The organism is Mycobacterium sp. NGS41 (assembly GCF_059812725.1).
The window spans coordinates 1-57,671 of record NZ_JCALDF010000008.1; the positions used below are offsets into that span (position 1 = coordinate 1).

Below are 57,671 nucleotides of genomic sequence, written 5' to 3' on the forward strand. Positions count from 1 at the left end.
GAGTTCGAGCCCCAACCCGGCCACCACTGCACCTGGCAGCGCCGGCATCAGTTCCGCCCCAAGCCCGCCGCCTGCGCCCACCGTTTCCCCCACCACGCAAACGGCGGCCGTGCTGTTGTGCCGCGATGCCTGGGGAGCCCGTCCCGCCCGCCCCGGCGGCAGGGCTCACACGCTCACCCGGATGACCATCCACCACTCGGGCGTAGTCCTGGGTGACAACCGCAAGGCCCCGGCGCGCTTGCGCCAGCACCAGCGCTACCACCAAGACCAGCTCGGGTGGATTGACATCGCCTATCACGTCAGCGTCGACCGCAATGGCGACATCTACGAGTTGCGCACGCCCACGTTGGCGGGCGACACCGCAACGGACTACGACACGACCGGCCACTTCCTCGTGCTCTGCGAAGGCGACTTCGACGTGGAGGATGTGACTGAAGCCCAACTCAACGGAGCCGCTCTGGCGTTTGCCTGGGCCGCACAAACTTTCGGGTTGGCCAGCGACACCCTGGCGGGCCATCGCGACGTCGCGCCGGGCACCTCTTGCCCGGGGGCGAACCTCTATTCCCATCTCACGTCGGGAAACCTCAAACGCCGCATCGACGGTCTACTGGCTGCCGGCGGTGTGAATCTGCAAAAACTTTGTGGTCCCGACGCGGCTGCCGTCGTCGCTGATATCGAAGCAGGACGCTGACGGAATCCAGCTACCCTGATCCGGTGAGCCAACGAATCCCCGGTGGGGTCGTGCACAAGCTACCTGCCGACCTGCGCGAGACCCTGATCGCCAACACCACGGCGCTTGCCGCCTGGAAGGACATCACGCCGTTGGCGCGCAACGAGTTCATCTGCTGGGTCGAGGATGCCAAGCAAGAGGTCACCAGAAAGCGCCGCATTCGCCGGACCAAGGAGGAGCTGGAGGAAGGCCAGCGCCGGCCCTGCTGTTGGCCGGGCTGCAAGCACCGCGAGCGCACCGGCCGCTGAGCACCGCGCAGATGTTTTAGATGTTTTGGACACCAAGAGATAACAAACATTGCCCCACGCGCCCCACACGACACTAAAGTGCTGTTCGTGAGCAGAGACCTATTAGCCAATGGCCGGGGCCGTTGGCTGGCGATCGCGGCCTCGCTCGTCGTCTCTGCCGGCATGATCTACGCCCAGAGCACCAAGCCGGCCTGCTGCGCTCAGGCCCCGGCGGCAACACCGACCAGCCAGGCGAGCCCGGCAGCCGCGCCGTCCGCGGCGCCGCACACCGCCAGTCCCGAAGAGGTGCAAGCGTTGGCGGCATTGGCGGCAACCGCGCCGACCAGTGCCCAGGATTTCCAGTTCGCGTTATCTCCCGGCGTCGCACCGGAAGGTGGTTTGCAGATCCACACCATCTGGGCGGCCCGCGTCATCAGCGTGCTGTTTCCGCAGATCTCCACGATCGGCGGGTTCCGGCAGGATCCCTTGCCGTGGCATCCCAACGGGTTGGCGATCGACGTGATGATCCCCGACCATGGCAGCCCTCAGGGCATCGAGCTCGGTAACCAGATTGCCGGGTATGCCCTGGCCAACGCGAAGCGCTGGGGAGTGAACCACGTGATCTGGCGGCAGAAGATCTACCCGGGCGTCGGCGCCGGCAGCTGGACGGCGGACTACGGCAACGAAACCGCCAACCACTACGACCACGTTCATATCGCCACCGACGGCGGCGGATACCCAACCGGGCACGAGGTCTACTACATCAACTCCATGCGCTTAGCCGCGCCGCATTGACCTCCCACTGGCTTTTCGACGCTGGTCGACCCGGTATCGCAGGCCTATAGTCTGGTGCTTTGGACGCCTGTGCTTCCTGGGGAGGTAACGACATGCCTGCACCGTCCGCCGAGGTCTTCGACCGCTTACGTCAATTGGCCGCAATCAAAGACATCGCCGCACGCCCGACCAAGACGATCGAGGAGGTCTTCACCGGCAAGCCGCTGACCACGATCCCGATCGGCACCGCCGAGGACGTCGAGGCCGCATTCGCCGAAGCTCGTGCGGCACAGGTCGATTGGGCCAGACGTCCGGTCGGCGAGCGGATCGAGGTCGTCCGCCGCTATCGCGACCTGGTCATCGAGAACCGCGGGTTCCTGATGGACCTCCTGCAGGCCGAGGCCGGCAAGGCCCGGTGGGCGGCGCAGGAGGAAATCGTCGACCTGATGGCCAACGCGAACTACTACGTGCGGGTGGCCGCGGGCCTGCTGAAGCCGCGTAAGGTGCAGGCGCTGCTGCCGGCAATCGGCAAGACCACGGTCGGCTATCAGCCCAAGGGTGTGGTCGGGGTGATCTCGCCATGGAACTACCCGATGACGCTCACGGCGTCGGACTCGGTGCCCGCACTGCTCGCGGGCAACGCGGTGGTGCTCAAGCCCGACAGCCAGACGCCGTATTGCGCGCTCGCGTGTGCCGAGCTGTTGTACCAGGCCGGCCTGCCGCGGGCGCTGTATGCGATCGTGCCCGGCCCAGGCTCCGTCGTCGGCACGGCAATCACCGAGAACTGCGACTACCTGATGTTCACCGGCTCGTCCGCGACGGGCAGCCGACTCGCGGAACATTGTGGCCGGCGGCTGATTGGCTTCTCGGCCGAACTAGGCGGCAAGAACGCGATGATTGTGACGCGGGGCGCCAACCTCGACAAGGTCGCGAAGGCGGCCACTCGCGCGTGCTTTTCGAACGCGGGCCAGCTGTGTATCTCCATTGAGCGGATCTACGTCGAAAAGGACATCGCCGACGACTTCACCCGCAAGTTCGGTGATGCCGTCCGGAACATGAAGCTCGGCACCGCCTACGACTTCTCTGTCGACATGGGTAGTTTGATTTCCGCCGATCAGCTGGAGACGGTGTCACAACATGTCGACGACGCGACGGCCAAGGGCGCCAAGGTGATTGCGGGCGCCAAAGCCCGACCCGAGATCGGACCGCTGTTCTACGAGCCGACGGTGCTGACCGACGTCACGCCGGAGATGGAGTGCGCGGCCAACGAGACGTTCGGGCCGCTCGTCTCGATCTACCCGGTCGCTGACGTGGACGAAGCCGTCGAGAAGACCAACGACACCGCGTACGGGCTCAACGCCAGCGTATGGGCACGCTCTACCGCAGAGGGTCAGGCGATCGCAGGCCGGTTGCGGTCCGGGACGGTCAACGTCAATGAGGGCTACGCGTTCGCGTGGGGCAGCCTCAGCGCCCCGATGGGCGGGATGGGAATCTCGGGTGTCGGCCGCAGGCACGGCCCCGAGGGACTGTTGAAATACACCGAATCGCAAACAATCGCGGCCGCGCGGGTATTCAATCTCGATGCGCCCTTTGGCATTCCGCCGACTCTTTGGCAGAAGTCGCTGTTGCCGATCGTGCGCACGGTAATGAAGCTTCCCGGCCGGACGTGAGTCGGACGTGATTTAGCCCTACGACTTCGGCACCAGTCGGGCCGATTTGGTTTGGCCGGCCAACTTCCTATCGAAGGTCCACAATGGCTGTGAGTTCGACAACTCTGCGTACGTCGCCATACAGCAGTCTTCGAACGACAGTTTCGGGTGTTCGGTGAAGAGCGGCAGGGCGCGCTTGAACATGACACGATTGCAGTCGATTTGGGTCAATGACATAAGGCCCTCGATCGCCTCGGCTGCGGCTGCGAGGCTGAATTCGTAGTGGCGGCACAGAGCGAAGACGACCTCGATGACCGCGATGTCCGACACGACGAATCGCGCATCAGAACTTTCAATCAGCGCAACTGCCGCCGCATGCTGGTCCCGAACATCGTTGAGCAGCAGCCGTAGTACGACATTGGCGTCCAGCGAACCGCCAAACGTAGGGATCACCCCCGCGGCTCATGCCGGGACTGGTAGAAGTCATCGACATCCAGCAACGGCCGGGTGCCCGGCTTGATATGTCGACTGACGCGTTCGCTCAACTCGTTGACACTCGGCGGTTCGGTGATGATGAGTTCACCTCTGTCCTCGTCCAGATGCGCGCGCAACACCCCACCCGAGTCGGCCAGACCAAGCCGACGACGAACGGCGACCGGGAGCGTCGTCTGCCCCTTCCTGGTCACGGTAATGGTGAAATCCATCTTCATTACCTTACCCGTTCTTCATTACCTACGCCTCAATGTAATCGGAATCCCGGCCTGATCGTCGGGCTCAAGGAACGCCGTTAGCAGGATTTCGCTGCGGCGCAGGTTGGATGCTGACGAGTTCGGTTAGCCCGCTGATCCGGAGCGTCGGCATCAGCAGCGGGTGAGCGATGAGGTGGATGCGGTCGGCGCGGCTGAACAAGGCGTTGATGGCGGCACTGTCCAGGTACTCCACCGCGCTGAGATCGACGGTAAGCCTTCCACCGCTGCCGGCCGCCTCGGCGGTGGCGGCCGTGAGGGCTTGGGTGAATGCGTCGATGTTGCTCAAGTCGATTTCCCCGGCTGCGATCAGCACGAGTTCCCGGTCGCTGCAGTGCGCGGTTTCGAGGGTGAGCGACGTCGGCATCAGGTGATCCTCGCCAATAGGTGGACTGTGGTTCCGGTGCGGTCGGGGTGGATGGTCACCTCGTGCATCAGCCCTCGCATGAGGGCAATACCCCGGCCGCGATCGAGGTCGGTACCCGGTTGCGGAGGCTTCCACGAGCCGGTGTCAGTGATAGTCACTTGCACACGGTCGACCAGTACGGTCGAGCACAGGCTGATCGCGCCCTCGGGATTGTGGCGGTGACCGTGCTCAATCGCGTTGGCGACGGCTTCTCCGGCGGCGACGAGCACGTTCGTCGTCTGGTCGGGATCCATCCCGGCTCGCGTCAACCAGTTGCGCAAAGCCGTACGGGCAGGTGCAAGCTGGCTGACGTCGGCGGCGAAACTCAGCTCCAGCGGGGCGGGATGGCGGTAAAGCAGAAGGACAACGTCGTCCTGATAACCGCCGCGTGGGGCGAGCCGGGACATAATCTGGTCCGCCAAAATGTCGAGTGTGGTGGCCCGGCCGTCGCGAACGAGAGCGGAGACACGGGAGATGCCGTGCTCCAATGCACTGCGGCGACGTTCGACCAGACCGTCGGTGTACAGCAGCAAGGTTGCGCATGCGGGCATGGTCACGTGGGCTTCGGGGCGGGTCCACTCAGGTCGTATTCCCAACGCAATGGTGTGGCCATCGTCGAGCATCTGGATGGTGCCGTCCGCGTGGACCAGGATGGGCGGCGGGTGCCCCGCGCTGGAGTACACCAGTTCGCCGGTGGCGGGGTTGAGCACCGCGCAGACGGCGGTGGTGCCCGGGGCGCCCGGCAGGCGCGCGGCGAAGCGGTCCATCCCGCTGAGAGCCGCACCAGGGCTTGGGTTTTCGAACAGCAGGGCGCGGCAGGCGCTGCGCACCTGGCCCATCACGGTGGCGGCGGAGAGGCCATGGCCGACACAGTCCCCGACAACAAGGGCGATGCGCCCGTCCTCCAGGTCGACGACGTCGTACCAGTCACCGCCGACCTGTAGCGGCCGGGTGGCGGCCTGATAACGCACCTCGAACCCGCGCGGTAGCTGGGCCGGGCCCAGGATGGCGTGTTGCAGCGCCAGGGCGGTTTCGCGCTGCTGGTCAACCTGATGCACCCGCTGCAGCCCCTGGCCCAGGCGGCCCGCCAGCACGGTCAGCAAGGTCTGGTCCTCGAGAGTGAATGCCCGTTGCTCGGCCAGATCGAGCCAGACGACGAGCACGCCCTCGGGGTGTTGCAGCGCGATGCCTGCCGTCCCCGGCTGTGTTGTGTTCGGAGTGAGCAGGTCGCCATCGCGCAATGAGCCGAGCATCTGCCGCGTATCGGATGGCAGGTCGGCCCACTGCGCGGGCTCCCCGACCGACACCACCTGCGGTGCGCGAGAAGCGGTTTCCACGGACGAACGCTGGGTCGGGAAGGTGACGGCGAGAACTCGACGGGCCCGCCATAGTCGGCGCAGTTCCTCGGCTGCCGCGTTCACTGCGTCATCGACGGTATCGGCTTGGGCGAGTTCCTGGTTGAGTGCATGTTCGCGACCTGCCGCCAGCGCCAACGCAATTGCGGCGTGTCCGGCGAAGTCACTGACGAGGTCGAGGTAGTCGTTGCCGAATGGCGGCTGATGCGGGTGGCGTGCGACAGCAATGACACCAAGCACCCTCTCGTCGGCGACCAGCGGCATGACGATCGCCGAGCGTTCACCGACATCGGTGAACCCTTCGATCGGGTATTGGAAGGAATCGGTAATGAGCGGGAGACCGCGACGGGCGACGCCTCCGGTGGTGGAGCCGTCCATCGGAACCTGCCGACCAATCACCTCCGAGGCGTAGCGACCCGCCGTAGCGGCCACGACAAGGGCGTCGACTTCATCGGCGGGCAGATCTGGCTCTCGCGGAACCAGCAGGATCGCCTGCTCAGCACCCGCCAACTCCAGCGCCCGGTTCACAATCAGCTGCAACGGCCCCGTCTGCGGGTCGCCGGATAGCAGCGCGGTCGTTATCTCACGACTGGCCTTCGTCCATTTCGCCGATTCGCGTTCTCGCTCGAAGAGCCGCGCGTTGTCGATTGCAGCCGCCGCCGCTGTGGCCAAAGCCCGAACCGCGCCCTCGTGAAAGTCGGAAAAAGCTTTGTCGGGCCGGTCGTCGGCGAGGTAGAGGCTCCCGAAGTCAGCGACCCGCACGATGATCGGTATTCCCAGCAGTGCTCGCATCGGCGGGTCGTGTGCCTGCAGCGCGGTGGCCGATGGATGACCATCCAGATCATTGACGCGCAGTCCATCACCTACCGGCAGATCGCCGAGTCGCCGCGTTGTGTCTTCGTCGATTCCCGAGCGGACGAAGGAAGCCAGGGCGCCGTCGGAGGCGCGGATACCCAACGCTCCGTACCGGGCATCGGTAAGCTCCATCGCCGCACTGACGATTCGATGCAACGTCACGTCTAGGTCCAGATCCGAACCGATCTCGACGATCACTCGTACCAGTTGTTCCATCTGGTCGCGAGCTGCTGCCAGCTCGTCGAGCTGTTCATGCACTTGGCTCACCAGCTCGCGCCGGTCCAGCCGTATAAACGCTTCCCGCCGCCGTCAGCCATGGCGACAAACCTAATCGGTGAGGTGTGCTGTCGATACGGTATTTGTTCACGCTGGCGGGGCCGAGGAGTCGTTCGTGAGCGACGGAGTTACCGGGCTGCTCTGGGGAATCAACCGCTAAGACCGGATTAATCCGACGACTTGTCGGAGTCCTTGGAGTCGTCAGATTCCTCGGAGTCTTTTGGCTCGTCGGAATCGTCCGACTCGTCGGACTCGTCGGAATCCTTGGACTCGTCGGACTTGTCCGACTTGTCGGACTTGTCGGAGTCCTTGGACTCGTCGGACTTGTCGGACTTGTCGGAGTCCTTGGACTTGTCGGAGTCTTCGGATTTGTCGGAGTCCTTGGACTCGTCGAGTTTGTCTGCGTACTTCGTCAAAAGCCCGGCGAGTTCACGGGCCTCCTCAGGTGTCAACAAATCGTCGAGTAATTGCTCGTCGCTCTCAGAGATGCGCTCGAGGTAAACCGCGTTTTCCTTGGAACCGACGTCCCACCGGCCCCCCTCCTGACGAACCATCCGATGCCGCCTTCCGACTAGTGAGCTGATTGCCAACCTGACGCGCTACTGCGTTGTTTACCCATTTCTGCTGTCACGCAACGGGCATGATTTTGTCGGCCGCGAACGCGCTGCATAACCGGCCCCAGTAACCACCATGACGGAGCTGAAAAGGATCGTGGCAGTCGGCGCTAAAGCCGGCCCGGCCCGGTCTCGGCTAAGGGCGCGGGTTCCCCAGCCATCATGGCCGCGGCGAAGCCGCCGCGAACGGACAGAGTCCTAGCTTCCATAGACGCGGTTGGCCGGGCAAAGAAGGTCGCGTAGAAGGCCGTGATGAAAACCATCGTCGCCCCGACGATGAGCGGTCCGAAAAGCAGCGGATGGCGTGCCATGGCCTCCGCGAGATAACGGCAGCACAGCAACAGGACTGTCAGGAACGCCGCCCCAGAGGCCACCAGCCCCATCGACGACCAGATCCGGCCACGCAAGGGTTCGCGCAACACCGCTTCCACCGTCAGGCACAACACCGCGCCCGCCACGAGGTCGACGCCGTAGTGGTAACCGAAGCCAAGGGTCGCTGCGATGGTGCACACCAGCCAGAACGTGCCGCCCGCGCGTAACCAACGTGGTCCGCCACGGGAATGGATGAAGACCGCCAGTGCCCAGGCCGTGTGCATCGACGGCATGCAATTACGCGGAGTCAGGTCGTCGAAAGCAACGGCTCTCGGCGAGACATTGATCGGCGGCAACGCGTGTGGCCAGTAGTCGCCGACTTGGAAGCCTCGGCCCGCGCCCCCGAACGCGAATTCGGGGCCTACTAACGGGAACAACAGGTAGATCACGGGCCCGATCAGTCCGAGCACCAGGAATGTCGGCACCAGAAAGTGACGCGGCCAGCCGAGGGTGCCGACGTTGCGCAGCTGGTATATCGCAACCACTAGTGCCGCGATGGGCAACTCGATGTACACCCAGTGAAGCGCGGCGTTGAGAACCGGACCGCCTGAGTGGACGAGCCGGCCGAATAGCCACGATGGTTGCGCGAGCGCGTGATCGGCCAAAAGCGCGTATTCGTCGAAGACCATTGGCCGAATAATCGCGGTGATCCGCAACCAGCTGTCGCCGACCTTCGTCGCGATGATGAGCAAAACGCCGAAAGCGACCCCACGGTAGGCGGCGGTGGGTTCGGCTTTTGCCCAGCGTCGCAATGCCACGACAGCCAAGGCGGTGAGCACGATCAGCGGCCCGTTGCCGAATGCCAACACACCACCGCGGAACAACCTCTCCGCAGTGAATACGACATCGAGAAAGACGGCCGCCGACAGCGCGACGATCCGGTACCGGTTAGACAATCCAGCCATGGCCAGACCGAAACCAACCCACGACACGGTGGCCGACTTCGGGGTGGCGACGTAGTCGCTGATCAGACTGTGTAGCGGACCCTGAAATCCGGCGCCGCTCGCAATGACCTGCAATCCGACGAGCAACACAAGAATCGCCGCGACGGCGAACGCCGGCCAGGTGCGGGTCAGTTGGACACGCACCGGCGCTCGTCGCACATCGCCGATGAACACCCGCAGAATTTTAGGTGTCAGATCGGCGCCACAGGCGCTAATCGCTCAGGAGGGTCACCACGGTGTGTCGACGCGAAGCCGCGCTCGGCAGCTCAGACCAGGGCAGATAACGCCTGTCGGGCTGACAGTGTCTGGTTTCACGACATAGTTGGCAGCTGTCTCGCGACATAGTTGACACCTTCTGCAAGTGGGGAGGTCAGCCATGTCGAAGGCGCAGCTCATCAAAATCAGGTGTAAACAGTGTCTCGGGACACCTGTCATCGATGTCCCGAGACATGACCTGCGTCGGGCTGACAGGATTTGAACCTGCGACCACTTGACCCCCAGTCAAGTGCGCTACCAAACTGCGCCACAGCCCGGATCGCCGCCTCGATCACCGGCAGCAGGTCGACAGCCTACCGCAGCCGAACTGTCATCCTGCTACGGACCGCGAGCGCACAATTCGCAAATCTACGGGCAATGCGATCGCCGAACGTGCATCCACCGTGAAAAAGCGGCCCGATTTCGCAGCCAGTGCACGCTCGGCGCCAAAACAGAACCCGGCGGCACGACGGCGGGCCGATAGCGACTACCTAGCGGCGTTTGGCTGACCGCTTCTCGCGCACCCGCACATTGATCCGGATCGGGCTGCCTTCGAACCCGAACGCCTCGCGCAGCCGTCGTTCCAGGAAGCGTCGATAACCGGCCTCCAGAAAACCGCTGGTGAACAGCACAAACGTCGGCGGCCGAGCGGTGGCCTGGGTGGCGAATAGGATTCGCGGCTGCCTGCCGCCGCGCACTGGAGGCGGCGTGGCCGCCACCACTTCTTTGATCCACGCGTTGAGCGGACCGGTTGCGATCCGGGTGTCCCACGACGCCAGCGCACTCTCCATCGCGGGCACCAGCTTTTGCACCGCCCGCCCCGTCTTGGCGGAGACGTTGACCCGCTGCGCCCAGCGGACCTGCACCAGTTCGCGATCGATCTCCCGCTCCAGCAGCTCGCGCCGGTCCTCGTCGACCAGATCCCACTTGTTGTAGGCCAGCACCAGCGCCCGTCCGGCCTCGATCACCATGGACAGCACCCGCAGATCCTGCTCGGTGAGCGGCTGCGACGCGTCGATCAGCACGATCACGACCTCGGCCAGATCGATGGCCCCATGCGTACGCACCGACGCGTAGAACTCGTGCCCGCTGGCCTGTCCCACCTTCCGGCGCAGGCCGGCGGTATCGACGAATCGCCAGACCTTGCCGACGAGTTCGATCAGCGAGTCCACCGGATCAACGGTCGTGCCGGCGACTTCGTGCACCACCGAACGCTGGTCGCCGGCCAGCTTGTTCAGCAATGAACTCTTGCCCACATTGGGCTTGCCGACGAGCGCCACCCGCCGGGGACCGCCGCCGCGCGATGCCGATTCGGCCACCTCGGGCAGCGCGGCCAGCACCTTGTCGAGCAGGTCGGCCACGCCGCGACCGTGCATCGCGCTGATCGCATACGGTTCACCCAGCCCCAGCGACCACAATGCCGCGGCGTCGGCCTCAGCCTTGTCGCTGTCAACCTTGTTGGCGGCCAAGAAGACTGGCTTGCCCGACCGAAGCAGGATTCGGGCCGCCGCCTCGTCGGCGGTGGTGGCACCGACGGTCGCATCGACCACCAGGATCACCGCATCGGCGGTGCGCATAGCCACCGACGCCTGCTCGGCCACCAGCTGTTGTAAGCCCTTGGCGTCGGGCTCCCATCCACCGGTGTCCTGGACGACGAACCGGCGGCCGGTCCACAACGCGTCGTAGGAGACCCGGTCTCGCGTCACGCCGGGAACATCCTGCACGACGGCCTCACGACGGCCAAGAATCCGGTTCACCAGCGTCGACTTGCCGACGTTGGGCCTACCCACCACCGCCACCACCGGCGCCGGCCCAACCTCGACTTCCTCCGAATCGCTTAGCTGCCAGTCGCTTTCGTCGGCCCAGGTACCGTCCTGGGTCACCGCACCGCTCCGCTTCGCTGCCTCACCAAGTCCAGTAGATGATCGATCACTTCGGCTTCGGTCATGTCGCTGGTGTCGACGATCACCGCGTCCGAAGCCGCTCGCAGGGGCGACACCGCCCGCGTCGAATCGAGATGATCGCGGCGACGCACATCTGCCAGCACGCCGTCATAGTCGTCGGCAAGCCCCGCCGCAACGTTCTGGTCATTGCGTCGCCGGGCCCTAGTTTCGGCCGAGGCGTTCAAAAAGATCTTCACCGGCGCGTCGGGCAGCACCACGGTTCCGATGTCGCGGCCTTCCACGACCACGCTGCTTGCACCCGTTGCCAGTTGGCGCTGCAGCTCGACTAGCCGGGTGCGCACAGCCGGAACGGAGGACACCGCAGAAACCGCGCGGGTGACGTCGTCGCCTCGAATTTCCGACGAAACATCTTCTCCGGCAAGGTAACAGCGATCCCCGTCGGGATCATATCCGACGGACAACGGCACATCGCACACGCTTTGCCCGACCGCCTCGGCGTCCGTCGGGTCAATTCCGGCGCGCAGCACCGACAGCGTCACAATCCGGTACATGGCCCCGGTATCCAGGTAGCGAGCCCCTAACGCACGTGCTAATCCCCTTGATACAGAAGACTTTCCGGTCCCGGCCGGGCCGTCGATCGCCACTACTACGTCACTCACAGGCCCACCGCCCTGTAAAGCTGCCCGATCTCGTCATGACGTAAAGCCCGGATGCTGCCCGGACGCTGCTTTCCCAGCGACACCGCACCGATTTCGGTGCGCACCAAAGACTCCACCGGAAAGCCCGCCGCGGCCAGCAGCCGACGCACAATGCGGTTGCGTCCTTCGTGCAATGTCAACCGCACCAACGTCTTTCCCGGAATGCTGTCCACCACTGCGAAATCGTCGACACACGCCGAGCCGTCATCCAACTCGATCCCCTCCCGCAGCCGCTTACCCAGCCCGCGTGGCACCGATCCCGTCACCGTCGCCAGATACGTCTTGGGCACCTCGTGAGAGGGATGCATCAGTCGGTGCGCCAACTCGCCGTCATTGGTCAGCAGGATCAGCCCTTCGGTGTCGGCGTCCAACCGTCCGACGTGAAACAGCTTCTTCGTGCCCCGAACCCGGCGCTCGACCAGATCGCCGATACACGGCCGGCCGCGATCGTCCGACATCGTGGAGTGCATGCCGCGCGGCTTGTTCAGCGCCAGGTACACCAGCGAGTCGTCGACCACCACCCTGGCCCCGTCGACGCGGATCACCGACGTGTCCGGGTCGACCCGGGTACCCAGCTCGGTGACCAGCTGACCGTCTACCTCGACGCGACCTTCGACGATCAGCTTCTCGGCGGCCCGCCGCGACGCAATCCCGGCCTGGGACAACACCTTTTGCAGGCGCGTTCCGTGAATCTCTTCCGGCAAGACCATCAATCCTGGTCCACGTCGAACGCTATGGTGTGCTCTGCCGACTGACCGCCGTTTGATGAAACGTGGCTCGCTGTCCAGGGATTCGCTCAAATCCTCGATGGTGTCGACGTCGGGAAGCAGCGGTGCGATATCCGGGAGCTCGGTCAGCGACGACAACCCCAGACGCTCGAGGAACAGCTCGGTGGTGACGAACGTCGCCGCCCCGGTATCGGCGTCGGAGCCGGCTTCGGTGATCAGGCCGCGGGCCAACAGGGTCCGCATAACGGCGTCCACATTCACACCGCGAACCGCGCTCACTCGCGCACGTGTGACGGGTTGGCGGTAGGCGACCACAGCCAGCGTCTCCAGCGCGGCCCGGGTCAGCTTGGATCGCGCCCCGTCCAGCAGCAGCTTCTCCACGTAGGGGGCGAAGCGGGCGCGCGTGTACATCCGCCAGCCCTCGCCGGTTTTCCGCAAATCGATGCCGCTGTCACGTTCGGTGAGTTCGTCGGCCATCTGTTGCAGCCTGGCCGCGATCCGGTACACGGGTTGCTCGGTCGCCGCTGCCAACGCCTCAGCGGTCACCGGAGTGTCCACCACCAGCAACAACGCTTCCAGCGCCGACCCGAGCTCTTCGGGATCCAGCGCTTCAACTTCGGGGGGCTCAGAAGCGTCCGGGATGTCCAACTCGAGATCGGGCTGTACGTCGGACATCGAGCGCCGCTCCTCCTCATCGCTTCGCTCTGCATCGTCGCCGGCGCGGGTCATGATTCGTCTCGCACTTCGCTGGTCGGCCGTTCCCCGGTCCACGAAACCTGGAGCAAGCCAAGCGGCTCGGACTGCTCGAATGCTACCGCCCTGGATCGATACAACTCGAGCAGCGCCAGGAAACGCCCGACGACCTCGATCGACGTCCCGCAGTCCGCGACCAGCTCGGTAAACGACGCCCAGTGCCCGCTGCCCCGCGATTGCAACATCCCCAACAAGTGCTGGGCCTGTTCGGCAACCGAGATCTTCACCTCGTGCAGATGTTCGGTGTCGACCACCGGGACCGGCCGCGGGATAAACGCGACCGCCGCGATCTGGGCGAAGCGTTCGGCGTCGACGCCGAGCATCACCTCGGGCAGCAAGCCGGCGAACCGGTCTTCCAGCGACACCGCGCGCGGGTAGCTGCGCAGCGCGGCGGCCTCCAGCTCAGCGAACATCTGCGCGACGTGCTTGAAAGCGCGGTATTGGAGCAGCCGCGCGAAGAGCAGGTCACGCACCTCCAGCAGCGCCAGATCTTCGTCGTCGTCGACCTGCCCGGCCGGCAGCAGCCGGGCGGCTTTGAGATCGAGCAAGGTCGCGGCGACCACCAGGAACGCGGTGGTTTCCTCCAATCCCAGTTCGGAACCGATCTGGCGGGTGTACGCGATGAAATCGTCGGTGACTTGGTGCAGCGCGACCTCGGTGACGTCGAGGCGGTGGGCGAAGATCAACTGCAGCAGCAGATCGAACGGCCCCTCGAAGTTGGTCAGCCGGACCCGAAAACCGTCGGGAGAGCCGCTCTGCTGTGCCGACTCACCGTTCGCAACGTTCTCAGGGGCCGTCACGCGCCGAATCGGTGGATGAATTCGCGGGCCAGCGAACGGTAGGCGATTGCCCCGCCCGACTTCGGCGCCCAGGTGGTGATGGGTTCGCCCGCAACGCTGGTTTCCGGGAAACGCACTGTGCGGGTGATCACCGTGTCGAACACCAGGTCGCCGAACCGCTCCACGACGCGGGCCATGACCTCGCGCGAATTGACGGTCCGCGGGTCGTAGCGGGTGATCAGGATGCCGCTGATATCCAGCTTCGGGTTGAGACGGTCACGCACCTTGTCGACGGTGTCGGTCAGCAGCGCCAGACCGCGCAGCGAGAAGAACTCGCACTCGGTCGGGATGACCACGCCGTCGGCGCAGGCCAGCCCGTTGACGGTGAGCAGGCCCAATGATGGTTGACAGTCGATCAGGACATAGTCGTAGCGATCCAGCACCGGGTAGATCGCCCGGGCCACCGTCTGCTCCCGACCCACCTCGTTGACCAGCTGGATCTCGGCGGCCGAGAGATCGATGTTGCTGGGCACCAGATCCATGTTCTTGACCCGGGTGTGCAGCAGCACGTCGTCGATTGACACCCGCGGCTCCACCAGCAGGTTGTGGATAGTCTGGTCCAGTTCGTAATGCGGCACACCGAGGCCCGCCGAAAGCGCGCCCTGCGGGTCTAGATCCACCAGCAGCACCCGGCGGCCGTACTCGGCGAGCGCGGCGCCCAGGTTGATCGTCGATGTGGTCTTCCCGACGCCGCCTTTCTGGTTACACATCGCCACGACCTTGGCCGGGCCGTGCGAAGTGCGCGGCTCGGGCTCCGGAATCGCCCGCGGCGGCCGTCCGGTCAGGCCGATCTCGGGAGCGCTGTCGGGTTGGTCGGTCATGCCCCGTCGCTCGCGGTCCAACGCTTCGAACGCTGAGGTAGTCGAGGTGTTCGGGAGGTGAACATCGCAGGAAAGTCTAACGGGTCCGTCCGCCGGCGCCGGGCGACCCGCAGGCATTTCAAGCAGCGAATACCCGCGACGAGCTGCGCGGCGGAGAGAGCATCGCCGGCGCAGGGGCCGACCGAAGCAGTTTGGTGCCGATGACGGCGACCAGATACATGACCAGCAGACGAAATACCTGCATGGTCACCACGACGGGCGCGGCTCCCGAGTCCGCCGCCGTCGCCAACACCGCGTAGATCCCACCCGGAGTGGTCGCCAGGTAAGCCTGCGGAAACGACAGGCTTGTCCACGACGACAGCAGGACCGCCAAACCGAGGCATCCGCCAATCGTCACGCTGATAAAAGTGCAGGTCAGCGGCAACAGCCGGGCAAACTGCCGGATGGCGCCGCGAGTGAACGAGCCGCCGGCCTGCCAGCCGATCACGACAAAGGCGGCGGTGCTGACCACGGGCGGAAGGCCGAGCGCGAGGTGGTGGTGGCCGGCTGAGGCGATTGAAGCGATCGGCAACCCGACCAGCATGGGGCCCAGCAGGAACGGCGCCGGCCATTTCAGCTTCAGCGCGGCATACCCGCCGCCGAGGATGACCACTGTTGCTACCGCCGCGGTGATCACCGGAACACCTCCGCCTTCGACATGCGACGCGACGGGTGCTGCGCCGGCGAGCTTGAGGACGACGGGAAGGGTCAACGTCACCACCACCAGCCGCAGGTATTGCGACAACGCCACGTACCGGTGGTCCACTCGCAAATCCGGCGCCATCGTTGATATTCCGCTGGCGCCACCGGCCAGCGTGGACAGCAGCGCAGTCGCCGGCGACAGCGTCTTGGCGGCCCGAACCAAAACGAGGGTGCACAACAAGCAGACGATCAGCGTGGCGCCTGAGCACGCAGCAGAGATGCCCAGGTAACGAACCATCGTCGGGGCGGCCTGCTCGGCCAGCGGCGCGGTGGCCAGCAAACCGATGCACCCCTGCGCCGGTCGCAGCACGATGCGGGCTGGTGTCAGCTGTCGGCCCGTCAGCACCGCCACGCCTCCCGCACTTAGCAGCGCCGCGATCAGCCATCCCGACGGCACCAGCAACGTCAAGAACAGCCACCCCAGCGCTGCCGTCAGGATCAGCGTCCACATCCCGGCCCGCATTCAACCGGTCTTCCGGCTCAGGTCGGCAAATACATAGCCGTCGAACAACTTCCGTGCGGTGCTGCGCGCCGCCGCGCTAATCCCGAAATCTGCACCGCGACGGGTGATTTCGATGCTCATCGTACCCGCCGGATGCTCGATCGCAATCGAACCGGCCTGGAACGGTCGTGCAAGCAGTCCTGCGACGACCGTCTCGCGGACGGTGGCCGCAGTCGCCAGACAGATGGCCCCGGACACCGCGTGTGCGGGATGGCAGCTGTCCGGCACGAAGTAGCGTGAGCGGATATCGCCGCGAGTCGACTTGGACACCAGCATGACTTTCGGCAGCACACATCCTCGGGCGTCGCCTAGGCCCATCGCCGATGCGGCACGCAGACGCACAAATTCCAGCCGCTCCAGCATCGCTCGATCGCTATTGAGTTGCTGCGGCGATTCGTCGCCGGTCAGGCCGAAGTAGCCAGCCTCGGCGACTACCGCGCACACTCCGGCGTCGATCGCCGTAATCGCCACTCCCCCAACGTTGTCGACCGCATTTCCGGTGGGAAACAACATACCGGTCCGGCCGCCGCAGAAGTCGCTGAACACGGTGTCGATCGGAGCCGCGCGGCCGGGCACGCCGCTGATCTCCCAGCGGCCTTCATAGCCGACGCAACCGTCGGGTGTGGGTACCGAAACAACCACCGTCGCACCGGTATTCACCAGACGCACCCGCACCGCAGTGTGTCCGTCGGTGGCCACGACGAGACCGCGTTCGATCGCGAACGGCCCGACCCCGGCGAGTAGATTCCCGCACGTCGGTGTCCAGTCCACCCGCGAGGTCGCGATATCAATTTGAGCGAACAGATAGTCGACGTCGCAGTCCGGCCGACTCGAGGGGCCGACGATTGCCACCTTGCTCGTCGTCGAGCCGCCGCCACCGAGCCCGTCGATCTGACGCCGATCGGGAGACCCCATCAGGGCCGGAAGCAGCACATCCGGGTCGAAGCCGGTCGCATCCAGATCCGACTTGAGTAGGTAGACCCCTTTGGAGGTCCCGCCACGCATCATCATGGCGCGCAAGGAGATCACTCCATGTGCTTACGGGGTGAAGCGGCGCGCGTGCAGTCAGCGATCCACAGGCCTTGACAGGTAACCGCGAGCCTGTTGCGGACGCCGCCTACTGCGCGCGCGGGTGGGCACCGGCCCACACTTCGCGTAGCGCGTGCACGGTGACCAGGGTGTAGATCTGCGTCGTCGTCACCGAAGCATGGCCGAGCAGCTCCTGTACCACGCGCACATCGGCGCCGCCCTCGAGCAGGTGGGTCGCGAAGGAATGCCGCAGCATGTGCGGCGAGACGCCCGAGGTGATCCCGGCACGCTCAGCGGCGTCCTGCAGGACCTGCCATGCGCTTTGCCGGGACAACCGGCCACCGCGCGCATTGAGGAAGATCGCCGGCGTACCACGGCCGCGGCGTGCCAACTCCGGACGTCCCCGCACCAGATAGGCGTCCAGCGCTTGCACGGCGGGGCGCCCCACCGGCACCAGCCGCTGCTTGCCACCCTTGCCTCGCAGCAGCACCGACCTGGCCTCGGTGTCGACGTCGCCGACGTCGAGACCGACGGCCTCGGAGATGCGCGCTCCGGTGGAATACAGCAGTTCCAGCAGCACCCTGTTGCGCAATGTCAGCGGGCCGTCGGCGGGGCTGTCCCCGCCGGCGCCCTCCAGCAGGGCCAGCACCTCGTCGATGGTCAGGCTCTTGGGCAGCCGGCGGCCCGGCGTCGGCGGCCGGACGGAGCGGGCCACGTCCAGTTCGGCCAGCCCTTCGGCGGCGGCGAACCGATGCAACCCGCGCACCGCGATCAGCGCCCGGGCCGCCGACACCGCCGACAGCGCCGCCGTCCCGGCCTCGGGATCGCCGCGGCGCAACGCCACCAGGAATTCGCTGACATCTGCCTCGCCGACCTTGGCCAGATCGTGAATGCCGCGGTCCGACAGGTGCTTGGAGTAGCGGCGCAGATCGCGACGATACGAGGTCAGTGTGTTGGCCGCGACACCCCGCTCGATCGTCAGATGGTCGAGGTAATCCTGCATCTGCGACTCCAGGGCCGCTGTCACCCCCGTCGTCGTCATGGGGCGGCCTGCCGGGCCGCGAACGTTGTCGGCCTATCGGTCCAGGGGCTATCCAGCGGCCGCGGCTCGGCGAACCCGGTGCTCACCGCTTGGGCGGCCAGAATCCCCGCAACGGCAATGGCGTTGACGATTTCGCCGCTGAGCACTTTGCGGGCGGCATCGGCAAGGCGATACCACTGCAACGTCATGTCGGCTTCTTCGTCGTGCGCTTCGGGCCGGTCGACTTGGCTGAGGCCGGTGGCCAGGTAGACCCGCACCGACTCGTCACTGAACCCTGGCGTCGAGTTGAGATCGACGAGCACCCGCCAGGTGGTGGCCTGCAGGCCGGCCTCCTCCTTGAGCTCCCGGGCCGCGGTGAGATGCGCCGCCTCGCCGTGCACGTCCAGCAGCCCGGCGGGCAGCTCCCACAGCCGACGGCCGAACGCGTGGCGGTATTGGTAGACCATCAGGAGGTTGTCGTCGTCGTCCAGCGCCACCACGGCCACCGCCCCGAAGTGCTCGACGACTTCCCTGGTGACCACTTTGCCGCCCGGCATCCGAACCTGGTCCCGACGTAACGCGAAAATCTTTCCGGTGTGCAGAGTTTCGGACGATGTCGTCTCGAAAACGTGCTCAGCCACGGGCAGCGGGTTCAGGTACCGGCTGTGCGACGCCGTCTCGGTGCTGGTTTCCGTTGGACGCTTGCTCGGGGATCTCCACCGGCAGCAGTTCGACTTCCTTATAGGCGATCGCAGCCCCGACGAACGCGGCGAACAGCGGGTGCGGCCGGGTGGGCCGGCTCTTCAACTCCGGGTGCGCTTGGGTGCCGACGATGAATGGGTGGACGTCCGGCGAGTATTCGACGAACTCGACCAGATGGCCATCGGGTGAGGTTCCCGAAATCTTCAGGCCGCTTTCAGCGATCCGGTCGCGGTAGGCGTTGTTGACCTCGTAGCGATGCCGGTGCCGCTCCGAAACCTGGGTCGTGCCATACGCTTGGGCCACAATCGAATCCGGTTCCAGTACGGCCGGATAGGAGCCCAGCCGCATGGTGCCGCCAAGATCGGCCTCGCCTGCCACAATCTCCTGCTGGTCGGCCATCGTCGAGATCACGGGATCCGGTGTGGCCGGCTCGAATTCGGCTGAGTTAGCCTCGGTGAGACCGACCGAGCGGGCGGCCTCGATGACGATGCACTGCAGGCCCAGACACAACCCCAGCACCGGCAGGCCGTTCGCCCGTGCATACCGGATGGCGCCGATCTTGCCCTCGATTCCGCGAATCCCGAACCCGCCGGGGATCAGCACACCATGAATGTCAGCCAGCGCCGCGGCGGCAGAACTGGCCGTCGCGCAGTCGTCGGAGGCCACCCAGCGCATCTCGACCTTCGCGTGGTGCTTGAATCCGCCGGCCCGCAACGCCTCGGTGACCGACAGGTAGGCGTCGGAAAGTTCGACGTACTTGCCCACCAGGGCAATTCGCACGGTTTCGTGTGGTTCGTGCACCCGACGCAGCAGGTCGTCCCATTCGGTCCAGTCGACATCGCGGAACGGAAGGTTGAGTCGCCGCACCACATAGGCGTCCAGTTCTTCGCGATGCAGCACCTTGGGGATGTCGTAGATCGACGGCGCGTCCGGGGTGGAGATGACGCCGTCGATGTCGACGTCACACATCAGCGCGATCTTGTCCTTCAGCGCTTCGGGAACGTTGCGGTCGCTGCGCAGGATGAGCGCATCCGGGGTGATACCGATGCTGCGCAACGCCGCGACCGAGTGTTGGGTGGGCTTGGTCTTCAGTTCGCCTGACGGCGCCAGGTAGGGCACCAGCGACACGTGCAGGAAGAAGACGTTTTCCCGGCCGAGGTCGTGACGAACCTGCCGTGCCGCCTCCAGAAAGGGCTGCGATTCGATATCGCCCACGGTACCGCCGATTTCGGTGATGACGACGTCCGGGCGGTTGCCGTCGGCATCGGGCTGGGCCATCGCCAGGATGCGCCGCTTGATCTCGTCGGTGATGTGCGGAATGACCTGGACAGTGTCGCCAAGGTATTCACCTCGGCGCTCCTTGGCGATAACCGTCGAATACACCTGCCCGGTAGTAACATTCGCCGACCCGGACAGATCGCGATCGAGGAACCGCTCATAGTGACCGACATCGAGGTCGGTCTCGGCGCCATCCTCGGTGACGAAGACCTCTCCGTGCTGGAACGGGTTCATGGTGCCCGGGTCGACATTGAGGTATGGGTCAAGCTTCTGCATCGTCACATGCAACCCACGGGCGGTCAGCAACTGGCCCAGGCTGCTGGCGGTCAGGCCCTTGCCGAGCGAGGAAGCCACCCCACCGCTGACGAAGAGGTGCTTGGTGGTGGTTTGCGGGTGCTTTCGCAAATGCGACCTCCGTGAAGACGGGCAGGGCTTGATTTACCTGGGGACATACCAGCTGGGCCTGCCGACCCACGGAAACCCACCCTAACACCCGGTACGCCGCGCTGCGGCGAACACGCCCGGCAAACGGATACCGCCTGCTACTGGGGCCGTAAAGCGGCCCTAATTCGCCACCGTGACCGACGTGGCCGCGTGTCCGGTGCCGTACTGGCCGGTGTGGCCGCCGTTGATCAAGTCATGAAGGGCCAGGATCGCCGTGATCCGCCCGTGCTCGGATTGGACGTCGTCGACGGTGCTGACCGTGCTGGCCATGCCACCGTCGGCGCGGGTTACCGCGACCGCGGCGGTGCCCGTCGCCGAACCGTCCCGGCCGGCGAGCACGGTGCCGGACCCGTGTGGCGCCAGCGCAGCGGCGAACCGTGCCACGCTGGCTCCCTGATTACCTGCATCCGCCGGAAGACCGCCCCCGGTGACGACGATGGCGGCGTTCGCCGCAGCGAAGTGGTCGCTGGGCTGATAGGTGATGAAACCGGTGTCGCGCAGCGCCGCCAGCACGGTCGCGCGCTGCGCCTCGTCGACCCCGGGTACCGCGGGGTTGTTGTTGATCAGCAGGGCGATGCCGAGCAGGTCGCCGGCCTGCGAACCCTGGTCCACCAACTTCGTGCTCAACTGTGTGCCGGCCGGCAGAATCGACGAGTTCACCACGGTAAGCAGTTTTTCCGCCGAGTTGGCCTCGACGAACTCCTGGGTCAGCGACACCGTGCCGGTGACCGTCCCGCCCGCCTGGGCAACGATTTTCGACACTGCGGCGATGTCGTCGTCTTTTGTGTCCGGGGTGCGGAAGAGAACAATCGACTTGCCCGCCAGCGCGTCGTGCACTATCCGGCCGACCAGCTGCCGATCGAAGTTATTTGCCGCACTGAGCTTCTCGGCCAGCGCATTCTTCTGGTCGTTGAGCCCGTTGATCTGCGTGTGCAGGTCGCGCTTCTCGTCACGCAGGCTGGACAACAGGGTGTCCGACAGGAAGCCGGAACCCAGGACCACCCCGATGGCCAGCGCGAGGAAGACCGCGGCCATCGAGATCGCATGTTGGCGTAACGAGATCATGAGAACACCGTTCGGAAGTTAGGAGATTAAGTGCTGCACCCACTGGGAGAAATGGTTCCAGTACTCGACGAGCCAATGCAGCACCGTGGCGTCGGTGCGCGACACCCAGAGGGCGACAATGACCGCGATCAGCATTGTCAGCGCCAACAGCGCGATGGCGCCGCCGGACATGTGGTTGCGATACAGGGTGGCGACGGCCTGGGAGTCCACCAACTTCTCCCCTACCCGCAGTCTGGTGAGGAAGGTGGACGGGTTGCTCTGGGTCCGGTTCCGATCGAAGAAGGTCTCGATGTTGGCCGTGTGACCGGCGGTGACGAGCAGTGCGGCGCCGTGGTGATCGGCCAGCAGTAAGGCCAGGTCAACGGCCGAGCCGGCGGCCGGAAAGGTCATCGCTCCGACACCGAGATCCTGGATTCTTTCCAGGCCGGGCGCGTGGCCGTCGGCGTCGGCCGGCAATACCACCTGCGCACCGCACTTCAGGGCCTCGGTGCTGATCTGGTCGGGATCGCCGACGATGATCTGCGGGCGATAACCCGCCTTGCGTAACACGTCCGCGCCGGTTCCGACACCCACCAGCGCCGGTTGGTACTCCTTGATGAACGGCCTGAGGGCTTTCACGTCATCGGCCGCACTGGGCTCGTCGCCGACGATCACCACGTGCCGACGCCGCAGGTCGACGTCGATGTCGGGGATGCCGATGCCGTCGATCAACAGCGGGCTTTCGCTTTTGATGAACTCAATCGTGTTGCCGGCGAAAGCCTCCAGGTGCGCGGACAACCCACTCTTGGCTTCCCGCATCAGGTCGGCGATGTCGTGGTCGGTGCGTTCGGTGCCGCGGATCAGGCGGCGGTCGCCGGCGTAGACCCCACCCTCGTGCAGGCGGATCTTGGCGCCGTCCTTGACCTTCTTGAATACGTCCGGCCCGGTCTCGTCGATCAGCGTTACGCCGTTGTTGACCAGCACTTCCGGACCCAGGTTCGGGTAGCGGCCCGAGACGGACGGCGAGGCGTTGACGACGGCGGCGATGTCAGCCTCCACCAGCGCGTCGGCGGTAATGCGGTCCAGGTCCAGGATGTCGAGGACCACGATGTCGCCGGGGCAGACCCTGCGCAGCAATCGGTCGATATTCCTGTCCACCCGCGCGGTACCCACTAGGCCTGGCCGGGTGCTGTTACGAGTCAGAAGCGTGGACATCCTCATGGGGTGCGATTCTGTCCGCGATGCGGGGCCGGAGACGGGAGGCGCGCCGTAACATCTGCCTCAGAAGTTATCTAGCGTCACATTAGTAACAGCTTGATATCTGTCGGACATCGACGAGGGTGCGCAGATGTACGCGTTCTGCGGCGTGTCGGCGTACAGACACGCACGCTCGCGGCAGATCAAATGTCGTTCTGGGCGGTGTCCAGCAGTTCGCGGGCGTGCGCGCGACCGCTGTCGGACTCGCCGAGACCGGCCATCATCCGGGCCAGCTCAGCCACCCGGTCGTCGTCGGTCACCCGCTGCACCCCGCTGGCGCCCTTCGCCCCGGCATGCACCACCAAGTGCACATCGGCGTAGGCCGCGACCTGCGGCAAGTGCGTGACCACGATGACCTGCTGGGTGCGGGCCAGCCTGGCCAGTCGCCGCCCGATCTGTACCGCCGCCCGGCCGCCGACGCCGGCGTCTACCTCATCGAACACCATCGTGGTGCCGGCTGAACTTTTCCGGGAAGCCGCCAGCACCACCTCAAGCGCCAGCATCACCCGCGACAATTCGCCACCGGAGGCGCTCTTGGCCAGCGGCAGTACGGTCATGCCGCGGTGCGCGGCGAAGCCGAACTCGACCTGGTCCACCCCGTCGCCGCCGGCCCGGGCCACCTCGCCGGAGGGCAAGGTCAGGGCGGCCGGATCGGCTGGATCACCAACGCCGGCCGGATCGGTGCTGACGCCTATGGTGAATTCGGCATCGCCCATCGCCAGCGCGGACAGCTCGGCGGTCACCTCTTTGGCCAGCCGCTTGGCGGCTTTGCGGCGCATCTTGCTGAGATCGTCTGCGGCTTGCGCTAATTCGCGTGCCAACTCATCCACCCGACGTTCCAGGCCCGCCAACCCTTCTTCGGAGACGTCGAGTTGGATCAGCCGGTCCCGCGACTCGGCTGCCCACTGCAGCACCCCGTCAATGTCGGCGGCGTATTTGCGGGTCAATGTGCGCAGCTCGGCTTGCCGGGCCAGCTTGGATTCCAGCGCACTGGCGTCGGCCGGCAGCGCTTCCAGATAGTCGCCGAGTTCACTGCCCACGTCGACTACCACCGTCAGCGCCTCGCCGATTTGTCCGCCCAGCGCCTGCAACGTCGCATCGTCGGTCGATTCCAGTGCGGACCTGGCCCGCCCGAGGCTCTCGACCGCACCGAACCCGTCGGTGTCGTCGGACATTCCGGACAGCGCCAGACGGGCCCCGTTCGCGGCCTCGCGCAGCGTGTCGAGTTCGGAGAGCCGAACGATGTCGGCGATCAACGTGTCGTCCTCACCGGGTTGCGGGTCGACGGTGTCGATCTCGTGGAGCGCGAATTTCAGCCGATCCGCCTCTTGAGCGAGTTCCCGCGTCCGGCTGCGCCGGTCGCTGAGGTCGCGGCGCGCCGACAGCCACGCATCACGCAGCTTGCGGTAGCGCTCCACCGCCGGCCCCGTGCCCGCGAAGCGGTCCAGCGCCCCACGCTGCTCCTCGGGCCGCATCAACCGCAGCTGATCGTTCTGCCCGTGCAGGGTGAGCAGCTCAGTGGTGAAACCGCTCAGCGACTTGGCGGGCACACTGCGACCGCCGAGATAGGCACGAGAAGGCCCGTCGCGATTGACCGAGCGCAGCGCGATCACACTGCCGTCCTCGTCGCGCTCCGCCCCCGACGAGTCCAGAATCGCGTCCAGCTGCGCGGCCACGGCGTCGTCGAGATCGGTTGTGGTGAAACGGCCTTCGACGACGGCGCGGTCCGCTCCGGACCGAACCCGAGTGGCGTCCGCGCGGGCACCGCCAAGCAGGTGCAGGCCGCTTACCACCATGGTCTTGCCGGTGCCGGTCTCGCCGGTCAGCACGGTCAGGCCGCGACCGAACTCGGCGGTCGCGATGCTGATGGCGCCCAGCGACTCGATGCGGATCTCAGTCAGCATTACTTCCCGCGCCAACCGGTCACCGGCAACCGGAACTTGCGCACCAAGCGGTCGGTGAACGGCGCGCTGTCCAGCCGGGCCCATTTCACCGGGGTGCCGCAGCGGGTCACCTCGAGTCGGCCGCCGGCCGGTATCAGCATTTGGCGCCGGCCGTCGCAGAACACCAGGGCGTCGTGACCTGTCGCCTCGATCTCGATCGCGATGCAGGCATCGGGACTGGTCACCATGGGCCTGCCGAACAGCGCGTGCGCGTTATTGGGTACCACCAGGATCGCCTCGAGGTCCGGCCACAACACCGGACCGCCCGCGGAGAACGCGTAGGCGGTGGATCCGGTCGGCGTGGACACCAGCACCCCGTCGCAGCCGAATGTCGACACCGGACGGCCGTCGATTTCGACGACCACCCCAAGCACACCCAGCCGCGGCCCCTTTTCCAGGCTGGCTTCGTTGAGCGCCCATCCGTGCTCGAGGACCCGGCCCGCGTGACGCACCGCGACGTCGAGCGTCAGACGCTCCTCCACCCGGTAGTCGCGCGCGATGATGTGCTCCAGCACGCGATCGATGGCCTCGGCCTCGGCCTCGGCCAAGAAGCCGATCCGGCCCAGGTTGACGCCCAGCACCGGAATGCCCACGTTGCGGGCCAACTCGGCGGCGCGCAAAAAGGTGCCGTCGCCGCCGAGCACCATCACCAGTTCGCAGCCTTCGGCGGCGTGCGGGTCGGCGTCAACCACCTCGATGTCGACGCCCAGTGCGCGCATATCGTTTGGAGCCAGGTGCAGCGATCCCCGGTCCACCGCCTCGGCAGACAGCACGCGCAGCCCAACCCCCTTGTCGCCCAATACTTTCTCGACGCGGCGCGCGGTATCGGTGGCTTCGTCGCGCCCGGTGTGCACCACCAGCAGCACGGTACGTTCAGCGGTCATTGCGGGCCCTCCTCGACGGCCCAGCGGACCGCGTCTGCCAGCCCGTCGCCAACGAGCGCCCGATCGGTCTGGGCGCGCAGCCACAGGAAGTATTCGACATTGCCCGACGGCCCCGGTAGCGGGCTGGCCGTGACACCGACGGTGTGCCAACCCAGCTCCTCGGCGCGGTGCGCGACGGCCAGCACCGAGCCGGCGCGCAACTGCGCGTCGTGGACCACCCCGCCGGAACCGACCTGGCCCTTCCCCACCTCAAACTGCGGCTTCACCATGGGAACGATATCCGCGGTAGGCAAAGCGCATCCAGCCAGCGCGGGCAACACGGTGGCCAGCGAGATGAACGACAAGTCCGCCACCACCAGGTCGACCGGTCCGCCGATCGCCTCGGACGTCAGCTCGCGGACGTTGGTCCGCTCGATGACGACCACCCGCGAGTCGCTGCGCAGCGACCAGGCCAGCTGGCCGTACCCGACATCGACGGCGACGACCTCGGCGGCTCCGCGATCCAGCAGAACCTCGGTGAATCCACCCGTTGAGGCGCCGGCGTCCAGGCAGCGCCGGCCGTCGACGGCAACGCCGAAAGTGTCCAGCGCGCCGATGAGTTTGTGCGCGCCGCGGGACACCCAGCTGCGTTCGCCGTCGTCGGCGACGGTGAGGGCCGCGGTGACGGCGACGGCGGTGCCCGGCTTGACCGCAGGCAGGCCGTCGATGCTCACCTTGCCGGCACCGATCAATTCCGCGGCCTGCTGACGCGATCGCGCCAGGCCACGCCGAACCAGTTCGGCATCGACGCGGGCACGCCGAGGCACGTGCGCACTCAGCCCTTCTCCGCCGACTCCAGGGCCCGCAGCAGCACATCGTGCGCTTCGGAAAGACGGCGCGCGATCTCTTCGAGCTCGGCGAGAGACGGCCCGTCTCCGTTGTCGGCCGGGTGGGCGGGGTCGGGCAATTGAGCGAGCAGGGCCTCGATTTCGGCGCGGATCTGATCGGGATCGATAGTCATTGCGTTCCTACGCTAGTCACCGGCTAGTCGTCGTGCACCAGGGACCAGCGGCGCAGCGCGTCGTGCGCGCGATCGTCGCCGGCCTGGACGTCTAGCCCTCGGTCTCCGTCCCATACCGCATGGGCGACGGCACGCACGATCGACAAGCCGTCACCATCGTCGTCGCCGTCCGCGCTGACCGTCAAAGCCTGCCCGTCGACGTCGACCTGCCAGCCTGCCTGCGGCCCCACCTTGAGCAGCTCGGCGTCCTGGTGCAGGCAGCGCAGGTCATGGCCGATGTAAGTCGGCCGCTGCGCGGGATCGGCGTACACCGCATCGCGCGCACTGTTGACCCCGGTCAACACCATCAGGCTGGGCAGCCCGGCGGCGTTAGCCCCTTCGATGTCGGTGTCCAACCTGTCCCCGACCACCAAAGGCGCGCGGAAGTCGCCGCGGCCCACTGCATCTGTCATCAGCTGCGTCCCCGGCTTGCCCGCCACCTGAGGCTCCGCACCGGTGGCGGTCCGCAGCGCGGCGACCAGAGAGCCGTTTCCGGGCAGCAGGCCCCGTTCGGTGGGCAGGGTCGGGTCGACGTTGGCCGCCACCCACACGGCACCAGCCCGGATCGCCAGCGCGGCCTCGGCCAGCTCAGGCCAGCCGATGGTCTTGGAGAGGCCCTGCACCACGGCAACCGGATCGTCGTCGGCGCGGCGCACCGGACACAGGCCCGCCGCCGTAATCTCGTCGGCCAATGCGTCGGTGCCCACGATCAGCACGCGCGAACCCGGCGACAGCTGACCCGCCAGCAGGTGGGCGGCGCTCTGCGCGCTGGTGACCACGTCGTCACCGGAGGCAGTGAACCCGAGTTCGCTCAGATGCGCGGCGACCTCTTCGGCGCTGCGCGACGCGTTATTGGTGACATACAGCTTGCGGCTGCGCACATCGGCCAAAGACTGCACCGCGCCGTCGGTGGGCTGATGGCCGCGAAACACCGTGCCGTCCAGATCTATTAGCAGGCAATCGTATTCCTGCGCAATGCTTTTCACGTCAGCCGAGCTCGCTGACCCGCTCTTCGGCGTCGGTGATGCCCTCGACATCAGCGCCGGCCGCGCGCAAAAACCATTGCAGCGCTTCGTCTTGGCGCCCGAGTGCCAGCAGCGTGTCGGCGTAGGCGTAGAAAAGCCGCGCGGCTGTGGAGCCGCTGCGGGATGGGTCCAGCTGCGGCGTGGACAACAACGTCAGCGCCTGTTCCAACTGACCTAGATCGGCCCGGGCGCCGGCGGCGACGATGCGCAACTCGTCGGCGTCGTCGCCGCTGAGCTGGGCTGCTTCGGGTCCGCGGGCCAGTTCGATGGCCCGCTCCGGACGGCCCAGACCACGTTCGCAATCGGCAATCAGCGCCAGCAAGGCGGACTTGCTGCCCATTCTGCGGGCCGCGCGCAATTCGGCCAGCGCCTGCGCCCAGTCGCCGCAGTGGTAGGCGGCGATTCCGACGGCTTCGCGGACCGCAGCGATCCTGCTGGACCGGGCCCGCGCCGCGCGTGCGTGGCTCAGGGCGGCTTCCGGGTCCTCGTCGATCAGATCGCCGGCCGCGACCAGGTGGCAAGCCACCGCCTCAGCGGTCGCACGGCCCAGCGTGCTCAGCTCGCGCCGGATTTCTGGTGCCAGCTGCCGCGCGTCCACACCCGGCGGGATTCGCGGCCCTTCCTGGTCTGGGGCCGCTGCGCGGTCGTCATCGGCGGGAGTCCTCTGGGGCTGCACTGGGCGCGCCCGGCCCGGGCCGGACCAGCTGCCGGATGCCGAGCGCGGTCGTCGCTCGCCGCCGCGACCCCGCCTATCGTCGACCACTGTGCAAGGCTACGGGCACTTTGGACGGACCCACAATTTCGGCCTGACTTAGTCGACTCGTTCGATCCCGGCGATGTTGCGTTTGCCGCGGCGCAGGACCAGCCAGCGGCCATGCAGGAAGTCGGAGGCTTGCGGGGACCATTCATCGGTCTGGACGCGGACGTTGTTGACCGAGACGCCGCCTTCGCCGATGGTGCGTCGCGCCGCTTTCCGGCTTTCAGACAGGCCGCTGGCCACCAACAGGTCGACGATCCCGTCGGGACTGCCCGGCTTGAGTTCGGCGACCGTCGTCTCGCGCAGCGCCGCTCCCAACGTCTCCTCGTCGAGACGGCCCAGCTCACCCTGCCCGAACAGCGCCCGGCTGGCGTGCTCGACCGCTGCGGTGGCGGTTTCGCCGTGCACCAGCACGGTGAGCTCGGTGGCGAGCCGGCGCTGGGCCGCCCGCTGCTGGGGGCGCTCCGCTGTGGCCTGCTCCAGCTCGGCCAACTCGTCGGCCGTCAGGAAGGTGAACCACCGCAGGTAGCGGATCACGTCGGCGTCGGCGGTGTTGACGAAGTACTGGTACCAGGCGTACGGGCTGGTCAGCTGCGGGTCCAACCACAAGCTGCCGCCGCCGGTGGACTTGCCGAACTTGGTGCCGTCGGCCGCCGTCACCAGCGGGACGGTCAGTGCATGCACTGCGGCACCGAGCTTCTGGCGGACCAGGCGCACGCCGGCAATGATGTTGCCCCACTGGTCGGAGCCGCCGATCTGCAATGTGCAGCCGTGCCGCTGGTGCAATTCGACGTAGTCGTTGGCTTGCAGCAGCATGTAGCTGAACTCGGTGTAGGAGATCCCTTCGCCCTCCAGGCGTCGCCGGATCGTGTCGCGGTCCAGCATCACGTTGACCGAAAAGTGCTTACCGATGTCGCGCAGGAACTCGATGGCCGACATGGCGCCCGTCCACTCGAGGTTGTTCTCGACGATCGCCCCCGTGGCCGAGCCGTCAAAGTCGACGAAACGCTCCAACTGGCCGCGGATCCGATCGGTCCATTCGGCCACGGTGTCCAGCTGGTTGAGGGTGCGCTCGCCGATATCGCGCGGGTCGCCGATCATGCCGGTGGCGCCCCCGGCAAGCACGATGGGACGGTGACCGGCGCGCTGAAACCGCCGCAACGCCAGCAGCGGCACCAAGTGCCCGGCATGCAGGCTCGGCGCGGTGGGATCGAAGCCGGCGTAGACCGTCATGGGCCCGCGCTGGGCTTCGGTCGCCAGCGCCTCGAGGTCGGTGGACTGCGCGATCAGCCCGCGCCAGCTCAACTCGTCGAGGATCCCAGAAGACTCAGCAGACATCCCGCAGAACTCTAGTCGCTGGTTCCGAGAGCCGGCGCTCGCGGACTTCGCCGGTACGCAGACACCTCCGGCCGATCCGCGAGCCACAACCGCCACGGCCGGTCGGCGGCCTGGCTGATCCCGACGCGCGGGCCCGCGACCGCCGCAACGGGATCGTTGAGCTCAAGCGATACGGGACTGGCCGGATCGAACACGTCAATCCCGTTGTCATTCATGGTGATTCCTAAAGCTGAGCAGAGATTGCCCGGGCCTCGGGCCAATGCGGCGGTACGAACCAACTCCCCGCGCCGGGAACGCGCGACCAAAATGCCGTCCTCGATGACGCAGGCGCGCAGCAAGACAGCGGCCGCGGTGCCGTCGGGTCCGCACGCGACATTGGCGCAGACATGGATGCCATGACTGCGGTACGTGTAAAGGCGGCCCGACGGCCCGAACATGACGGCGTTGCGGCCGCTGCGTCCCCGGTACGAGTGAGCCGCGGCGTCCGGCCAGGGCCCGTCGGGCACCCCGCCGTACGCCTCGACCTCGACGACGGTGGCGCGAACGCCTCGTCCAACCAGGGTGGCGCCGAGCAATCGATGCGCGGCGGCCACCGGGTCGACATCGAGTTCTGCGGCGCTCACCGGACAGATTCTGCCCGGCCCTTGACAACGGCCTGTCAACGGGCAATTATTCATCACATGATGACTTCATCGTCTGATGAATTATTCAAAACGGGCACGGATTCCGCCGTCAGCATCAAGCACCTGAAGGTGATCCGAGGCAAACGCACCGCGCTGCACGACTTCTCGGTCGACATCGCCCGGGGCGCCATCACTGGCCTGCTCGGGCCGTCCGGTTGCGGCAAGAGCACCCTGATCCGCAGCATCGTCGGGACTCAGATCGTCGCCTCAGGCACGGTGACGGTGCTCGGTCGCCCGGCCGGTTCCGCGGATCTGCGCCATCGGGTCGGCTACCTTCCGCAAGATCCGACCATTTACCCCGACTTGCGGATCGTCGACAACGTCCGCTACTTCGCCTCGCTCTGCGGGTTCGACGGCGATGCGGCCGACGAGGCCATCGATCGGGTAGGCCTGACCGATCACCGAACTGCGGTCTGCAGCAATCTATCCGGCGGTCAGCGCACCAGGGTGTCGCTGGCCTGCGCATTGGTCTGCCGGCCCGATCTGCTAGTGCTCGACGAACCCACCGTAGGCCTGGATCCGGTACTGCGCGTGGACCTTTGGAAGCAATTCACCGACCTGGCCGAGGGCGGCACCACGCTACTGGTCTCCAGCCACGTGATGGACGAAGCCGACCACTGCGGTGACCTGCTGCTGATGCGTGAAGGCCACCTCGTCGCCCACACCACCCCGACCCAGCTACGAGAGGACACAGGATGCACGTCACTGGAGGAAGCGTTTCTGTCCATCATCCGACGCAGCACCGAGCGCCAGGCCGGGTAGGGCTCTACGGGCAACTGAAGCCGTACGCGGCCACCACGACACGAATCCTGCGTCAGCTGGCCGCCGATCATCGCAGCGTCGCGATGATTCTGGTGGTGCCCGTCGTGGTCATCACGCTGATGTATTTCATGTTCCAGAATGCCCCGCACCGCCCGGGCACCCCGACGCCGTTCAACAATGCCTGCCTGATCCTGCTGGGCCTTTTCCCGCTGTTCGTGATGTTCATCATCACGTCGATAACGATGCAGCGCGAACGGGCCTCCGGAACCTTGGAGCGCATCCTGACCACGCCGTTGCGCCGGCCCGACCTGCTGCTCGCCTACGGGACCGCCTTCTCGGTCGCCGCGGCCGCACAAGCCATTGTGGCTTGCCTGGTCTCGTTTTGGCTCCTGGACTTCAGCACCGCCGGCAGTCCCGTCTGGGTATTCGTGATAGCCATCGTCAACGCGATCCTGGGTGTCGGGCTGGGCTTGTTGTGCAGCGCCTTCGCCCGCACCGAGTTTCAGGCCGTGCAATTCATACCGTTGGTGATGGTGCCGCAGCTGCTGCTGGCCGGCATCATCGTCCCGCGTGCGCTGATGCCACACTGGATGCAATGGATCAGCAACGCGATGCCGGCCAGCTACGCACTGGAGGCCCTGCAAGAGGTGGGCAAACATCCGGAACTGACCTATGTCGCCGTGCGCGACATCGTCGTGGTGCTGGGCTTCGCGTTCGCGTCGCTGTGCCTGGCCGCTGCGACGCTGCGCCGGCGGACACCGTAAACCGTTGAGTACCAAAACAAGCCGCAGGCGACCGGGGCGCCCGGCCGGCAATTCCGATACCCGGCAGCGCATTCTGGACAGTGCACGAGAACTGTTCGCCCACAACGGCATCGACCGGACCTCGATCCGAGCCGTGGCCGCCGGGGCCGGGGTGGATGCCGCGCTGGTGCATCACTACTTCGGAACCAAGCAGCAGCTTTTTGCGGCCGCGATCCAGCTTCCGATCGATCCGATGGAAGTGATTGTGCCGATGCGCGAAACGCCGGTCGAGGAGCTCGGCTACAAACTGCCGTCGTTGTTGCTGCCGCTGTGGGATTCCGAGCTGGGCGCCGGGCTGATCGCCACGTTGCGGTCGTTGATAGCGGGCTCCGAGGTCAGTCTGGCGCGTTCATTTCTGCAGGAGGTCATCAGCGTGGAAGTGGGCTCGCGCGTTGACAATCCGCCGGGGACGGGCAAGATCCGCACGCAATTCGTCGCCTCACAACTGATGGGCGTGGTAATGGCACGCTACATCGTGAAAATAGAGCCGTTCGCATCGCTGTCGGCCGAGCAGATCGTGCAAACCATCGCGCCGAACCTGCAGCGCTACCTCACCGGGGATCTGCCGGACGGCCTTGCGCCATGAGGCGAGCATGCTCGTCGTCGTCGACGTCGCGGGCCTCGTCCACCAGCAGCACCGGAATGTCGTCCTCGATGCGGTAGGCGCGCCGCAGCCGCGGGTTGTAAAGCACTGCGCCGGCAGCGTCGTCGACGAGCACCAGCGGCCCCCGGTCAGCCGGACACACCAGAATGCTGAGAAGTGAATCGTCAAGCATCGCTGTGCTGATGCCTTCCGAGCAGCTCTGACCGCGCCGCCGGAGTGAGCCGCCGGAACTCCTTGCCGTCCGCGTCGAAGAACCACGCTTGCCGTCCGGCTTTGGGTACGCCGGCTGCCCGCAGGGCACTGACGTCCGGCCGGTAGGTGGTCGGGCTGAGCGGCAGTTCCGGCACCACGTGCACTATGTCAGGTCCGCGCCCGACGGGCATGTTGGCGATGGCTTCGGACACGCCTGCCGCCGTGATGGTGGCTCCCGGCAACAGTGCCACCGCCGAAACCGCCAGCTGACGGGTGCCCACCGACACGCCATAGGTCACCGCCAGGTCGACCCCGTTAATGCAGCCCAGCGCGTCGGTCACCAGCTCGGCATAGACCATCCCCCGCTTGCTGTGGATGACCGAACCGCGCCTGCCTGCCAGCCAGTAGTCTCCGTCCTCGTCGCGGCGGAACAGATACTCCGTCGATATCCAGGTGTCGGCGGGCGCGAAGACGCCGCGCTTGACCGACGCGGTTGGGTCGATAGGCCCGTTGGATTGCGCGAGCAGGACACCGATCTGGTTGACATCCGCGACCTGTACGAAGCCGCGGTCGTCCTCCAGGATCAGGTCGTGTTCGGCGTCGTAGGCGCCCAGCTCGACACGGCCCGCACCCGGCAACGGCCGACCCTTGCTGCCGACCTTGGCGCCGGACACGTTGGCCAGCACCGCCTGCCCGTCGGTGGTGGCGAAGAACTCGACGACGTGAGCAGGCGCGAACGCCTCGACGACCCGCTCCCACAAAGCGGTCGGCATACCCGAGCCGATGAAAAGACGCACCGGGTGATTGCCCTGCAGCACAAACGCGGGGTCGTCGACAACCTCGCGCAGCATGGCCCACGTGTAGGAGACGACCGTGACGCCGTATTGCCGTATCTCCTGGACAAACCGGTCCGGCTGCAGGCCCCGCGACAACGCGATGCGGGTACCGCCGACGACCGCGCCGCCCAGGTTGACCAGCAGCGCCGATTCGTGGTGCAGCGGCGTCAAGCAGTACACGGTGTCTTTGCGGTCGAGCGAGGCGGTTGACGCGGTGCCGAAGGCCGACACCGCCCACCGGTAGTTGGTGATCTGCTTGGCGACCAGCTCGCCGCTGGCCGTGGTGAATGCAATCGCCGCCAGGTCCCGCGCCAGCCCTGGGTTGGGCCGGTACCAGGCCGGAAGTTCGACGGCGTCGGGGTCGATCTTCTCCATGTCGATGACTAGACCCTCTTCCAAGGCGTCTTTCGGCAAGTGCAGATCGCGCGATTCACCACCGCCCAGCACCAATACCTGTCCCGGTTGCTGACGGGCCGCATCGAGGTTGGTGGGGTCGGTCAGGATTTCGGTGACTCCCCCGAGCCGGACCATTGCGGCCAGGTCGGCATCGGGCCGCATCACCACCGCGACCGCGCCGAGCCGAGACAGCGCGGCGATCGCGACCAGCGCACTGGGCCGCGTCTCCATCAGCACACCGACCCGGTCGCCTTGCCGCACCCCGACGTCGATCAAACCGCGAACTACGTTGTTAATCCGGCGGTTCACGGCCTCGTAGGTGTGTACGCGCCCGTCGAACAACAGGAATTCGCCCTGTGGGGCGTCGTGTGCCTGCTCCTCGATGATGCGGCCGAGCGAGACGCGGGTGTGGTCGTTGAGCTGTCCGAGCCGGGCCAGTCGCGGCAACGTCCGGGCCGTTTCCACGGCGAGGGTCCGCATGGATTTGTTCGCAGCGACGACCGCCTCGGCAGTGCCGCGGGCCAGGGCCAGCGCCGCCTCGGAGACCTCTCCTAAACCGTGCGCGAGCCGGGAGCTGAATGCGACCCCGCTGTCGTTGTGCTCCTCCGGTTGGTCGGCCATCAGGTCGATGTTGTCCGGCTTGTCGCCGCCGGTGGAGACCCAACGCACCCACTGCGCCACCGTCGGCCAGCTCTCCTTAGCCGCCCTGGATCCGACTACCAGTCCGAAATGGCCTGTGCGAATTGAGTATTCGAATACCTCGGCATTGGGCGCGGCCCGGCGGATACCGCGCACCGACGCCGGCTGGCCGATGTCGTCGACCTCGCCGACGAACGCCAGTATCGGACAGCTGATATCGGTGAGCGTGACCATCTGGCCGTTGATGGCGAAACCGCCGGTCATCATTCGGTTGTGTGCGATGAACTGCTTGAGCAGCTCGGAGATCGCCGGGCCGGACCAGGCGATCCAGCCTTCGCGCTCCAGGAATCTGCGCTGCTGCTCGCGCGGCAGCAGGGCCTCACGGTCGTGCAGCTGACGCACGAAGTCGACCCGGGCTTTGGCGGTCTTGAGGGGATCCATCATCTGAAACCCGGTGCGCGCCATCCAGCTTGGGATATTCAACCGGTTGAAGACGTGGTCGGCCATGAAATCTGCGATCGCGGGTGCCATGTTCGCCGGCAAGCCCATCGGCAATGCGGCCAGGGTGTCCACCGGAGAGCCGAACGCCACAATGCTGGCGAGCTTCTTGGAGCGACGGTAGGCCGCGACCTGATAGCACCACATGCCGCCCTGCGAGTAACCGACGAGGTGCACGTCCTGGCCGGTGGCGTCGCCGACCGTATCGATGGCCTGACTGAGCGCCACGATGTGGTCGGCCAGGTTACGACGCATTCCTCCCTCGACCTTGTCGGGTGAGCCGAAGTCGATGACCCACGGATCCAGTCGGTGGGCGTGCAGAATCCCCACCGCGCCGTCCTCGCGGGTGACGTCCCACATGTCGGCCGACATCATCATCGGGTGCACCATCAGCACGGGTGGGCCGACCTTTTGTTGTCCGGGCCGGCTGTCTGGTGGGAAGTACCGCTTGAGCTTGTACATCGGTACGCTCTCGACGGTTTGAGACGGCGACGGGACGCTGCCAGTCTCCAAGCCCCCTAATCGCAGGACTTCCAGGCCGTTCTGTGCCGTAGCTACCAGCCGCTCGACGGGCCGTGTGACCACCGATAAATTGAGATCCACTACTTGCTCCTGGTGCTCCCTGCAGTCCTTGACAGCGTGGTCATCATGGCACATCTGCGAGCCTCGCGGTTTGAGTCGCTTTGTCCGCTTCGCGATGCTGCCGGGCTTGCCCTTCCGCCATGTTCTCGGAGACGCGCGATGCGCTGAGCGAGGACTTGCGAGTCGCCGAATCGCGGATCGCATGCGGCTGTGATCGGCTCAGGTCTCGGGTTCGAGGAGCGCGGCCGTTACGAGCTCAAGGGCCCGCCCGGCGAGTGGCGGCTGTTCGCCGTCACTTCTGTGTAGCGGCGTTTCCCGGCAATCAGAATGGCGGGGGTGCGTCTGGGTCGGGGTTATAGCCCGGCGGCGGGTTGGCCCGCAGGCGTTGGGTATCGGCTTGGGCTTGAGCTTGGCGGGCTTGGTGGTTTTGGTGGCGTTCGGTGGCGATGCGGTAGGCGCGTTCTTTGGCGCGGGTGCGTCGACGTTTGGGCATCATCGCGGTGCGCGCTGGGCACGGCTCAGGTGGTGTGGTGTCGGTTTCGGGGGCGGGCATGCCGCCCACGGCGTGGCACAGGCTGGGGAACAGCAGCGCGCTGCCCGGGGTGGTGACGTGGGTCTGGCCTGAGGGTGAGGTCAGGATCAGGGTGCCGTCGGGCAGTTGCTTTTCCGTCCAGCCCCAGAACGTTTTCACCAGGTGATGGGTGCGGCACTTGCAGTTCAGGTTGCCCGCATGCGTGGGCCCACCCTGGGCGTGCGGGATCGAGTGGTCGATGTCGCACTGCGTGGCGGGGACATCGCAGCCCGGCCAGCGACAGGTCAGATCGCGGCAGCGCACGAAATCGGCCAACGCCTTCGACGGGACATAGCCGGGCTCAGGTGGGGCATCACCGGGATGAAGCAACGGCACCAGCGTGGCCGACTTGGCCAGTTCGGCCACCAGCTCGGGGCTAATCAGCCCATCGGCACCGACCTGCCAGCCCGGCGCCTCGCTGCGGCCCTCGATCGTGGCCTGCTCGGCGATCAGATGAATCGCCACCGGGGAAGCCGCCGGCCGCTTCCCGGCGGCACAGTCGCGACGCCCGCAGCGACACCCCAGCCGATCAGCCCCGGCCGCCAACGCCCCCAACGCATCGGCGCGACGCTGCACCGCGGTGCGCGGATCGTGCTCACACACGGTGGCCGCCAACGCCGTCAGCCGCTTATCCAGCGCGTGCGCATCGGAGGTGAACAGGCTGCCGCGGATCTCCGAGGTGCCATCTTGATCCGCCCCGATCGAGATCTCGCGATCGCCCTGATCCTTGGTGCGCCGGCGCACCGCATCGGCATCTACGCGGGCCACGACGGCATCGACCTTGCCCGACAGCCGGGCGTTGGTCATGGAGGGCCACCGGGTCACGTTGGCCGCCACCAACCCATCCACCCGGGCCAACACCGCAGTGTCCTCGATCAAATCGGTGCGATACACGATGGTCTGAAATGCCCGATAATCGATATCCCCGGCGGCAAACACCGCAGCCGTCTGGGGCAACCTCTCGCGCATCGCTCGCGCGTAGCGGATCCGGCTGGCGGCCATGCCCTGGCTGATCCGCAACCCCGCGCCCACCTCGGCGGCCACCGCCTCCATGGTGTCGATGGCCCAGTCCTCGGTGTCCGAGCTCTGGGACAGCCGGTAGGCGAACAACTCCCCGATCGCCACCAACTGCGCAGCCGCGGCCCGGTTCTCCGCGCGGGATGCCGCCGCCACGCGTTGCACCCATGACCGAGATTCCGGGGTCGGGGTGCGCAGCCCGATCCCGTCCACGGCCTCTTCGACCTCGGCGACGCTAGAGGCTTGCGACCGGACAAACACTCCTTCGAACATGTGTTCGATTATACCCGACTCCACCGACCGGTCCGGCGGAATCAATGCCGTCCACTTTTCAGCGCATCCAAGTTCTGCCAAAATCGACTACGGCGGGGCGACCTCCATGTGTCGACTCCGGGTCTGGCTTAAACAGCAACGCTTGAGAAGCGTTTGAGGCGGCCCGCCCCCAATACCGCCCAACTTGCCAAGCCGCACCGGCCGGTAACTTTGGCGCGGTGGCACACCTCCTCGGAGCCGAGGCCATACACCTGGCATATCCCACTCAGGTGGTATTCCAGTCGGTCACGCTCGGCGTGAACGACGGTGCGCGCATCGGCATCGTGGGCCGAAACGGCGACGGCAAGTCAAGCCTGCTGCGACTGCTCACCGGTCAGCTGCGGCCGGACTCCGGACGGGTCACCCGGCGCAGCGGCCTGAGGGTCAGCGCCCTGAGCCAGGCGGACACGCTCGATCCCAGCCATACGGTGGGCTGGACGCTGGTCGGCGACCGGCCAGAACACCAGTGGGCCAGTGACCCCCGCGTACGCGACGTGGTCGATGGGCTGGTATCCGATATCGCCTGGGGCGCAGAGATTTCCACGCTCAGCGGCGGTCAGCGGCGGCGGGTCCAACTGGCCCGGCTGCTCATCGGCGAATGGGATGTGATTGCGCTCGACGAGCCCACCAACCACCTCGATATCGAAGGCATCACCTGGCTGGCGCGCCATCTGAATCAACGCTGGGCCCGCAACACCGGAGGGCTGCTGCTGGTCACCCACGACCGCTGGTTCCTCGACGAAGTCGCCACTACGACATGGGAAGTGCACGACGGGACTGTCGAGCCGTTCGAGGGCGGATACGCGGCGTATGTGCTGCAGCGTGTCGAGCGGGACCGGCTCGCCGCCGCGGCCGAAGCCAAGCGCCAAAACCTGATGCGCAAGGAGCTGGCCTGGCTACGCCGTGGCCCACCGGCGCGGAGCTCAAAACCGAAGTTCAGGATCGAGGCCGCCAACCAGCTGATCGCCGACGTGCCTCCGCCGCGCAACACCCTCGAGCTGGCCAAGCTGGCAACCGCCCGGCTAGGCAAGGACGTCATCGATCTGCTCGACGTCTCGGTCACCTTCGAGAGCCGGCCGGTGCTGCGCGATGTCGAATGGCGGATCGCCCCGGGCGAACGCACCGGCATCGTCGGTGCCAACGGCGCCGGGAAGTCCACCCTGCTGGGGTTGATCGCCGGCACCATCGCGCCGGACACCGGCCGGGTCAAGCGGGGCAAGACCGTCCGGCTGGCGGTGCTCGACCAGCAAGGCGATGACCTGGCCGCGCTCGCCGGCGACCGGATCGCCGACGTGCTGGGCCGGTTACGGAGCGGCTACCAGGTCGACGGCCGCGAGGTCACCCCGGCTCAACTGCTGGAACGTCTCGGCTTCGCCCGCGGCCAGCTGTCTGCGCGGGTCGGCGAACTGTCCGGCGGTCAAAAGCGCCGGTTGCAGCTCATGCTCACCCTGCTGTCGGAACCCAACGTGCTGCTGCTCGACGAGCCCACCAACGACGTCGACACCGAAATGCTGACCGCCACCGAGGACTTGCTCGACTCTTGGGCGGGCACACTGATCGTCGTATCCCACGACCGGTATCTGCTCGAACGCGTCACCGACCAGCAGTACGCGATTCTCGACGGCCGGTTGCGGCATCTGCCCGGCGGTATCGACGAATACCTTCGGCTCGCTGCTGACACCGCCCGTACTTCAGAACCACCGCGTCCGGCAACCCAGCCGCAGACCATGACCGGCGCACAGCGACGTGCCGCCGAGAAGGAGCTGGCATCGGCCGACCGCCAGCTGGCGCGGCTGGCCGAACGAATCGCGGCCAAGCACACCGAACTCGCCGAGCATGACCAGTCCGACCACGTCGGCATTACCCGGCTGACCCAAGAGTTGCGGGCCCTGGAAGACGAGGTCTCCGGGGTGGAGGGCCGCTGGCTAGAGCTTTCGGAGGCGCTCGAATGAGTCGCTGCGTGCCCTGCTCTGCTTGGGACACTGTCCCTTGAGCAACGCGTTCAGCAACTGCCGGTACGGTCCGACGAGATATGCCGTGTCCCCGGCCCTCAGGCGAGCGTCGCGGCGTGGGTGCAGCCTGACCGCTGCGTCGTGACGGGTGATCGCGATGACGCGGGTGTGGGTGGACATCTCGAACAACGTCATCCCATCGAGTTCGCTGCCCGCCTCCACATACATCGAGCCGATCATGAACGAGCTCTGCCCGACCGAAAACGTCCCCAGCACCTGCAGGCCCATCGCGGCGCCGATGAACCACGGCGCAGCCAGTTCGACGGTGGACCGAACATTTTCGAATCCGAACCGCTGCGCCACCGCAAAGCCGAGCTCACGGTCGTAGACCCGCAGCACGATCGGCACGTCGGGCCGCTGCAGTTCGGGCATCACCTCGGGGCCGTATATCTCACTGAGTACGATCCCGGCCTCGATATTGACCATGTCGTCCTGGGTCAGCACCGCCACCGCGCGAGCGCGGTCGATACACGCTGATTCCAGCGTCTGCCGCAGCGTTGCGTCGCCGAAAATCACCGGTACGTCGAGTTCAGCCGCCAACGGCAGAAAGGGGTTGTCATCGTCGTTCTCGATCACGGCTGCGTCGTATCCCGCTGCGGTCAGGTCGCTGACGACGCGGATGCCCAGCGAGCCCAGTCCCACGACGATGACGTGGTTGCGCAGATGACGCACGCGCCGACGTCCTGCCGAGTGGGTGAACCGGCGGGACAGCAGTAAGTCTGCGATGAACGCGACAAGGATCGCGGTGGTGGTCATGCCGACGAACATCAACATGACGCTGAACAGTCGAAGCCACGTTGGTTGCTGGGCAAAGCTGAAGTCGCCGTAGCCCACCGTGGTGATCGTCTCGGCGCTGAAGTACAGCGCGTCGAGCCACGTGATCCCGGGATGGCGCAGGTAACTGAAGCGCAGCAAAATCGTTGAGCCGATCAGCAGGATCAGCCCGACCGCAGACGCGGGATAAAACGCGGGGTTGACGTCTTGGCGCACGGTGCGTGCGGCGTCGAGCACTCGCCGCAGCATGGTTCGGCCTGCCCGTGTGGCAACAGCCCGCGGGACCTTGACGCCGCATGCGGCCAACTGGTCGGCGGTGCCGATCATTGCGGTCCAGTCACCGACATGCACTCGCAGATCGCGGCCCGGACACGCCACCACATCGCCTGGGGCAGAGGAGTTCTCGCCCTGGATCACTGCCACCGGCGCCAAGTCGCCGTAGAGTTCGCGCAGCGTCGCGTCGTGCGTTGCCTCGGTTCCCCAGACGACGAATTCGATGCCGGCCGCTTCGAATGGGTGTGTTGTGCTCGCCAGGCATGCTTCGACGACCGATGGAGCCGCGAGGTCGGCGACGTCGAGGATCGCGCCCGGCCCGTTGTCGGCGGCCATCGCGCCGCGCAGCACGTCGTTGGCCAGCCGAGCCACCACGCGTAACTGGGGGTTGGCTTTCCTTGCCAGCAAAGCGAGTTCGAGATTTTTCGCGTCGTCAGCGCCGGCGCAGACGACGGCGAGCGCATGGGCGACCCCGGCGTCGGCCAGCTCGTCGTCGGCGAGCCTGACAATGCTCGCGCCGGCGTTGTTCAGCTCTTCGACAATCGTCGTGGCCAGCGCGTCGTCACCGCTGACAATGATGTGGCGGTCGAGCCGGTCGTGCACCATAAACACCTATTTCTGTTGGCACTGACGTATCTTTCGGGCGACCGGCCCGCACACAGCGACGATGTCTGCAGCAGCTACTGGTAAACAGGTGAAGCGGCTACGCGGGGGCCGGATGTAAGCGATATGGATTTCGGAGACGGACTATCGCTCGGACTCATCAGGTCCTCACCTCCTCGCCGCCAGGACACACGCGGGTGTCGCAGTTGTTCGCGTGCACTGGTGTCTTCGCCGTTGGGGGTCAGCGACCTACGCCCCATGCAGAGGCATCACCTAGCGAGGTGCTCGCGAAGCCCATGATGACTCCCCCAGCAGCCAAAATCAATTAACTTCGCGCCGCAGCAGCCGATATGGCGGTCAGGTACTGTCGAGCCGCGGTCGTCAAGATTTCGAGATGCAACCCGCGCGGGGAGGAACCCATGGCGGAAAAACCGTACAGGACAGTACATTACCGGCCCGGCGAGGCGCTGCTGGCACTGTATCGGCGCCGGGGTGCGGTGATCAATTCCGGAGTCGGCCGACACGGTTATACCTATCTGCTGGGAGACGAGGCGAATAAGTTCGTATTCGCCAACGCCGATGCGTTCAGCTGGCGGGAGACGTTCGAGAGCCTGGCTGTCGTGGACGGGCCGACGGCCCTGATCGTCAGCGATGGGGAAGATCATCGGCGCCGCCGCAGCGTGGTGGCGCCGGCGCTACGGCATCGCGAGATCCAGCACTACGTGCAGACCATGGTGTCCAACATCGACGCCATGATCGACAGCTGGCAGCCCGGGCAACGGTTGGACATCTACCAGCAGTTCCGTTCCGCGGTGCGGCGCAGCACCGCCGAGTCGCTGTTCGGCCAGCGCCTGGCCGACCATTCCGATTTCCTGGGCGAACACCTCCAGCCCTTGCTTGACATGACCCATCAACTGCCGCAGGTCATGCGGCTGCAGCGGCGGCTCAACGCACCGGCGTGGCGACGGGCGATGGCGGCCCGTTCGCGCATCAACGATCTCATCGACGCTCAGATCGCCGATGCTCGATCCGACCCCAGACCCGACGACCGCATGCTGGCCATGCTGATCAACGGACGCGGCGAAGAAGGCTATGCACTGGACGACAACGAGATTCGCGATCAGGTCATTTCGATGATCACGGCCGGATACGAGACCACCAGCGCCGCGCTGGCTTGGGCGACGTACACGCTGTTGACCCTGCCAGGTGCCTGGGACGCCGCGACCGACGAAGTGAAGCGGGTAATCGGCGACAGACCGCCGACCGCCGAGGACCTCGATGCGCTCACCTACCTCAATGGCGTTGTGCACGAGACGCTTCGGTTGTACTCGCCGGGTGTTATCTCGGCTCGCAGGGTGATGCGCGACCTTTCGTTCGACGGGCATCGCATCCGGGCGGGGCGGTTGCTGGTATTCAGCGCATACGTCACTCATCGACTCCCCGAATTATGGCCTGAGCCAACAGACTTCCGTCCGCAGCGCTGGGATCCGGATTCATCTGAGTACCGCAAGCCCGCGCCGCACGAGTTCATCCCGTTCAGCGGAGGATTGCATCGGTGCATCGGGTCGATGATGGCCACCACCGAGATGACCGTGATGCTCGCAAGGCTCATCGCCCGGACCAGGTTGCGGCTCCCGGCTCAGCGCATCCGGGCGGCCAACTTCGCCGCGTTGAGCCCGCATCCGGGGCTGACCGTCGAGATCAGCGACCCAGTGCGAGCGCAATAGCGCAATTTCGTCATTGGCCGGGATCCTCGTCGTCCGAGTTGAGCGCCATTGCGATCAAGGCATCGGGAGTTAGTGAGTCGATGTCGTCGTCACTGACAGTTAAATCGGGGAGAGACTTTTCGTGCCGCTGAGCCAGTTGTATCAGCTTGTCGAGTAACCCCGTCCTGCGAAGCTCGTTGAGCGGAATCTTTCTCAGCGACAGCCAAATCTTTTCGTCGTCGGACTCTTCGCGGCCGTGCAGCAGGAGTTGCGCCAAATAATCGGCCAACTCCGTTGGAGTGGGATAGTCAAAGATCAAGGTGCGCGGCAACGCGAACCCGGTATCGGCGCTGAGGCGGTTGCGTAGTTCGACACCGGTCATTGAGTCAAACCCGAGGTCTTGGAAAGCACGCTCGGCGTCGATGTCATGACGGCTCGCGTGGGCCAAGACAATCGCCGCGTGCGAGCACACCAACTCCACGAGGTGACGCTGCTGCTCCTTGGGGTCCAATCCGTGTAGACGCTTGGTCAGGCCGACCGACTGGCTCGCCTCAGGCAGCTCTCCGCCGGCACCGGATCCATCAGCACCCAACCAAAACCGCTGCCGTGCGAAGCCATACGTCGGCAACTCGACCATCCGGCCCCCCAGGCCGTCCATCATCGCCAGCCAACCCACACGCAGGCCCGTGGTGAACAACCGCCCCACTGCGGTCATTAACGACTCGATCTCGGGGCGGTCCTTCGCCAACGTCGCCACCAACACCGGCTGTTCGCCGGTCAACGCCTGCTCCATCGCGGCCGTTAGCCCGGCCCCGGGACCGACCTCCACGAACACCCCTGCCCCCAGCGATTCGACGGTCTGCACACCGTCGGCAAAGCGCACCGGCCGGCGCACATGCTCAACCCAGTACTCGGGCGACCCATACTCCGGGCCGGCCAATTGTCCAGACACGTTGGCCACCAGCTTGATCCGCGGCTCGGCCGCCGACACTCCGGCCACCGCCCGGCCGAACTTGTCGATCATGGGCTCCATCAACGGCGAATGAAACGCATGCGATACCGCTAAGCGATGCACGCGGCGACCCATCCCGGCCAGCCGCTCCGCGACCGCACCCACGGCTGCCGCCTCACCGGAAAGCACCACCGCAGTGGGGCCATTGACAGCCGCAATATCCACACCCGCGGTGAGCAACGGCATCACCTCGTCCTCGCCGGCGGCCACCGCGACCATCACCCCGCCCGCCGGCAATTCAGCCATCAACCTGCCCCGCGCGGCCACCACCATCGCGGCATCGGCCAGCGACAGCACTTCTGCCACACACGCCGCGCTGATCTCACCCACGGAATGGCCCGTCACGAAGTCTGGCTCAATACCCCAGTGCCGCAGCAATGCAGTCAATGCCAGCTCCACGGCGAACAACGCCGGCTGGGCGAACTCGGTACTCGCCAGCAGCGCCGCGTCGCCGCCCCACACCACTTGCCGCAGCGGCAACCGGAGATGGTCGTCCAGCGCATCGGCTGCCTCGTCAAAAGCCTTCGCGAACACCGGAAACCGGCCATACAAAGCCGATCCCATCCCCAACCACTGCGAGCCCTGTCCGGGAAACACGAACACGGTTTTGCCGGGCGACTGCGCACGGCCCACCACCACACCCTCGGCCGGCTCACCGATTGCCAACCCGGCCAGTCCGCCCCTCATCGCGGCGCGATCTGCCCCCACCACCACGGCCCGATGCTCGAACACCGACCGGGTCGCGACCAGCGACCACGCCAGGTCGGCCGCATCCAGTCCCTCGTCAGCGTCCACCCACGCCAGTAACCGTTGCGTCTGATTCGCCAACGCCTGCGGCGACCGTGCCGACAACACCCACGGAATCACCAGGTCGCCGTTATCGCGCGGCGCCGCAGCGCTTTCCGGCAGTGGGGCTTGCTCCACCGGAGCTTCTTCCAGAACTACGTGCGCATTGGTCCCGCCCATTCCGAACGACGACACCCCCGCACGTCTCGGCCCGTCGTCGACGAGCCACGGCGTCAACGCCGTGTTGATACGCAGCCCGAGGGTTTCCAGATCGACCTCGGGGCTGGCGCCGGCAAAGTTGAGACTTGGTGGGATAACCGCGTTTTCGATTGCCATTGTCGTCTTGATGAGTCCCGCGATTCCCGAGGCGCTGCCGGCGTGGCCGATGTTGGTCTTGACCGACCCGATACCCAACGGGTGGTGGCGACGCTGGCCGAACGCCTCCCCCAGTGCCGTCGCCTCGATCGGGTCGCCGATTTCGGTGCCAGTTCCGTGCGCCTCGACGTAGTGGACCTGACGGCTGTCCAAGCCAGCGCAGGCCAGTGCACGCGTTATGACGTCGACTTGCGCCGACGCCGACGGCACGGTCAACCCGACTGTGCTGCGCCCGGCGTTGCCGACCGCGCTGCCGCGAATGACCGCGCGGATACAATTTCCGTCGGCGAGGGCGGCGCGCAATGGTTTCAGCAGCACCAGGCCGCCACCTTCGCTCCGCACGTAACCGTCCGCGCGTTCGTCGAATGCATAAGTGTGGCCGAATGTCGACACTGCGCCGAATTCTGTTTCCAGCATCGCAGTTTCGTTGGCGAGGTTGAGGTGTACCCCGCCCGCTATCGCCAGCGGCGACTCGCCGGCGCGCAGGTTTTCACACGCGAGGTGAACGGCGACCAGCGAGGATGACTGACCGGAGTCAACGGTCATGCTGGTGCCGTGCATGCCGAAGGTGTACGAGATCCTGTTGGCGATCATCCCGCGGCTGATGCCGGCATATGAATGGTGATCGAGGTTGTCCGGAGCGTCTCGCACAGTGAGGTATGCATAGTCGTCGTTCATCGCACCGACGTAGACGGCAACCTGTTCTCCGGACAGGGTTTCCGGCAACACGCGCGCGTCTTCGAGCAGTTCCCACGTCAGTTCCAGCGCTAGTCGCTGCCGGGGGTCCAGCGCACAGGCCTCGCGCGGCGACAGGTTGAAGAAGTCGGCGTCGAATTCTGCGACGTTGTCGACGGCCGATTCGGTGACCTCGAGCCCATCGCGCAGCAGTCGCCAGAAGTCACGGGGGTTATCGGCGCCGGGAAACCTGCACGCGAGTCCGATGATCGCTATCTCAGTCGGTGGCACGACACCTCATTGCGGGTCATACGGGGAAATCCTCGTCGAGGATGGCCAAGAGTTCGCTTTCGGTGGCCCTGGCGATGTCGTCGTCTCCGTTGCGGAACGGGTCGGGTGGGGTCTGCGCAGCAGTCAAGTCGGACAAGATGGTTCGTATCCTTGCGCTCAGGTGTGTCTTGTCGTCTTCGGTCCAGTCGGGCTGACTGACCACCGCCTGCAGTTCGTGGGCGATCTCGTTGAAACGAGCTAGTTTGTCCGGTTCGTCGGCGGGTGTGCCGGTGTCGATCGTTGCGGCGGCAAGCTGTTCGGCCACGTACTCGGCCAGGGCGGTGGGCGTCGGGTAGTCGAAGATCGCGGTTGGTGAAACGGTGAGTCCGGTGGCGCTTTTGAGCCGGTTGCGCAGTTCGACGGCGGTCAGCGAGTCGAAGCCGAGGTCTTGAAATGCGCTGTCGGCGCTGACGTCTGCCAGAGTGCGACCCAAAACCGTTGCCGCATTGGTGCATACCAGCTCTACCAGCTGGTGGTGACGCTGCTCAGGACTCAGCCCGCGCAGCCGTTCGGCCAACCCGGAAAGAGATGCAGCGCTGTCGGTATCAGCCACCCGTCGGCGCCCCGGGCGGGTGACTAAGCCACGAAGGATGGGCGGCACCGCACCGCCTGCGCTCAGTACCGCGGTGTCGAGGTGGGTGGCGACCATGAGGGGGTGGTCGCTCAGCATTGCGTCGTCGAACAGTTGTAGGGCCTTGGGGGTGGGTAGTGGTGTCAGTCCGGCGCGGCCGATGCGGGCTTTGTCCTGGCCACCGAGGTGTTGGGTCATCGCGCTGGCTTGTTCCCACAGACCCCAGGCAATCGACAACCCGGACAGACCCTGAGCGCGCCGATGGGCGGCCAACGCATCGAGGAAACTGTTGGCCGCCGCATAGTTGCCCTGTCCCGGGCTGCCCAGGATGCCGGCCATCGAGGAAAACAGCACAAACGCAGACAAATCCAGACCCGCGGTCAGCTCATGCAGATTCCAGGCCCCATCGACCTTGGCCCGCAACACCGCATCCACCCGTTGCGGCGTCAACGACGCGATCAACCCGTCATCGAGCACTCCGGCGGCATGAAACACCCCCTTGAGCGGGTATTGCGGGTCCAGGTCGGCCAAAAGCGTTGCCACCGCGTCACGATCGGCCACATCACAGGCGACCACCGAGACCTGTGCCCCGGCGCCCTGCAGGCGTTCGGACAGCTCCGCCACACCCTCGGCTTCTGCGCCGCTGCGGCTGACCAACACCACATGAGCCACCCTATAGCGGGCCACCAGATGCCCAGCCACCGCCGAACCAGCCATCCCGGTCCCGCCGGTGATCACCACGCTGCCCCCGGCAAGCCCACCGCCAGACCCCGCCAGCACCGCATCACCCGGACCGTTGGGCACCGTCAGCACCACCTTGCCGATCTGACGGGCCTGCGAGACATAGCGATAGGCCGCCGCGGCGCTGCGCACATCAAACGTCTTGACCGGCAACGGCATCAACACATCAGCACCGAACAACCCCATCAATTCGCCCAGCATCGACCCCGTCTTGTCCGGTCCGGCCTCCATCAGATCAAACGCCCGGTACTGCACGCCGGGGTGCTCGGCTGCCACGGTTTGGGGATCGCGCAGGTCGGTCTTGCCCATTTCGATGAAATGCCCGCCGCGGGGCAGCAACCGCAACGACGCGTCCAGAAACTCACCGGCCAGCGAGTTGAGCACCACATCCACCCCAGCCCCATCGGTGGCCGCCAAGAACTTCTGCTCAAACTCCAACGACCGCGAATCACCGATATGGGTGTCGTCAAAGCCCATCGCGCGCAACGTCTCCCACTTACCGCGACTGGCCGTGACGAAAACCTCCGCACCCCAATGCCTGGCCAACTGCACCGCGGCCATTCCCACCCCGCCGGTGCCGGCATGGATCAACACCCGCTGCCCCGCCCGCAGCCCAGCCAGCACCGACAACCCATACCACGCCGTCAAAAACACCACGGGAACACCAGCGGCCTGCGCCCAGGACCACTCCGTCGGCATGCTGGTCACCAGCCGGGCATCGACCACCGCCTCAGAACCCACCACGCCCAACAATCCCATCACCGCATCACCAACAGCCAGCCCGCTCACCCCCGGACCAACCTCGACGACCACCCCGGCGCCTTCCGCCCCCACGTCGCCGCCCCCGGGATACATGCCCAAGGCCACCAACACATCCCGGAAGTTGACGCCCACCGCGGCCACCGACACCCGCACCTGGCCCGCACCGAGCTCAACTCGTGCCTGCGACCGCACCACCAGGTCCTCTAACGTGCCACCGCCACCGGGGGCCAGCCGCCATGCGCTCGCCGGTAATTCCAACACCGCGCCGGCGCCCGCGGGGGTCAAACGGGCCGCATGCACCACGCCGGAACGGACCACCAATTGCGGCTCGCCACAACCGACTACGGCGCCGACGTCGACCGATCCGTCCGAATCCACCAATACCACCCGGCCCGGATACTCCGCCTGCGCCGAACGCACCAACCCCCACACCGCAGCACCGGCCACGTCGGTAACATCCTCGCCGGCCAAACCCACCGCGCCACGAGTCAGCACCACCAATGGGCCGTGGCCCTCATCGGCAAGCGATGACTGCAACTTGCCCAAAAGCTCATGCGTGGCCGCGCGCACCCGGCCCACCACATCGTCACAATGGGCGGACGGCTCCCACACCACCGCGCCATCGTCGTTGCCGCCCAGAGCCACCGGTTGCCACGCCACCTCGAACAACCCGCCGCCACCACCAGCGGCAGCGGCCACCGCTGCCGACAACGCGCCCGCCGAGATGGGACGAACCACCAACTCCCGCACCGACAACACCGGCAAACCCGACCCATCGGCCAACTCCACCGAGACCGCCCCACTGCCGACAGGCACTACCCGCACCCGCACACGCGAGGCCCCCGCCGCATGCAAACACACCCCCTGCCACAAAAACGGCAACACGACCTGGCCCTGCTCCCCGGCCACCCCCATCGCATGCAACGCCGCATCCAACACCACCGGATGAATACCGAAACCGCCGACCGTCACACCCTCAGCGACGGCCACCTCCGCAAAAATCTCCGGCCCTCGGCGCCAGATGGCCTGCAGCCCCTGAAAGGCCGGCCCATACTCATAACCCCGGTCAGCCAAACCTCTATAAGCCCCGGCCACATCCACCACCGAGGCACCCACCGGCGGCCACACCGACAAATCGGCACCCGGCTCCGGCAGCTCTGCCGTCACAGCTCCTTGGGCGTGCAACACCCACGACGAATTAGCGCCCGCACCACGCGAATACACGCGCACTTCCCGAGAGCCCGATTCATCCGACGGATCTACCACGACCTGGAGCTGAACCCAGCCAGCCGGCGGCAACACCAGCGGAGCCAGCAACGTCAACTCCTCCACCAGCGAACAGCCGACCTCATCACCGGCCCGCAACGCCAACTCGACAAAACCCGCCCCCGGAAACAGCGCCACTCCGTCAACTACGTGGTCGGCCAACCACGCCGAATCGCCCAGGGACAACGTGCCAGTCAGTACCACGCCACCTGAATCCGGCCGCTCCACCACCGCACCCAGCAGCGGATGGTCGCCAGGTGTCAAGCCGGCCCCGCGGACATCCGCCGATCCCACCGACCCGTAAGGAAGCCAAAACCGCTGCCGCTGAAACGCATACGTCGGCAAGTCAACGCGGCGTCCACCCTCGAGCGCCGCACGCCAATCCACCTCCACGCCACTGGTGAACAAGCGGCCCAGCGCCGCCAGTATCGACTCAGCTTCCGGGCGGCGTTTGGCCAACGTCACAACCGTCACCGTCTGCTCAGCGGTCAATGACTGCTCCACCGCGGCGGTCAGGCCACCGCTGGGGCCTACCTCCACGAAAAGCTCGGATCCCGAAGCCTCGGCCGCCCGTACCCCGTCTGCGAAGCGCACCGGCCGGCGCACATGTTCGACCCAGTACTGGGGCGACCCGTACCCGGGACCGGCCAGCTCACCAGTGAGGTTGGATACCAATTCAATTCGCGGTGGTGCGGCCGAAACGCCCTCCAGTAGACGGGTAAACTCGTCGAGCATGGGCTCCATCAATGCCGAATGAAACGCGTGCGACACCGCCAAGCGATGCACCCGCCGGCCTTGCTGGGCCAGTCGCTCCACCACCGCATTCACCGGCGCATCGGCACCCGAAATCACCACCGCGCTCGGGCCGTTGACCGCCGCTATGCCGACCCCCTCGGTCAGCAATGGCGCAACTTCCGCCTCACTGGCGGCTACCGCAGCCATCACCCCGCCGGGCGGCAGCGCCGCCATCAACCGACCCCGCCCCGCCACGACTTTGGCCGCATCGGACAGTGACAACACGCCTGCAACATAGGCCGCGGTGATCTCGCCCACCGAATGACCCGTCACCACGTCCGGCACCACACCCCAGTGCTGCAACAACGCCGTGAGCGCCACCTCGACGGCGAACAACGCCGGTTGGGCGAACTCCGTACTTTCCAATAGTGCCGCGTCGGTGCCCCACATCACCTCTCGCAGCGGTAGCCGTAGATGCGGATCCAACGTCGTGACCGCCTCGTCAAAGGCCTTGGCGAACACTGGAAACCGGCTATGAAGCTCCTTACCCATGCCCAACTGCTGAGAGCCCTGCCCCGGGAACACAAAGCTCGTCTTGACTGCCGGACGGGCCCGGCCCGTCACCACGCTCGCATCCAGCTCACCGGCGGCCAGCCAGGCCAACTCGGTCATCAGTTGCTCGCGATCGGCGCCCACCACCACGGCCCGATGCTCGAACACCGACCGGGTCGTCACCAACGACCAACCCACGTCGACCGGACTCAGATCCGCATCGCCTGCCACGTGCGCGAGCAACCGCTTGGCCTGATTGCTGAGCGCCTTCGGTGAGCGGGCTGACAACACCCACGCCGTTACAGCCTCGTTGCTGTCACTCTCGGCGCCACCGCTTTCCAGGGTTTCCGGCGTCGGAGGCTGCTCTAAAATCACATGCGCGTTCGTCCCACTGATGCCGAATGACGACACCCCGGCCCGACGCGGCCCATCCCCATTCAGCCAAGGCCGCGACTCCGTCAACAGCGACACCGCCCCCGCCGACCAATCCACATGCGGCGTGGGCACATCCACGTGCAACGACTGCGGCAGGACCCCATGCCGCATCGCCTGCACCATTTTGATCACCCCGGCCACTCCAGCCGCAGCCGACGTATGACCGATGTTGGACTTGATGGACCCCAACCACAACGGCCTATCCGCAGGCCGATCCTGCCCGTAGGTCGCCAACAGTGCTTGCGCTTCAATCGGGTCCCCCAACGTGGTACCCGTCCCGTGTCCTTCGACCACGTCGACGTCCGCCGCCGTCAGGCCGGCGCTGGCCAGTGCCCCCCGGATAACCCGTTGCTGGGACGGGCCATTCGGGGCGGTCAGTCCGTTAGAGGCGCCGTCCTGATTCACCGCGGACCCTCGCACGAGTGCCAACACCGGATGGCCCAGCCGTCGCGCATCGGCCAACCGCTCCACCGCCAGGACTCCCCCGCCTTCCGACCATGCGGTTCCGTCGGCCGCACCGGCGTACACCTTGCACCGGCCGTCGGCGGCCAGCGCACGCTGGCGGCTGAACTCGACAAATGCGGCGGGAGTGGCCATCACCGTCACGCCACCGACCAGCGCCAGGTCACACTCCCCCGACCGCAACGACTGTGCCGCCAAATGCAATGCCACCAACGACGACGAACACGCCGTATCCACCGACACGGCCGGGCCTTCCAAGCCGAGTACATACGACACCCGGCCGGAGGCGACACTCAACGTCGAGCCGGTGAGCCCATAGCCCTCCAGCTCTCCTTCCACCTCGCCCCCGTAGCCGGCATGGATCACGCCGGCGAATACGCCGGTCGCCGAACCCCGCAGACCCAATGGATCAATTCCGGCCCGCTCCAAGGCTTCCCACGACAGCTCCAGCATCAACCGCTGCTGTGGATCCATCGCCAGCGCCTCGCTTGGTCCGACGCTGAAGAACCCCGCGTCGAAATCGCCCGCGTCGGCGAGAAACGAACCTTGGCGCACGTACATCTTCCCTGGAACGTCGGGATTCGGGTCGAACAGCCCCGCCACGTCCCAGCCCCGGTCGGCGGGAAAGTCCGACACCGCATCGCGGCCCTCGACCACCATGTCCCATAAGCCCTCCGGGGAGTCGACCCCGCCGGGGTACCGGCACGCCATCCCCACCAGCGCGATCGGCTCGGACTGTTTGGCTTCTAATTCCGACAGACGCCGGCGGGTGCGCCGCAGATCCGCGGTGAGCCGCTTCAGGTAATCAACGTGTTTGGTCGTGCCCGACACTGTAACTCCTTGCCGTGTCAGTCTTTAGGAGCCGAGTTCTTCGTCGAGAATGGCGAAGAGCTGGCTTTCGGTGGCGTTGCGGATGTCGTCGTCTGGGTCCTGTGCTCCGCAAGGGTCGAGACGGGCGCTGAGGGTCGTCAGCAGGGTTTGAATGCGGGTGGTGAGGTGGGTCTTGTCTTCGGGTTTCCAGTCGGGCTGGTTGAGCAGTGTTTCGAGTTCGCGGGTGATGTCGTTGAAGCGGGTTATCAAGTTTGGCTGGCTGTCGTCGGTGGTGGTGACCGCCAGCCGAGGGTCGAGGTGTTCGGCCAGCGCTGACGGGGTGGGGTAGTCGAAAATCAGCGTGGGTGAAAGGGTAAGTCCGGTGGCGTTTTTGAGCCGGTTGCGTAGTTCGACGGCGGTCAGCGAGTCGAAGCCGAGGTCTTGAAACACGCTGCCGGAGCTGATGTCTGCGGCGTCACGACGGCCCAGCACCGTCGCGGCGTTGCTTCGGACGAGGTCGACGAGTTCACGGTGCCGCTGTTCGGCCGACAGACTGTGTAACCGTGCTGCGAGGCTGGTCATGGAGGCCGCCGTGGCGTGGGTTTCGTCGATAACGCGACGGGTGGGGCGGGCGGCCAGATGGCTGAGCAGCGGGGGCAGCGCGGCGCTGTGGTCCGCTAAGGCCGCTTTGTCGACGTGGGTGGCGACCATGAGGGGGTGGCCGGTCAGCATTGCGTCGTCGAAGAGTTGCAGGGCCATTGGGGTGGACAGCGGTGCCACCCCGGCGCGGCTGATACGGGCCTTGTCTTGCTCGCCCAGGTGGCGGGTCATGCCGCTGGCTTGTTCCCACAACCCCCAGGCCACCGACAACCCGGGCAGACCCTGGGCGCGCCGATGGCTGGCCAACGCGTCGAGGAAGCTGTTTGCCGCCGCATAGTTCCCCTGCCCCGGGGTACCCACGATGCCGGCCATCGAGGAAAACAACACAAACGCCGACAAATCGCGATCCCGAGTCAACTCATGCAGATTCCAGGCCCCATCGACCTTGGCCCGCAACACCGCATCCACTCGTTGCGGCGTCAATGATTCAACCAACCCATCATCGAGCAGCCCGGCGGCATGAAACACCCCTAACAGCGGATACTGCGCCGGTAGCTGGGCGATCAGTCCTGCCACCGCGTCGCGGTCGGCCACATCACAGGCTGACACCGACACCTGAGCCCCGGCGGCCTGCAGTCGCTCGGTCAGCTCCGCAACGCCCTCGGCTTCCGTGCCCCTGCGGCTGACCAACACCACATGAGCCACCCCATAGCGGGCCACCAGATGCTCAGCCAGCGCTGCGCCAGCCATCCCGGTGCCCCCGGTGATCACCACCGTGCCTCCGGTTAGACCGCCGCCGTCGTGCACTGTCAAGACCACTTTGCCGATCTGGCGGGCCTGGCTAACGTAGCGGTAGGCCGCCGCGGCGCTGCGCACGTCAAACGTCTTGACCGGCAACGGCTCCAACACACCCGCGGCGAACAAATCCATCAACTGCGCCAACATCCGCGCCGTGCCGTCCGGGCCGGCCTCTATCAGATCAAACGCCCGATATCGCACGCCGGGGTGCTCGGCTGCCACGGTTTGGGGATCGCGCAGGTCGGTCTTGCCCATTTCGATGAAATGCCCGCCGCGGGGCAGCAACCGCAACGACGCGTCCAGGAACTCACCGGCCAGCGAGTTGAGCACCACATCCACCCCAGCCCCATCGGTGGCCGCCAAGAACTTCTGCTCAAACTCCACCGACCGCGAATCACCGATATGGGCGTCGTCAAAGCCCATCGCGCGCAACGTCTCCCACTTACCGCGACTGGCCGTGACGAAAACCTCCGCACCCCAATGCCTGGCCAACTGCACCGCGGCCATTCCCACCCCGCCGGTGCCGGCATGGATCAACACCCGCTGCCCCGCCCGCAGCCCAGCCAGCACCGACAACCCATACCACGCCGTCAAAAACACCACCGGAACACCGGCGGCCTGCGCCCAGGACCACTCCGTCGGCATGCTGGTCACCAGCCGGGCATCGACCACCGCCTCAGAACCCACCACGCCCAACAAACCCATCACCGCATCACCAACAGCCAGCCCGCTCACCCCCGGACCAACCTCCACAACTAACCCCGCACCCTCGACGCCTAACTCCCCGCCACCGGGATACATGCCCAACGCCACCAACACATCCCGGAAGTTCGCCCCCACCGCGGCCACCGACACCCGGACCTGCCCAGTGGCCAACTCCACCCGCGACGGTGATTGCACCACCAAGTCCTCGAAGGTGCCCCCCTCGCCGACGGCGACCCGCCACGGGCCAGCCGGCAAGCTCAACAGGGCGCCGGCCCCCGGCCGAGTTAACCGGGCCGCATGGACCACACCGGAACGCACCAACACCTGCGGCTCACCACACGCCACTGCCGTTTCGATGTCTACCGATCCGTCCGAGTCCACCAACACCGCCCGGCCCGGGTGCTCAGCCTGCGCTGAACGCACCAATCCCCACACCGCAGCACCGGCCAAGTCGGTTACGTTCTCCCCGGCCAAACCCACTGCCCCACGGGTCAATACCGCCAGCACGCCTGACTCGTCACCGGCCAACCACGACTGCAATACCCCCAACACCTCATGCGTAGCGTTGTACACCGCCGCTACCGTGTCCTCAGTTCGCGACGACGGCTTCCACACCACCACATCGCCAACATCCTTGCCGCCCAACGACACCGGCGACCACGTCATCTCCAGCAAGTCGCCGCCGGGACGAGAAACCGCGGCTGACAGCGCACCGGCCGAAACGGGACGGACCACCAATTCCCGCACCGACAACACCGGCAAACCCGCATCATCGGCCAATTCCACCGACACGGCCCCTGCAGCCACCGGCATCACCCGCACCCGCGCCCGCGACGCCCCCGCGGCATGCAAACACACCCCCTGCCACGAGAACGGCAACATCGTCTGCTCCTGCTCACCGGCCAATCCCATGGCATGCAACGCCGCATCGACGAGTACCGGATGAATGCCGAAACTGCCGACTTCCGCGCCGACGACTTCCGGGACGGCGACTTCGGCGAACACCGCAGTTCCGAGCCGCCACATAGCCTGCAAACCCTGAAATGCCGGACCGTACTCATAGCCTCGGCCCGCCAAGACCTGGTACGCATCACCCGCATCCACTGCGGTAGCTCCCACCGGCGGCCACACCGACAAATCGGCGGCCGGCTGCACCACTCCCGCACTCAACATGCCGTCGGCATGCAACACCCATTCCGAACCATGCTGCGCCCCAGCCGAATACACTGCCACACTGCGATGGCCCGAACTTTCCGCAGCGCCCACCACCACCTGCATCTGAACCGCATCGGCCGGCGGCAACAGCAGCGGCGTTGACAGCGTCAACTCCTCCACCACCGAACAGCCGACCTCATCACCGGCCCGCAACACCAACTCCACAAACCCCGCACCGGGAAACAGCACCACCCCGGCCACCGCGTGATCGGCCAACCAGGGTTGAGCAGCCACCGACAACCGGCCGGTCAGCACCACCCCACCGGAATCCGGGCGCTCCACCACCGCACCCAGCAACCCGTGTTGGGCCCCTGTCACCCCTAAACCGGCCAGATCGCCGCCACCGACGTTCAAGGACGGCAGCCAAAACCGCTGCCGCTGAAAGGCGTACGTCGGCAAGGCCACGCGTTGGGTACCGAAATCGGCGAACGCTGCCCGCCAATCCACCGGCACACCCGCGACATGCGCCTGACCCACCGACAGCCAGAACCGTTCCAGCCCACCGTCATCGCGGCCCAGCGACGGAATGACCACCGACTCGTCCGCGGGATGTTGGAAGGTCACCGTTTCTTCGATGCCGGCACCCAAGACAGGGTGGGGGCTGGATTCGATGAACACCCGATACCCGGCCTGGTGCGCGCTGCTTACCGCCCGCTCGAATTGCACGGTGCGGCGGATGCTCTGGTACCAGTAGTCGGCGTTCAAGCCGGAGGTGTCCATGAGCTCACCGGTGACCGTGGAAAAGAATGCAACTGGGGAGGTCTGGGGTTGGATGCCGCTCAGCGCTTCGGCGAGCGGCTCACGTATCGCGTCCACCTGCAGCGAATGTGATGCGTAGTCGACGTCGATTCGGCGGGCACGAACGTTGTCAGCCTCGCAACGTCGGATCAGCTCCTCCAACGCCTCCACGGCCCCGGCGACCACGACCGCTGAAACACCATTGACGGCGGCGATACTCAGTCGATCGCCCCCTTGAGCAAGCAAGTCCTGGGCTTTGGCCAGCCCGCAGGCGAGCGAGACCATGCCGCCCGCACCGGACAACTGCACCAACAGCCGGCTTCGCAGGGCCACCACTCGAGCGGCGTCCTCCAGCGACAACCCGCCCGCCACATAGGCTGCCGCGATCTCACCCTGTGAGTGACCGATCACCGCATCCGGGATCACGCCCGCCGCACGCCACAATTCAGCCAGCGATACCATCATGGCCCACAAGACGGGCTGCACCACATCCACCCGATCCAGCCCCGGAGCGTCCGCCGCCCCTCGTATGACGTCGATCAAGGACCACTCCACATGCTCACCGAGCGCCTTGTCGCAACGCTGCATATGGTCAGCGAATACCTTTGAGGTTTCGAGTAATTCCGCTCCCATTCCGACCCATTGCGAGCCTTGGCCGGGAAATACGAACACCGTCCTGCCCAGCGGGCGGGCACGTCCCACCACCACACCCGCGCCCGGGTCATCAGCCGCCAATCCGGCCAGTCCCGACATCAGCTGCTCCCGGTCAGCGCCGACTACCACGGCCCGATGGTCAAATGTCGAGCGCGTCGCGATCAACGACCAGCCCACATCGGCCGCAGCAAGGTCTGGATGCGCACCCACGTGTGCTCGCAACCGTTCGGCTTGAC

At 66.1% G+C, this 57,671-nt stretch carries 42 protein-coding genes, 1 tRNA gene and 1 pseudogene (1 of these 44 running past the window's edge); 9 read left to right on the forward strand and 35 right to left on the reverse strand.

Annotation, left to right across the window (positions count from 1 at the left end):
* The 4 genes from AC5Y21_RS09890 to AC5Y21_RS09905 form a co-directional block, all read left to right on the forward strand.
* Nucleotides 1-691 (forward strand): peptidoglycan recognition protein family protein (locus AC5Y21_RS09890; protein WP_499911816.1); only part of this gene is annotated, 691 nt, incomplete at its 5' end.
* Between the two features lie 35 nt (nucleotides 692-726).
* Nucleotides 727-978: a YdeI/OmpD-associated family protein gene (locus AC5Y21_RS09895; protein ID WP_499912063.1), complete on the forward strand. Its 252-nt coding sequence runs from the start codon at nucleotides 727-729 to the stop codon at nucleotides 976-978.
* Between the two features lie 87 nt (nucleotides 979-1,065).
* Nucleotides 1,066-1,752, forward strand: a complete 687-nt coding sequence (locus AC5Y21_RS09900; protein WP_499911818.1) for a VldE C-terminal domain-containing protein — start codon at nucleotides 1,066-1,068, stop codon at nucleotides 1,750-1,752.
* 92 nt (nucleotides 1,753-1,844) lie between these two features.
* The gene (locus AC5Y21_RS09905) at nucleotides 1,845-3,401 is read left to right on the forward strand and encodes a succinic semialdehyde dehydrogenase (RefSeq protein ID WP_499911819.1); all 1,557 of its coding nucleotides are present in this window, start codon (nucleotides 1,845-1,847) and stop codon (nucleotides 3,399-3,401) included.
* Nucleotides 3,402-3,419: 18 nt separating this feature from the next.
* On the opposite strand, the gene AC5Y21_RS09910 is transcribed toward AC5Y21_RS09905, so the two are convergent.
* The 28 genes and pseudogenes from AC5Y21_RS09910 to AC5Y21_RS10045 form a co-directional block, all read right to left on the reverse strand.
* The gene (locus AC5Y21_RS09910; RefSeq protein ID WP_499911821.1) at nucleotides 3,420-3,833 is read right to left on the reverse strand and encodes a PIN domain-containing protein; all 414 of its coding nucleotides are present in this window, start codon (nucleotides 3,831-3,833) and stop codon (nucleotides 3,420-3,422) included.
* Nucleotides 3,830-4,084 (reverse strand): AbrB/MazE/SpoVT family DNA-binding domain-containing protein, encoded by a 255-nt coding sequence (locus AC5Y21_RS09915; protein WP_499911822.1) that lies wholly within the window; start codon nucleotides 4,082-4,084, stop codon nucleotides 3,830-3,832. The genes AC5Y21_RS09910 and AC5Y21_RS09915 overlap by 4 nt, the downstream gene beginning before the upstream one ends.
* Before the next feature lie 70 nt (nucleotides 4,085-4,154).
* The gene (locus AC5Y21_RS09920; protein ID WP_499911824.1) at nucleotides 4,155-4,493 is read right to left on the reverse strand and encodes an STAS domain-containing protein; all 339 of its coding nucleotides are present in this window, start codon (nucleotides 4,491-4,493) and stop codon (nucleotides 4,155-4,157) included.
* Nucleotides 4,493-6,958 carry a SpoIIE family protein phosphatase gene (locus tag AC5Y21_RS09925; RefSeq protein WP_499912065.1) on the reverse strand — a complete coding sequence of 822 codons (2,466 nt, stop codon included), beginning with the start codon at nucleotides 6,956-6,958 and terminating at the stop codon, nucleotides 4,493-4,495. Before AC5Y21_RS09925 ends, AC5Y21_RS09920 begins: the two co-directional genes overlap by 1 nt.
* 227 nt (nucleotides 6,959-7,185) lie before the next feature.
* Entirely contained in the window at nucleotides 7,186-7,572 is a 387-nt protein-coding gene (locus AC5Y21_RS09930; RefSeq protein ID WP_499911825.1) for a hypothetical protein, read from the reverse strand.
* Nucleotides 7,573-7,742: 170 nt separating this feature from the next.
* Nucleotides 7,743-9,122 carry a phosphatase PAP2 family protein gene (locus AC5Y21_RS09935; RefSeq protein ID WP_499911826.1) on the reverse strand — a complete coding sequence of 460 codons (1,380 nt, stop codon included), beginning with the start codon at nucleotides 9,120-9,122 and terminating at the stop codon, nucleotides 7,743-7,745.
* Between the two features lie 285 nt (nucleotides 9,123-9,407).
* Nucleotides 9,408-9,481, reverse strand: a tRNA-Pro gene (locus AC5Y21_RS09940).
* Nucleotides 9,482-9,694: 213 nt separating this feature from the next.
* Nucleotides 9,695-11,086, reverse strand: coding sequence for a ribosome biogenesis GTPase Der (der, locus tag AC5Y21_RS09945; protein WP_499911827.1), 1,392 nt, complete (start codon nucleotides 11,084-11,086; stop codon nucleotides 9,695-9,697).
* Nucleotides 11,083-11,766, reverse strand: coding sequence for a (d)CMP kinase (gene cmk, locus AC5Y21_RS09950; RefSeq protein WP_499911829.1), 684 nt, complete (start codon nucleotides 11,764-11,766; stop codon nucleotides 11,083-11,085). The genes der and cmk overlap by 4 nt, the downstream gene beginning before the upstream one ends.
* Nucleotides 11,763-12,518, reverse strand: a complete 756-nt coding sequence (locus tag AC5Y21_RS09955; protein ID WP_499911830.1) for a pseudouridine synthase — start codon at nucleotides 12,516-12,518, stop codon at nucleotides 11,763-11,765. The genes cmk and AC5Y21_RS09955 overlap by 4 nt, the downstream gene beginning before the upstream one ends.
* Nucleotides 12,515-13,208 (reverse strand): annotated as a pseudogene (gene scpB, locus AC5Y21_RS09960) (SMC-Scp complex subunit ScpB). Before scpB ends, AC5Y21_RS09955 begins: the two are co-directional and overlap by 4 nt.
* Nucleotides 13,209-13,258: 50 nt before the next feature.
* Nucleotides 13,259-14,086, reverse strand: a complete 828-nt coding sequence (locus tag AC5Y21_RS09965; RefSeq protein ID WP_499911832.1) for a segregation/condensation protein A — start codon at nucleotides 14,084-14,086, stop codon at nucleotides 13,259-13,261.
* Complete coding sequence (locus AC5Y21_RS09970) at nucleotides 14,083-14,946, reverse strand: ParA family protein (protein ID WP_499911834.1); 864 nt, start codon at nucleotides 14,944-14,946, stop codon at nucleotides 14,083-14,085. The genes AC5Y21_RS09965 and AC5Y21_RS09970 overlap by 4 nt, the downstream gene beginning before the upstream one ends.
* A gap of 118 nt (nucleotides 14,947-15,064) precedes the next feature.
* On the reverse strand, nucleotides 15,065-16,150 hold the full coding sequence (locus tag AC5Y21_RS09975; protein WP_499911836.1) for an AbrB family transcriptional regulator: 1,086 nt from the start codon (nucleotides 16,148-16,150) through the stop codon (nucleotides 15,065-15,067).
* Nucleotides 16,151-17,218 (reverse strand): PrpF domain-containing protein, encoded by a 1,068-nt coding sequence (locus AC5Y21_RS09980; protein WP_499911838.1) that lies wholly within the window; start codon nucleotides 17,216-17,218, stop codon nucleotides 16,151-16,153.
* Between the two features lie 88 nt (nucleotides 17,219-17,306).
* Nucleotides 17,307-18,260: a site-specific tyrosine recombinase XerD gene (gene xerD / locus AC5Y21_RS09985; protein ID WP_499911840.1), complete on the reverse strand. Its 954-nt coding sequence runs from the start codon at nucleotides 18,258-18,260 to the stop codon at nucleotides 17,307-17,309.
* Nucleotides 18,257-18,880: an NUDIX domain-containing protein gene (locus AC5Y21_RS09990; RefSeq protein WP_499911841.1), complete on the reverse strand. Its 624-nt coding sequence runs from the start codon at nucleotides 18,878-18,880 to the stop codon at nucleotides 18,257-18,259. The genes xerD and AC5Y21_RS09990 overlap by 4 nt, the downstream gene beginning before the upstream one ends.
* Complete coding sequence (gene pyrG / locus AC5Y21_RS09995; RefSeq protein ID WP_499911843.1) at nucleotides 18,873-20,624, reverse strand: CTP synthase; 1,752 nt, start codon at nucleotides 20,622-20,624, stop codon at nucleotides 18,873-18,875. The genes AC5Y21_RS09990 and pyrG overlap by 8 nt, the downstream gene beginning before the upstream one ends.
* Nucleotides 20,625-20,783: 159 nt before the next feature.
* Nucleotides 20,784-21,728, reverse strand: coding sequence for a copper transporter (locus AC5Y21_RS10000; protein ID WP_499911845.1), 945 nt, complete (start codon nucleotides 21,726-21,728; stop codon nucleotides 20,784-20,786).
* A gap of 18 nt (nucleotides 21,729-21,746) precedes the next feature.
* Nucleotides 21,747-22,928: a putative cytokinetic ring protein SteA gene (gene steA / locus AC5Y21_RS10005; protein ID WP_499911846.1), complete on the reverse strand. Its 1,182-nt coding sequence runs from the start codon at nucleotides 22,926-22,928 to the stop codon at nucleotides 21,747-21,749.
* A gap of 179 nt (nucleotides 22,929-23,107) precedes the next feature.
* Nucleotides 23,108-24,868 carry a DNA repair protein RecN gene (gene recN, locus AC5Y21_RS10010; RefSeq protein ID WP_499911848.1) on the reverse strand — a complete coding sequence of 587 codons (1,761 nt, stop codon included), beginning with the start codon at nucleotides 24,866-24,868 and terminating at the stop codon, nucleotides 23,108-23,110.
* Entirely contained in the window at nucleotides 24,868-25,791 is a 924-nt protein-coding gene (locus AC5Y21_RS10015) for an NAD kinase (protein WP_499911850.1), read from the reverse strand. The genes recN and AC5Y21_RS10015 overlap by 1 nt, the downstream gene beginning before the upstream one ends.
* Nucleotides 25,788-26,597 carry a TlyA family RNA methyltransferase gene (locus AC5Y21_RS10020; protein ID WP_499911852.1) on the reverse strand — a complete coding sequence of 270 codons (810 nt, stop codon included), beginning with the start codon at nucleotides 26,595-26,597 and terminating at the stop codon, nucleotides 25,788-25,790. The genes AC5Y21_RS10015 and AC5Y21_RS10020 overlap by 4 nt, the downstream gene beginning before the upstream one ends.
* A gap of 8 nt (nucleotides 26,598-26,605) precedes the next feature.
* The gene (locus AC5Y21_RS10025; RefSeq protein ID WP_499911854.1) at nucleotides 26,606-26,791 is read right to left on the reverse strand and encodes a hypothetical protein; all 186 of its coding nucleotides are present in this window, start codon (nucleotides 26,789-26,791) and stop codon (nucleotides 26,606-26,608) included.
* 23 nt (nucleotides 26,792-26,814) lie between these two features.
* On the reverse strand, nucleotides 26,815-27,816 hold the full coding sequence (locus AC5Y21_RS10030) for an HAD-IIA family hydrolase (protein WP_499911856.1): 1,002 nt from the start codon (nucleotides 27,814-27,816) through the stop codon (nucleotides 26,815-26,817).
* A 1-nt stretch (nucleotide 27,817) separates the two neighbouring features.
* Nucleotides 27,818-28,618, reverse strand: coding sequence for a tetratricopeptide repeat protein (locus AC5Y21_RS10035; RefSeq protein ID WP_499911858.1), 801 nt, complete (start codon nucleotides 28,616-28,618; stop codon nucleotides 27,818-27,820).
* A gap of 48 nt (nucleotides 28,619-28,666) precedes the next feature.
* Nucleotides 28,667-29,950, reverse strand: coding sequence for a tyrosine--tRNA ligase (tyrS, locus tag AC5Y21_RS10040; protein ID WP_499911859.1), 1,284 nt, complete (start codon nucleotides 29,948-29,950; stop codon nucleotides 28,667-28,669).
* An 11-nt stretch (nucleotides 29,951-29,961) separates the two neighbouring features.
* A complete protein-coding gene (locus AC5Y21_RS10045) occupies nucleotides 29,962-30,573 on the reverse strand; it encodes a DNA-3-methyladenine glycosylase (protein ID WP_499911860.1) in 612 nt (203 codons plus the stop codon).
* 57 nt (nucleotides 30,574-30,630) lie between these two features.
* On the opposite strand from AC5Y21_RS10045, the gene AC5Y21_RS10050 reads away from it, so the two are divergent.
* Genes AC5Y21_RS10050 through AC5Y21_RS10060 form a run of 3 tightly spaced genes read left to right on the forward strand, consistent with a single transcriptional unit; the run spans nucleotide 30,631 to nucleotide 32,784 of the window.
* Nucleotides 30,631-31,395: an ABC transporter ATP-binding protein gene (locus AC5Y21_RS10050; RefSeq protein ID WP_499911862.1), complete on the forward strand. Its 765-nt coding sequence runs from the start codon at nucleotides 30,631-30,633 to the stop codon at nucleotides 31,393-31,395.
* Nucleotides 31,329-32,159 carry an ABC transporter permease gene (locus AC5Y21_RS10055; RefSeq protein ID WP_499911864.1) on the forward strand — a complete coding sequence of 277 codons (831 nt, stop codon included), beginning with the start codon at nucleotides 31,329-31,331 and terminating at the stop codon, nucleotides 32,157-32,159. The genes AC5Y21_RS10050 and AC5Y21_RS10055 overlap by 67 nt, the downstream gene beginning before the upstream one ends.
* Nucleotides 32,160-32,163: 4 nt before the next feature.
* On the forward strand, nucleotides 32,164-32,784 hold the full coding sequence (locus AC5Y21_RS10060; RefSeq protein ID WP_499911865.1) for a TetR/AcrR family transcriptional regulator: 621 nt from the start codon (nucleotides 32,164-32,166) through the stop codon (nucleotides 32,782-32,784).
* Here the strand turns inward: AC5Y21_RS10060 and AC5Y21_RS10065 are convergent.
* The 3 genes from AC5Y21_RS10065 to AC5Y21_RS10075 form a co-directional block, all read right to left on the reverse strand.
* Nucleotides 32,750-32,974, reverse strand: coding sequence for a Trm112 family protein (locus AC5Y21_RS10065; protein ID WP_499911867.1), 225 nt, complete (start codon nucleotides 32,972-32,974; stop codon nucleotides 32,750-32,752). The genes AC5Y21_RS10060 and AC5Y21_RS10065 overlap by 35 nt on opposite strands.
* Nucleotides 32,967-36,020: an acyl-CoA synthetase gene (locus tag AC5Y21_RS10070; RefSeq protein WP_499911869.1), complete on the reverse strand. Its 3,054-nt coding sequence runs from the start codon at nucleotides 36,018-36,020 to the stop codon at nucleotides 32,967-32,969. The genes AC5Y21_RS10065 and AC5Y21_RS10070 overlap by 8 nt, the downstream gene beginning before the upstream one ends.
* Nucleotides 36,021-36,267: 247 nt before the next feature.
* Nucleotides 36,268-37,806: an HNH endonuclease signature motif containing protein gene (locus AC5Y21_RS10075; RefSeq protein WP_499911871.1), complete on the reverse strand. Its 1,539-nt coding sequence runs from the start codon at nucleotides 37,804-37,806 to the stop codon at nucleotides 36,268-36,270.
* 218 nt (nucleotides 37,807-38,024) lie between these two features.
* Here AC5Y21_RS10075 and AC5Y21_RS10080 point away from each other — a divergent pair, with 218 nt between their 5' ends.
* On the forward strand, nucleotides 38,025-39,797 hold the full coding sequence (locus AC5Y21_RS10080) for an ABC-F family ATP-binding cassette domain-containing protein (protein ID WP_499911873.1): 1,773 nt from the start codon (nucleotides 38,025-38,027) through the stop codon (nucleotides 39,795-39,797).
* Here the strand turns inward: AC5Y21_RS10080 and AC5Y21_RS10085 are convergent.
* Entirely contained in the window at nucleotides 39,771-41,507 is a 1,737-nt protein-coding gene (locus tag AC5Y21_RS10085) for an NAD-binding protein (protein ID WP_499911875.1), read from the reverse strand. The genes AC5Y21_RS10080 and AC5Y21_RS10085 overlap by 27 nt on opposite strands.
* A 419-nt stretch (nucleotides 41,508-41,926) precedes the next feature.
* Here AC5Y21_RS10085 and AC5Y21_RS10090 point away from each other — a divergent pair, with 419 nt between their 5' ends.
* Nucleotides 41,927-43,234, forward strand: a complete 1,308-nt coding sequence (locus AC5Y21_RS10090; RefSeq protein ID WP_499911877.1) for a cytochrome P450 — start codon at nucleotides 41,927-41,929, stop codon at nucleotides 43,232-43,234.
* A 10-nt stretch (nucleotides 43,235-43,244) separates the two neighbouring features.
* On the opposite strand, the gene AC5Y21_RS10095 is transcribed toward AC5Y21_RS10090, so the two are convergent.
* The 3 genes in view from AC5Y21_RS10095 to AC5Y21_RS10105 are tightly spaced (at most 24 nt apart) and all read right to left on the reverse strand, a layout consistent with a single transcriptional unit that may run on beyond the window.
* Nucleotides 43,245-46,352, reverse strand: coding sequence for a type I polyketide synthase (locus AC5Y21_RS10095; protein WP_499911878.1), 3,108 nt, complete (start codon nucleotides 46,350-46,352; stop codon nucleotides 43,245-43,247).
* Nucleotides 46,353-46,368: 16 nt separating this feature from the next.
* Nucleotides 46,369-52,746: an SDR family NAD(P)-dependent oxidoreductase gene (locus AC5Y21_RS10100; protein ID WP_499911880.1), complete on the reverse strand. Its 6,378-nt coding sequence runs from the start codon at nucleotides 52,744-52,746 to the stop codon at nucleotides 46,369-46,371.
* A gap of 24 nt (nucleotides 52,747-52,770) precedes the next feature.
* Nucleotides 52,771-57,671, reverse strand: partial view of an SDR family NAD(P)-dependent oxidoreductase gene (locus AC5Y21_RS10105; RefSeq protein WP_499911881.1) — the 3' portion only. 1,495 nt of this gene lie beyond the right edge of the window; 4,901 of the gene's 6,396 nt are visible here — the last part of the coding sequence; its start codon lies beyond the right edge, outside the window — the gene reads right to left on this strand; its stop codon occupies nucleotides 52,771-52,773.

Bases quoted from the DNA above. Each gene is read 5' to 3' on its own strand.
- xerD (WP_499911840.1), bottom strand. From the start codon at position 18,260: ATGACGACGACGGGGGTGACAGCGGCCCTGGAGTCGCAGATGCAGGAT.
- AC5Y21_RS09920 (WP_499911824.1), bottom strand. From the start codon at position 4,493: ATGCCGACGTCGCTCACCCTCGAAACCGCGCACTGCAGCGACCGGGAA.
- AC5Y21_RS09905 (WP_499911819.1), top strand. From the start codon at position 1,845: ATGCCTGCACCGTCCGCCGAGGTCTTCGACCGCTTACGTCAATTGGCC.
- recN (WP_499911848.1), bottom strand. From the start codon at position 24,868: ATGCTGACTGAGATCCGCATCGAGTCGCTGGGCGCCATCAGCATCGCG.
- AC5Y21_RS10055 (WP_499911864.1), top strand. From the start codon at position 31,329: ATGCACGTCACTGGAGGAAGCGTTTCTGTCCATCATCCGACGCAGCAC.
- AC5Y21_RS09915 (WP_499911822.1), bottom strand. From the start codon at position 4,084: ATGGATTTCACCATTACCGTGACCAGGAAGGGGCAGACGACGCTCCCG.
- AC5Y21_RS10050 (WP_499911862.1), top strand. From the start codon at position 30,631: ATGATGACTTCATCGTCTGATGAATTATTCAAAACGGGCACGGATTCC.
- AC5Y21_RS10075 (WP_499911871.1), bottom strand. From the start codon at position 37,806: ATGTTCGAAGGAGTGTTTGTCCGGTCGCAAGCCTCTAGCGTCGCCGAG.
- AC5Y21_RS09970 (WP_499911834.1), bottom strand. From the start codon at position 14,946: ATGACCGACCAACCCGACAGCGCTCCCGAGATCGGCCTGACCGGACGG.
- AC5Y21_RS10015 (WP_499911850.1), bottom strand. From the start codon at position 25,791: ATGACCGCTGAACGTACCGTGCTGCTGGTGGTGCACACCGGGCGCGAC.
- AC5Y21_RS10000 (WP_499911845.1), bottom strand. From the start codon at position 21,728: ATGATCTCGTTACGCCAACATGCGATCTCGATGGCCGCGGTCTTCCTC.
- AC5Y21_RS09975 (WP_499911836.1), bottom strand. From the start codon at position 16,150: ATGCGGGCCGGGATGTGGACGCTGATCCTGACGGCAGCGCTGGGGTGG.
- AC5Y21_RS10090 (WP_499911877.1), top strand. From the start codon at position 41,927: ATGGCGGAAAAACCGTACAGGACAGTACATTACCGGCCCGGCGAGGCG.
- AC5Y21_RS09930 (WP_499911825.1), bottom strand. From the start codon at position 7,572: ATGGTTCGTCAGGAGGGGGGCCGGTGGGACGTCGGTTCCAAGGAAAAC.
- AC5Y21_RS10070 (WP_499911869.1), bottom strand. From the start codon at position 36,020: ATGTGCCATGATGACCACGCTGTCAAGGACTGCAGGGAGCACCAGGAG.
- steA (WP_499911846.1), bottom strand. From the start codon at position 22,928: ATGAGGATGTCCACGCTTCTGACTCGTAACAGCACCCGGCCAGGCCTA.
- AC5Y21_RS10065 (WP_499911867.1), bottom strand. From the start codon at position 32,974: ATGCTTGACGATTCACTTCTCAGCATTCTGGTGTGTCCGGCTGACCGG.
- AC5Y21_RS09925 (WP_499912065.1), bottom strand. From the start codon at position 6,958: ATGGAACAACTGGTACGAGTGATCGTCGAGATCGGTTCGGATCTGGAC.
- tyrS (WP_499911859.1), bottom strand. From the start codon at position 29,950: ATGTCTGCTGAGTCTTCTGGGATCCTCGACGAGTTGAGCTGGCGCGGG.
- AC5Y21_RS10025 (WP_499911854.1), bottom strand. From the start codon at position 26,791: ATGACTATCGATCCCGATCAGATCCGCGCCGAAATCGAGGCCCTGCTC.